This is a genomic window from Streptomyces sp. NPDC049541 (assembly GCF_044465725.1).
In the GTDB taxonomy this organism is placed as follows: Bacteria; Actinomycetota; Actinomycetes; order Streptomycetales; family Streptomycetaceae; genus Streptomyces.
In genome coordinates, this window is the sequence record NZ_JBITLY010000010.1 from 105682 (window position 1) to 161636 (window position 55955).

The following is a 55955-nucleotide window of genomic DNA, read 5'->3' on the forward strand; positions in this document are numbered from 1 at the left end:
TGGCGTGCGAGTGGAGCGGGGTGATGGTCTTCTCGCGGGTCCTGTCCGCGCTGCCCTGGGACTTCTCGCTCGTGTGCTTGCGGGCCCTGCCGGTGGGGGAGGCCTGAGGGGTCACCTCTCGGGGCGGCACTCGACGTCGGTCGCGGAGATCTCCCGGCAGGTGAGCCCGCTGCCGGGGCCGATGGCATGGGAGAGGAGCGGTGCGACGAGCTTCTCGCAGGTCCCGTTCGCGGCGTCCTCGGAGTCCTCGTTCGCGTGCTTGCAGGCCCTGTCGATGACGGTGGCGCTGTCGACCTTCTTGCCGGGCGGCGGCGTGTCCGCGAAGGCCGAGGGGGCGAGGAGGAACACGCCGACCACCGGTGCGCTGAGCAGCGCGGCGATCCGGGTGCGGGTGGGCTTGAGAGTACTCCGGAGCATTCTGCGATCCTTTCAACTGATTTGTGCCGAACAGCGCCATGATCGACGACAACGACGTCGTCCCGGCGTGGACACGCTCAGTGCGTCCGCGTGAACTCCCGCATGGTGGCGCTGCCCGCTGCCGCTTCGTGAATGCGGGCAGCACCACCCGTCCCTCGGGGGCCTATCCCTCACGCATTCCGGCCCGCGCGAACTCCCGCATGCCCTCCTCGAAGCCCACCTCGGCCTTCCAGCCCAGTTCGGCCCGCAGCCGCGCCGAGTCCGCCGTGATGTGCCGTACGTCGCCGAGCCGGTACTCCCCGGTGACGACCGGCTGCGGGCCGTCGTACGCCGCGGCCAGCGCACGGGCCATCTCACCGACCGTGTGCACCTCGCCGCTGCCGGCGTTGTACGCGGTCAGCGCCCCCTCGCCACAACCCGCCTCCAGCGCCGCCACGTTGGCCGCCGCCACGTCCCGCACATGCACGAAGTCCCGCCGCTGCCGGCCGTCCTCGAAGACCCGCGGGGACTCGCCGCGGGCCAGCGCCGAGCGGAAGAAGGAGGCGACACCCGCGTACGGGGTGTCGCGGGGCATCCCCGGCCCGTACACGTTGTGGTAGCGCAGCGACACCGCCGAGCCGCCCGTGGCGCGCGCCCACGCCGCCGCCAGGTGTTCCTGGGTGAGCTTGGTCGTCGCGTACACATTGCGCGGGTCGACCGGGGCGTCCTCGCCGACCAGCCCGGGGGACAGCGCCGCACCGCACACCGGGCACGGCGGCTCGAAGCGGCCGGCGTCCAGGTCGGCCACCGTGCGCGGCCCCGGCCGTACCACCCCGTGCCGCGCACAGGCGTAGCGGCCCTCGCCGTACACCACCATCGACCCGGCAAGGACCAGCCGCCGTACGCCCGCCTCGGCCATGGCGGTGAGCAGGACGGCGGTGCCGAGGTCGTTGTGGGAGACGTAGTCGGCCGCGTCCGCGAAGCCGGCGCCGAGGCCGACCATCGCCGCCTGGTGGCACACGGCGTCGACGCCGGTCAGGGAACGCCGGAGGGTTGTGGGGCTGCGTACGTCCGAGGCGGGATCGGCCCGGACGTCGTACACGACGGGCTCGTGCCCGTGTGCCTCCAGCGCCCGCACGACATGGGACCCGATGAACCCGGCGCCGCCGGTGACCAGTACTCGCATGCGGCCACGCTAGGGCCGCGACCGGGCGGGACACGTGGGCCGCGCCCGGGACGTCACGGGTCCGTAAGACCTCCCGGCTCCGGGAGTCAGGCGCGCACCGGCAGCGAGACCGTGAACACCGTCGAGCCGGGTTCGCTGCGCAGTTCGATCGTGCCGCCGTGGGCGCGGACCAGGGAACCGGCGACCGACAGGCCGAGCCCGCTGCCGCCCCGGTCGCGGCTGCGGGCCTTGTCGACGCGGTAGAAGCGGTCGAAGACGCGGTCCTGGTCGGCGGCCGGGATTCCGGGGCCGGTGTCCTCGACCCGTACGACGGCCTTGTCGCCCGTCACCTCGACCGCCATCGACACCGGCGTACCGGCCGGCGTGTGCACGGCCGCGTTGGTGAGCAGGTTGTCCAGGACCTGGCGGATGCGGTGCGGGTCCAGACGGAGCGTCAGCGAGGGCGGGCCGGACGTCACCTTCAGAGGGCGCTCCGGATGGGTCGCGCGGAAGGCGGCGGCCGCCTCGTCCACCAGCTCCACCAGGTCCGTGTCCTGCATCCGCAGCGGCGCCTCCACCTCCGCCGCGTCCAGGCGGGCGAGCAGCAGCAGGTCGTCCAGGAGCACGCCCATCCGGGCCGCTTCGGCGCGCAGCCGGGCCAGGTGCCTGTCGCGCTCCTCGGGGGCGTTGGCGGCGGCGTACTGGAAGAGGTCCGCGTAGCCCCGTACGGACATCAGCGGGGTGCGCAGCTCGTGCGAGGCGTCCGCTACGAAGCGGCGCAGCCGCTGTTCGGCCTCCGCGCGGACCGCGAGCGAGTCGTCGATGTGCTCCAGCATGGTGTTGAAGGCGGTGCGCAGCTCCTCGACCTCCGGGCCGCCGCCCCGCTTGTCGGCGCGCAGCGGCAGCCGGGCCGCCGACTCGGTCAGGTCGTGCGAGGCAATGCCTTGGGCGGTGTGCGCCATGTCGCTCAGCGGGTTCAGACCGCGTTTGAGCATCCTGCGTCCGAACACCACCAGCGCCAGCAGGGCGAGCCCGAAGGCGATGACCTGGACCGTGATCAGCCGCCGTACCGTGTCGTCGATGTCGGCCATCGGCGCGCCGCTGATCAGGACCACACCGGGCTTGACCTCGCAGGCGCGCAGCCGGTAGGTGCCGTCGCCCGTGAGGTTCGCGGTGCGCACCACTTCGCTGTCCGAGGCGGACTGAGCCCTGGCCAGGGAGGTGAGGGGGGCGATGTCGTGGGGGAGGTCGCCGGGTTCCTCCGGCTTGCGGAGCACCGCCTTGCCGCCCGACACGTCGTACACGGCGTAGTACCAGCCCCAGTACTTCTTGCCCTGGAGGGTGCCGGTCTCCGCGACGTTCTTGGACTGGGCGACCTGGGCGAGCCCCAGCTGGTCGTCGAGCTGGTGCGACAGATAGTCCCGCATATAGGTCGTCAGGGCCGTGCCGACGACGGCGAACACCACCAGTGCCAGCACTCCGAGCCCCAGCGCCAGCCGGGTGCCCAGCCGCAGTCCTCGGTACGAGGGCAGGCGGCGGATCACTCGGCCGCCTGCCGGATCACATACCCGAAGCCCCGCACCGTCTGGATCAGCGGCTCGCCCGTGTCGTCGAGCTTGCGGCGCAGCCTGCTGACGACCAGCTCGACGACGTTCGAGCGGCCTCCGAAGCCGTACTCCCACACATGGTCGAGGATCTGCGCCTTGGTCATCACGGTCGGCGACTTGCGCATCAGGAAACGCAGCACCTCGTACTCGGTCGGGGTGAGCGTCAGCAGCTTGTCCCCGCGGCGGACCTCGCGGGTGTCCTCGTCCATCGTCAGGTCCGCGACCCTGAGGACGGAGCGCTGGAAGCCGGGCCCGGCGCTGCGCCGCAGCACCGTGCGCAGCCGGGCCATCAGCTCCTCCACCGCGAACGGCTTGACCAGGTAGTCGTCACCGCCCCGGGTCAGGCCCGCCACCCGGTCGGCGACGCCGTCCCGCGCGGTCAGGAACACCACCGGGACCATCGTGCCCGAGCCGCGCAGCCGGTCCAGGACACCGAAGCCGTCCACGTCGGGCAGCATCAGATCCAGCACCACGATGTCCGGGCGGAACTCACCGGCCAGCCTGAGCGCCTCCTCACCGGAGTTCGCGGTGACCGCGTCCCAGCCCTCGTAACGGGCCACGGTCGCGACGAGATCGGCGATGGGCGGGTCGTCGTCCACGACCAGGAGTCGTACTTTTTCCACCCGCTCATAGTGCGGTACGCGAAAGGCCGGGCCCTGTGGTCGGGCACACAGCCGGCACATCGATAAGTACTTGTAAGTTGTACGACAGGCTATCGACAGCTTCCGCCCGCCAAGCTCGGTCACCCAGGACCCGATCAAGGAGCTGCCGTCCGTGACGACCGTCCAATCACCCCCTGCGCCCCCCACGGCGATACGCCCCAGGGTGGTGGCCCGCACGGGCCTGTACGCCGTGCTCGCCGCGAACGCGGCCGTGGTCGCCTACTTCTTCGCCCAGGCGGGCTTCGCCTCCAACGCCCTGATCGTCATCGGCCGCCTCCTCGGCCTCTACGGCGCCCTCGTCATGGCCTTCCAGCTGGTGCTGGTCGCCCGGCTGCCATGGCTCGACCGCCGCATCGGCATGGACCGGCTGACCTCCTGGCACCGCTGGACCGGCTTCGCCCTGCTGTGGACGCTGCTCGGACACGCCGTCTTCATCACCTTCGGCTACGCCCAGGGCGCGGGCGTCGGTCCCGTCAGCGAGCTCGTCGACCTCGCCGAGACGACGGAGGGCGTGCTCCGGGCGATCGTCGCGCTCGGCATCATCCTCGTGGTCGGCGCCGTCTCGGCCCGCTACGCCCGCCGCCGCCTCGCTTACGAGACCTGGCACTTCCTCCACCTCTACACCTATGTCGCCGTGGTGTTCGCGTTCACGCACCAGGTCGCGGTCGGTACGACGTTCACCGCGTCGTCCGCCGCCAAGACGTACTGGTACGGCGTGTGGGGCGTCGCCCTCGGCGCGGTGGTCCTCGGCCGTCTGGTCCTGCCGCTGTGGCGGAACCTGCGGCACCAGCTGCGGGTCTCCGCGGTCGTCCACGAGTCCGACCACGTCGTCTCGATCTACATGACCGGGCGCGACCTGGACCGGATGCCCGCACAGGCCGGCCAGTTCTTCCTGTGGCGCTTCCTGACCCGCGACCGCTGGTGGCAGGCGAACCCCTTCTCCCTCTCCGCCGCCCCCGACGGCCGCACCCTGCGCCTCACCGCCAAGGCGGCGGGCGAGGGCAGCGCCGCCCTGCGGCATGTGAAGGTCGGCACGCGCGTGTTCGCCGAAGGCCCCTACGGCGCCTTCACCACACTGCACCGCACGAAGTCCGAGTCGCTGCTGATCGCGGGCGGCGTCGGCGTCACCCCCATCCGGGCCATCCTGGAGGACATCGCGGGCCATGCGGTCGTCATCTACCGCGTGGCCTCGGACCGCGACGCCGTCCTCTACGACGAACTGCGCGAACTGGCGGCGGCCAAGGGCGCCGAGCTGCACCTGGTCACCGGACCGGCCGTCCCCGACAAGCTGGCGCCGCGCGAGCTGGCCCGGCTGGTGCCGGACATCGGTGACCGGGACGTCTTCCTGTGCGGGCCGCCGCCGATGATGAACGCGGTGCTGCGCAGTCTGGGCGACCTGGGCGTGCCCAAGCAGCAGATCCACTTCGAGCGCTTCAGCCTGGCCGGATGAGGAAGACGGGAAAGACATCGTGAAGCGAGCCATACCTGTCGTCGTCCTGAGCATCGCGGGGCTGGTCCCGGTCTGGCGCTACGAGCCGTCCGTCGGCGCTGCGACCTCCACCGCCGAGCCCGCCTCGACGCCCTCCGCCGCAGGCTCTTCGTCCGGCACGGTCGTCAGGGGCACGACGATCCGGACGGAGAAGGGCCCCGTGCAGGTCCAGGTGACCTTCTCCGGCGAGAAGATCACCGCGGTGAAGATGCTGCAGCAGCCGAACCATCCGCAGACGGCGGCGGCGGTGCCGAAGCTGGTCGCGGAGACGCTGAAGGCGCAGAGCGCGGACATCGACACGGTGTCGGGTGCGACGATCACCAGCGAGGCCTACAAGAAGTCCCTGCAGGCGGCGATCGATTCGAACGGCGCGAGCGCGAAGACGTCCGCGTCCCCCTCGGCCTCCGCCGCCTCCCGGACCGTCTCCGGTTCGACGGTGAACACGCAGAAGGGCCCCGTGCAGGTCCAGGTGGCCTTCTCCGGCGAGAAGATCACCGCGGTGAAGATGCTGCAGCAGCCGAACCATCCGCAGACGGCGGCGGCGGTGCCGAAGCTGATTGCGGAGACGCTGAAGGCGCAGAGCGCGAAAATCGACACCGTGTCCGGTGCGACCATCACGAGCGACGGCTACAAGGAGTCCCTCCAGGCCGCGATCGACGCGAAGGACTGATCCGCATGCACCGCGTCGAACACGTCATGGGCTTCCCCGTCTCGCTCCGGGTCGACGACGAGGACGTTCCGGAGTCGGCCGCCGACGCGGTCTTCGCCTGGCTGCGCGAGGTCGACGCCCGGTTCAGCCCCTTCAGGCCCGACAGCGAGGTGTCCCGCCACGGCCGCGGCGAGCTGGCCTCCCACCAGCTCAGCGACGACCTCGTCGAGGTCCTCGACCTGTGCGAGCACTACCGGACCGCGACGGGCGGAGCCTTCGACGTACGGCTGCCCGGCCGCGGCCTCGACCCCTGTGCGGTGGTCAAGGGCTGGTCGGTGCAGCGGGCGGCGGAGCTGCTGAAGGCGGCCGGCGCGCAGCGGTTCGTCCTGAACGCCGGCGGTGACGTGGTCGCCGCCGGCGGCCCCTGGCGGGTCGGCGTACGGCACCCCGAACAAGCCGACAAGCTGTGCACCGTCCTCGAGCTCACCGAAGGCGCGGTCGCCACCTCCGCCCGCTACGAGCGCGGCGACCACATCATCGACGGCCGTACGGGACTCCCGGCGACCGGCCTGCTGAGCATGACCGTCGTGGCGTCGTCGCTCACGGAGGCGGACTCGGTGGCGACGGCGGCCTTCGCGCTGGGCGTGCAGGGCATCGAGTGGGCCGCCTCGCGGGCGGGCTGCGAGGTGTTCGCCGTGGACGCGGGCGGGCAGGTGCTGCGGACGGAGGGGTTTCCGACCGCACCGGAGTCTCCCGCGGCTGCCTGACCCCCGGTCCCCCGCCCTGACTAACCTGGCGCGGTGACCATCGAGTTGACGCTGCTGTCGTCCGTCGCCCACCGGGGGCAGGAGATCACCGCACCCCGGCTGCGGGGGCTGCTCGCGCTGCTGGCCGGGGAGCTGCGGGCCGGGTGCGGTGCCGGGCGGCTGGTCGACGGGCTGTGGCCGGACGAGCAGCCCGAGAACCCGGTCAAGGCCTTGCAGATCCTGGTGTCGAGAGCCCGCCGTCGGTTCGGCGCGGAGGTCATCGCCAGTACCCCGACCGGATACCGGCTCGCCCTGCGCGAGGACCAGGTCGACGCCTCCGCCGTCCTGCTGTTCGCCGCCGCCTGCGCCGAGAAGGCGCGGGCCGGGGACCACGCGGGCGCCCTCGCCGAGGCGGAGGAGGGGCTCGGGCTGTGGGACGGCGCCCCGGCCGACGCAGCCGGCACCTTCGGCGATCCCGTCGGGGAACTGCGCGCCGAGCGGGCCGTGACCCACCGCGCGCTCGTCCGCTGCCGCGCACTCTCCCTCGCCCGCACCGGCCGCCGGGACGAGGCCCTCGGCCCGCTCGCCGAACTGGCCGCCGACCGGCCCCACGACGAGGAACTGCTCCTGGAGCTGATGCGCTGCCAGGCGGCCGCCGAGGGGCCTGCCGCCGCCCTGGCCACGTACGACGCCCACCGTCGCCGTCTGCGCGACGAACTCGGCACCGACCCCGGGCCCGCCCTCCAGGAACTCCACCAGGAACTGCTGCGCGGCGAGGCACCCGTCGTACGCCGCGGGGTTCCGCACGAGCCCAACCCCCTTCTCGGGCGGGACGCCGATGTCGCGGCCGTCACCCGGCTGCTGCACCGTGCCCGCGTCACCTCGGTCGTCGGGCCCGGCGGCCTCGGCAAGACCCGCCTCGCGAGCGCCGTCGCCCGGGACGCGGAGCAGCGTGTCGTGCACCTGGTGCCGCTCGCCGGTGTCCGCCGGGACGCGGATGTCGCCGCCGAGGTCGCCTCCGCGCTGGACGCCTCCGGCACCGACCCGGTCGCCGGCATCGTGGGCGTCCTCGGTTGCGGACCCGCGCTGCTCGTCCTGGACAACTGTGAGCACGTGGTGCGCGGTGTCGCCGACCTGGTCCAGGCCGTCGTGTCGAGGACCCGGGACCTGCGGATCCTCACCACCAGCCGGGCCCCGCTCGGACTGTCCTCCGAGACCGTCTATCCGCTGCCCGAGCTGGACCCCGCGACCACCGTCGAGCTGTTCGAACAGCGCGCCCGCGCCGCCCGCCCGGACCTCGACCTGCACGCCGAGACCGTGGCCGCGCTGTGCAGCCGTCTCGACGGGCTTCCCCTGGCCGTGGAACTCGCCGCGGCAAGGGTGCGGGTGATGTCCGTCGCGGAGATCGCCCGGCGTCTGGAGGACCGCTTCGCCCTGCTGCGGGGCGGCTCCCGGGACGCCCCGCAGCGGCACCGCACCCTGCACGCCGTCGTCGACTGGAGCTGGAACCTCCTCGCCGAGCCGGCGCGGAGGGCCCTGGCCGCGCTGTCCGTCTTCCCCGCCGGGTTCACGGCGCGGGCGGCCGAGCAACTCGTCGACGATGCCTGGGAGATCCTGGAAGACCTTGTCGACCACTCCCTGCTGAAGGTCGCCGACACCGCCTACGGCTCCCGCTTCCGCATGCTGGAGACGGTCCGTGAGTTCGCCGCCGTGCACCGGGAGGCCGCCGTCACCGAGCGGTTCCTCGGCTGGGCACGGGACTTCGGGACCGTCCACCACGACGCCCCGTTCGGCGCCGACCCCCTCGCGTCCTGGCAGCTGATCCGCGCCGAGCAGGACAACCTCGTCCACGCCCTGCGGCTCGCGCTTGCCCGCGAGGACCTCGACACCGTCGCCGCGGTCACCGCCGTACTCGCAGGCCTGTGGACCACGGAGGCCAACTACCCCCGGCTGATCGCCCTCACCGAGGACTGCGCCCGGCCGCTGTCCCACTACCGGCCCGGCCCTGCACACGTCGAGCCGGCCCGCACCGCCGCCGCCCTGCTCACCGCCAACCTGTTCCTGGGCGTCGGACCGGGTGCCGTACGCACCCTGGTCACCCTGCGCCGGCTGCCGCCCGCCGAGCCGGACACCCTGGTGCGGGCCGTGGCGGCGGTGCTGCGGGCCTTCCCGCGGGTGCTGACCGACCGGGACGCGCTGGCCGAAGTGTGCGAGGCGGAGCAGCCGTTGCTCGCGGGCGTCGCCAACTGCGTCGCGAGCTACGTGGGGGAGAGCGAGCAACGGCCGGACCTCGCCCTCGCCGCCGCCCGCCGCACGGTCGAGCTGCTCGGCGAGCGGGACATCCCGCTGCTGCGGATCTGGCCCGCCTCCCGGCTCGCCGAACTCTGCCTGCAGACCGAGCGCGGCGCCGAGGCCCTGGCCCACCTGCGGACGGCGCTGGACGCCCTGCAGAGCCTCGGCGAATGGAACGACGCCATCGGCATGCGGTGGGGCCTGATGCTCGCCCATCTGCAGACCGGCGACCTCGACACCGCGGAACACTGGCTGGAGGAGGCCCTGCGTCACCAGCCGGACGGCGCCGGCTCCGACGCCTTCACCCCCGACCTGGGTGCCCGCGCCGAGATGGCCCTCGCGCGAGGCGACATCGAGACCGGGCTCGGGCTGTGGCGGCGGGCCCTGGAACGCCTGGAGAACAGCCGCGCGGCCCCGGTCTTCGGCGACGAACTCCTCAGGGAGGGCTGGGTGCTGGAGCTGCAGTCTGTCGCCCTCGTCGCCCACGCCCGGCACGCTCGCACCGACCTGGTGGCCCCCCTGGCCGCGGCGCTGCCCGGCCGCCTGACCACCCTGCTGACCCGGCCCGGGCGGGCCCCGCACCACGTCACCGTCGAGTACCCGGTGTGCGGCGCCATGCTGCTCGCCCTGGCCACGGTCGCCCTCGCGGACGGCGACAGCGAGCGCGGGGCCCGGCTGACCGCCCTCGCCGAACGCTTCCGTGCCCTGCGCAACTTCCAGCCGACCATGTCCTCGGCGCTCGCCCGCGAGGCCGCCAGGAACGCCGACAAGGCGGCGTACGAGGACGCGGTGTCCACGTATGCCGCCCTGGACGCGGACGGGTTGCGCGAGGTCGCACTGGGCCTGGTGCGGGCCGGGCTCACAGCCTGACCGGCAGGCCCAGCAGATGGAAGCCGTCGCCGGGCCAGTGCCCGAACCGCACCTCGGCGCGGTCCACGGCGAGGTCCGGTGCCGCCGGCCGCCGTACCAGAAGCTCCTCGAACACGACCCCCGTCACCAGCCGGCCGAGCGCCGCGCCGATGCAGTAGTGCGGGCCGTGCCCGAACGCCAGGTGTCCGCCCCCGCGGCCGAACTCCCTTGTCACGTCGAGCCGTTCGGGGGCGTCGTAGGCGGCCGGGTCGTGGTCCGCGGCGAAAAGCGCGACCGTCACCGCCTCGCCCTTGCGCAGCCGGGTGCCGGCGAACACGAACTCCTCGGTGGCGTACAGCGTGGCCCCCATGCGCACCAGGGTGACATACCGCAGGAGCTCGGGGACCGCGCGGCCCAGCAGCCCGGGCTCGGCGCGCAGCCGCTCCAGCTGGTCCGGGTGGTCGAGGAGGGCGAGGACGGCGTGCGCGAGGAACAGGGCGGGCGGGGTGATACCCGTGTTGATCAGCAGGAAGAAGACGGTGACGATCTCGTCGTCGGTCATCCCGCCGTCCGCCAGCAGTGCCGACACCAGGTCGTCCGCGGGCTCCGTCCGCCGCCGCGCCACCAGCTCCTTGGTGTACCGCACGACACCGCCGAGCCCTTCGAGGACGCGGCTGCCGTCGCCGTACGCGAAGTCCCGGATCCATGCGCAGACCCGGTCCTGGTCGCCTGCGTCCACGCCGACGAGCGCGCAGATGACGGCGGTGCTCAGCGGATAGGCGAACTCGCCCAGCAGATCGGCCTGTTCACGCCCGGCGAGGGCCTCGATCAGCTCCTGTGCGGTCTTCTCCACGAAGGGGCGGAGCGCGGCGACCCGGCGGGCGGTGAAGGCGCGGGTGAGCGGGTTGCGGCGTCTGGTGTGTTCGTCGCCGTCGAAGAGCGCCAGGTGGCCCGAGAGGTACTGGGCGTACTCGGGCGGGAGGCCGCCCGCGCCCTGGGCCAGCAACTCGGCCTGCGGGTCCGGCATTTCGGAGTCCGGGATCGTCGAGCGGTCCCGCACCAGCCGCGGTTCGGTGAGCGCGGCCTTCACGTCCTCGTGACGGGTGACGAGCCGTACGGCGGTGTCCAGGCCGGGCAGGACGACATGGCCGAGGCCGGGGCGGGTGCGCAGGCCGGCGTAGGCGCCGAGGGGGTTCTCGACGAGTTCGGGGGTGAGGTGGACGGGGGTCTCGGTGGTCATCTCGGGTTCCTTTCCGGGCGGTCGGTGAGATCTGATCAGCTGGGGTCGCGGTCGAACAGGCGGAGCGACCAGACGAACCCGAGGATCGCGATCCCCACGCTCCACGCCACCGCCATCCAGCCGTTGTGCCCGATCGCCGTTCCGGTCAGCAGCCCGCGCACGGTCTCGATGACCGTGGTGAACGGCTGGTACTCGGCGAACCAGCGGATCCAGGACGGCATCGAGTCGACCGGCACGAAGGTGCTGCTGACGAAGGGCAGCAGGAACGAGATCGGCAGTGGTGCGTTGCTGGCACCCTCCGGGGTCTTGCTGATCAGCCCGAGGGCGACCGACAGCCAGGTCAGGCCGAGGACGAAGAGCACGAGCAGCCCGCCGGCCGCCAGCCACTCCAGGGGGCTCGCGTCGGGGCGGAAGCCGATGGCGAGGGCGACGACGGTCACCAGGACCAGGTTGATCACTGTCTGGATGACACTGCCGACCACATGACCGACCAGGATCGACGGCCGGGAGATCGCCATCGTGCGGAAGCGGGCCACGATGCCCTCGGTCATGTCCGTGCACACGGCGACCGCCGTCGGCACGCTTCCGGTGCCCGCGGTCATCAGCAGGATCCCGGGGACGAGATAGGCGAGATACGCGGTGCGGCCGCCGCCCTGCCCGATCCCGGCGCCGAGCGCCGAACCGAAGACGTACACGAACAGGAGCAGCAGGAAGACGGGGATGAGCGCGACCTGGAGCGTCATCGACGGGTAGCGGCGGGCGTGCAGCAGATTGCGGCGCAGCATGGTGAGCGAGTCGCGGACGTGCAGGACGGGCGGGGCGGTGGTGGTCATCGGGCCTGCACCTTCCCGTGGCCGGGGCGGTCGGTGACCGTGAAGAAGACGTCGTCGAGGTCGGGGGTGTGCACGGTCAGGGAGTCGACGTCGACGCGGGCGCCGTCGAGGGTGTCGAGCAGGGCGCGCAGGGTGTGCACGCTGCCGTCGCCCGGCACCTGCAGGGTGAGCGCCTCGTCGTCGCGCAGGCCGAGGCCCAACACCTGGGCCGCGCGGGCGAGTTGAGCGGGGTCGGGGAACCGGAGCCGGACATGGCCGCCGGGGACCAGCCGCTTGAGCTCGTCCGGCGTGCCCTCGGCGACGAGCCGGCCGCCGCTCAGCACCGCGATGCGGTCGGCGAGCTGATCGGCCTCCTCCAGGTACTGCGTGGTGAGGAAGACGGTGACTCCGCCGTCGACGAGCTCGCGGACGATCTGCCACATGGTGTGCCGGGAGCGCGGGTCGAGACCGGTGGTCGGCTCGTCGAGGAAGATCACCTCGGGGGAGCCGACCAGCGTCATCGCGATGTCCAGGCGCCGACGCATACCGCCGGAGTAGGTGGCGGCGGGCTTCCTCGCCGCCGCCGACAGGTCGAAGCGCTCCAGGAGTTCGGCGGCGACGCGCCTGCCCTCGGCGCGGGGGAGGTGGTGCAGGTCCGCCATGAGCGCCATGTTCTCCTCGCCGGTGATCAGGTTGTCGACGGCGGAGAACTGGCCGGTGACACCGATCGCGGCCCGTACGGACTGCGGTGCGGCGGCGACACCGTGCCCGGCGACCCGGGCCTCGCCGCCGTCGGCACGGATCAGGGTGGAGAGGATCTGGACGGTGGTGGTCTTGCCGGCTCCGTTCGGGCCGAGCAGCGCGAAGACCGTGCCGCACGGGACGTGCAGGTCGATGCCGTCGAGGACGACCTTGTCGCCGTATGCCTTGCTCAGGCCGGTGGCCTCGATGGCCGGTGGTGTCGTCGGGTTCATGCCGCAGAGCCTGCGGGAGACCGGCTTCAGGGCGGCTTCACGGCGGTTTCAGCGGGGTGGACGGCGTGAAACCGGGCCGTGCCCGTGCGATCAGCAGCCGGGTGAGGGCGGATACCGGGGCCGGGTCCGGATCCGGCCAAACTCCCGAAGGAAACGCGAAACACAAGAGGTCTAGACTCTGCCTGCAACTGCCCAGACCGAAGGGTGTTCGGCGTCTTGATACGCATAGATTCAGTCACCAAGCGCTACCCCGACGGTACGGTCGCGGTCGACAACCTCTCGCTCGAGATACCCGACCGCTCGATCACCGTCTTCGTCGGACCGTCGGGCTGCGGCAAGACGACGACCCTGCGCATGATCAACCGGATGATCGAGCCCAGCGAGGGCACGATCACCCTCGACGGCAAGGACATCACCCAGCAGCCGGTCAACACACTGCGGCGGTCCATGGGGTACGTCATCCAGAACGCCGGCCTCTTCCAGCACCGCACCATCGTCGACAACATCGCCACCGTGCCCCGGCTGCTCGGCTGGAGCAAGGACAAGGCGCGGGCGCGGGCCCGGGAGCTGATGGAGCGGGTCGGACTGGACGGCGCGCTCGCCAAGCGGTACCCGTACCAGCTGTCCGGGGGCCAGCAGCAGCGCGTCGGCGTGGCGCGGGCGCTGGCCGCGGATCCGCCGGTGCTGCTGATGGACGAGCCGTTCTCGGCCGTCGACCCCGTGGTGCGCAAGGGACTGCAGGACGAACTGCTCCGCATCCAGGAGGAGCTGGGCAAGACCATCGTCTTCGTCACCCATGACATCGACGAGGCCGTCAAGATCGGCACCATGGTCGCCGTGATGCGCACCGGTGGTCACCTCGCCCAGTTCGCGCCGCCCGCCGAGCTGCTGTCCAACCCCGCGGACGCGTTCGTCGAGGACTTCCTCGGCGCGGACCGCGGCATCCGGCGGCTGTCGTTCTTCTCCTCCGCGGGACTCGACCTGCTGACCACCCCGATCGTGGCCGTCGATGCCACCGCCGAGCAGATCGCCGAACGCAGCGCGAACGGCGCGCCGTATCTGCTGGTCACCGATGTGGACGGCAGGCCGCTCGGCTGGAGCGAGCCGGGCGCCCTCACCGCGGGGCACGTGGACCCGGCCCGGCTCCTCTCCCACGGGCGCCCCTTCGAGCAGGGCAAGGACTCGCTGCGCGCCGCGCTCGACTGCGCCGTGCTCTCGCCCACCGGATGGGCCGTCGCGGTGGGTGCCGACGGCCGGGTCGCGGGCGTGGTCTCGCAGCAGACCATCGCCGAGGCCATCCGCACCGCCCACGCGGAAGGCCGTACGGAGAAGGTCGTCGGATGAGCGGCGGCTTCTTCGACATCCCGAGCGACCTGCAGAACACCTACTGGGGTCTGGTCGGTCTGCATCTGCGCGAGGCGCTGATCCCCGTCGCGGCCGGACTGGTGGTGGCGCTGCCCATCGCCCAACTCTGCGTCCGGCTGCGCTGGCTGTACCCGCCCGTGCTGTGGGTGACGACGATCCTGTACGCGATCCCCTCGCTCGCCTTCTTCGTCGTCCTCATCGACTACACCGGCCAGACCGAGACGACGGTGATGATCCCGCTGGGCATCTACAGCCTGGTGGTGTTCGTCCCGGCGATCGTGGACGGCGTCCGGTCCGTGCCGCAGGAGACGCTCGACGCGGCCATGGCGATGGGTCTCGGGCCGGTACGCCGCTACTTCCAGGTCCAGTTGCCGATCGCGGCGCCCGCGATCATCGCCGGGCTGCGGGTCGCGACCGTCTCGAGCATCTCCCTGGTCAGCGTCGGCATGCTGATCGGCAACCAGGGCGGCCTGGGCAATCTGCTCAACGACGGCATGATCTACCACCAGCCGCGCCTGGTCTGGCTGTCCGTCCTCGGCACGGCCGTACTCGCCATCCTCGCGGACGCCCTGCTGGTCCTCGTCCGCGTCCTCGTGACGCCCTGGATGCCGCGCGGCACCCGCAAACCCCGTCCCGTCGACGAACCCGAACCGATGCAGGCAGCACTGGAGGACGCCGTCCGATGAACGTCCTCCACTTCATCAACGCCTTCTTCAGCGACAGCGCCCACTGGCACGGCTACGACGGCATCCCCACCCGGCTGCGCGAGCACATCCAGTACTCGCTCACCGCGCTCGCCATCGCCGCCGCGATCGGTCTGCCGGTCGGCCTGCTCACCGGGCACACCGGGCGCGGCGGCAACACCGTGGCGTTCGTCGCCACCGCCGGCCGGGCCCTGCCCAGCTTCGGCCTCCTCGTGCTGATGTTCGTGCTGCTCGGGCTGGGCCTGACGCCGGTGATGATCCCGCTGGTCGTCCTCGCCGTCCCGCCGATCCTCGTCACCACCTACGAGGCGGTGCGCTCCGTCGACCCGTCCCCGGTGGACGCGGCGCGCGGCATGGGCATGGCCGAGCCGCGCATCCTCTTCCAGGTCGAACTCCCGGTCGCCCTCCCCCTGATCCTCAGCGGCCTGCGCTCGGCGGCCATCCAGATCGTGTCGACGGCCACCATCGCGGCGTACGTCTCACTGGGCGGTCTTGGGCGCTACATCGTGGACGGCCTCTACCAGCGCAACTACGAGAAGGTGGTGGGCGGGGCGACGCTGGTGGCGGTCCTGGCGCTGCTGACGCTCGGTTTGTTCGGGCTGGTGGCGCGCTTCACAGTGTCACCAGGGGTACGCAGAAGCGGCCCTTGAGGGGCGCGGGGCTGTATCGATCAGCGGCTCCGCCGCGGGGCGCGATCAGCCAACCACTGACCCGCAGCCGAACGCGGGCCGGTGGGGGTCAGCCCTCCGTGCGCGCCAGCGCAAGCTCCAGCACAACCAACAGGGCATCCCGCACAGAACCCCGCTCCCGGGCGTCGAACACCACCACCGGCACACCGTCGGAGACATCCAGCGCCCAGCGGACCTCGTCCAGGCTGTGCTCCACCTTCCCGTCGAAGGCGTTGACGGCGACCGCGAACGGGATCTGGCGGTGCTCGAAGTAGTCGACGGCGGCGTAGCAGTCGTCCAGACGGCGGGTGTCCACGATGACCAGGCCGCCGACCGCGCCCTCCACGATGTCGTCCCACATGAACCCGAACCGCTCCTGGCCGGGCGTGCCGAACAGATACAGCTTCAGCGTCGGGTCGATGGTGATGCACCCGAAGTCCATCGCCACCGTGGTCGTGGTCTTCGCCGGGGTGTGGCTGAGGTCGTCCACGCCCGCCGCGACCTCCGTGATGGCGGCCTCGGTGGTCAGCGGCTCGATCTCGGAGATCGCACCCACGGCGGTGGTCTTGCCCACGCCGAAACCGCCCGCGATCACCATCTTGACCGGCAGCGGCGGTCGTACGACGGCCCCCTGGTCGGCCGGGGCGAGGGTGGCCGGTTCAGTCGGTGTCACGCAGTACCCCTCGGGAGTTCGGGATGGCGCGCAGGCCATCGATCACCCTGCGCAGGACGGATGCGTCGTGGGTGACGTCGACGTCGGGCACGTACACCGTCAGGTGCCCGGCGGCGCGCAGGTCCTCGGCGAGGACCCGCACGACGTTGAGGTGCAGCCGCAGCCGGGCCGCCAGTTCCGCGACGGACTGCGGCAGCCGGCAGGCGGCGACGATGTCGTGCTGCTCGAAGGAGAGCCCGTCGAGGAAGGCGAGTCCCTCGGCGGTGGCCACCACCTGGGTCTCGACCGGCATCGGCCTGCCGGACGCCGTCGGCGCCACCCGGCCGGCGGTGACCAGGAACGGCCGTACGGCGGGGGCCGGACCGACCGGGTCCGGGCCCGGAGGTGGGGAGCCGTCCGCCATGGGTGAAGTCTTTCTCCTCGACCGGGCCCGTGGAGCCCGGGTCCGGGTGGCGGTCAGCGTGCCGACGCGGCGCCGACGCTGTTCTTGAGCTGGAGCACGAGCTGCGGGTTGAGGGCGCTGCCGGCCCGGTTGGCGAACAGCGTCATCTCGTAGGCGATGTTGCCCAGCTTGGCCTCCTTGTCGGTGACGACGCCGAGCACGGCGCCGCTGCCGATCGCGGAGACCAGGACATGGCCGCCCTCCAGGTCGATGATGACCTTGTTGAGGGCGCCCAGGCCGTAGTTGCCGGACGCGCCGGCGGCCAGGCTGGTGATGCCGGAGACGATCGCGGCGAGCCGCTCCGAGTCCGCGGGTTCCCGCAGCTCGGACACGGCGATGAGCAGTCCGTCCGACGAGACCGCGATGGCGTCGACGACGCCCGCGGTCTCCGTCGCGAAACGGTTGAGCAGCCAGGTGAAGTCGGCTGCGGCGGCCTGCAGTTCGGCGGGCGTGGCGCCAGTCGGCGTACTCACTGCTCGGCTCCTTCCGGGAGGTGCTTCTGGTCGTGCGGGTGGTCGGTGGTCGCGGGCCGGCTGCCGGCGGTGCTGTCGCGGTGCGCGCGCTCCACGGCCGCCTCGAACTCGTCGAGCGCGTCCCGCACGGCGTCGGCGTCGGCCGGCCGAGGGGCCTGCCGTGCCGCCTGCTGGGCAGCGGCGTCGACGGTCGTACGGAGAGTGGCACCGCGGACACGGCGACGCAGGGGCCGCGAGGAGCCGTCGCCCGGGGGCGCCTGGCCGGTCCCGCCGGGCGCGGACGGCGCTGTTGCGCCCGGGGTGACCTCGAAAGACGATACCTGTGGGCCAACGCCCGAAGAACCGCCGGGTGTTGTGTCCTCGGACCGGGAGTGACTCACGTCGCTGAACGCCTCGGTACGGGCCTGGGGGACGGACGGGGTCTTCGACGCGCCGTCCACTGCCGCCCTCGTGACGGGGGCGATCGGTGGCACGTCCGCCGTGTCCGGGGCAGGCGTGGCTGGGGTCGGGGCCGGGCCCGGCTCAGGTGCGGCAGCCGCCTCGCCCGGGGCCGCTGCGGCCGTGGACGGAGACTCGGCAGGGCCCTCTTCCCGGCGGGGTACCCGGCGCGGGAGCGGCCCCGGATGGTCGGTGCGCGTGGCGTCGGTCGGCGTTGCGGTGGCTTCGGCGACCGGGGCGGACCGGCGTGGGCCGGAGACGGTGCCGGACACCGGCGGTTCGGCGGCTGCCTGTCCCACCGAGACCTCGCCCCGGTCCACCGTCGGCCCGACCGGGCTCATCGTCAGCAGCAGTGACGCCGGCACCGTCACCTCCGCCGTCAGGCCGCCGCCCGGTGTGCGGGAGAGCAGGACGCTGACGTCCCAGCGGCGCGCCAGGGTGCCGACCACGAACAGGCCGAGCACCTTCGTCGGCACCACGTCGAGGCGTTCGCGGCGGATCAGCCGGGCGTTCTCCTCGGCGAGTCGCTCGGCGCTCATGCCGAGGCCGTGGTCGGAGATGACGATGGAGGCACCGCCCGAGAGGGCTGCTTCCTGGTCGGAGGTGTCCCGTACGTACACCTCGACCGGGCTGCCCGCGGGCGAGAACGACACGGCGTTCTCGAGGAGTTCGGCCACCATCAGCGTCAGGTCGCCGATGATGTCGGGCTCCACCATGACCTCGGTGCGTGCATGCAGCCGTACCCGCTGGAAGCCCTCGATCTGCCCGAGCGCGGCGCGTACGACGTTGGTGAGGGCGGTGGGCCCGGAGTCGAGGACCGTCTCGCGGATGCCGGCCAGCAGCATCAGGCTGTCCGCGTTGCGGCGCAGCCGGACGGCGATGTGGTCGATGGAGTAGAGGCGTTCGAGGAGGGCCGGGTCCGTCTCGCCCCGCTCCACCGCGTCGATCAGGGCGAGTTGGCGGGTCGTCAGGTTGCTGACCCGGCGGCCCACGTTGCCGAACATCTCGGCGACGTTGCGCCGGCTGAGCACCTGCCGCTCCAGCAGCGCGATCGCGGTGGTCTGCACCCGGTTGATCACCTCGGCCAGCTCACCGATCTCGTCGTCCGCGGTGACCGGCATCTCGCGCAGCTTCGGCGGACTGTCGTCCTCGGCGTCGTCGTCGGCCACCCGGGCCAGTTCCCGGCCCGCCACCTCGGCGACCTCCCGCGCGGCGCCGGTGAGGGCCTGCACCGGCCCGACCACCGAGCGGCGCACCAGCACCGAGAACGCGAGCCACAGGACGAAGCCGAGCAGCGCCGCGGACAGCAGCAGACCCGCGCGCCACCAGGCCTTGGTGGAGGCGTGGTCGGCACTGTCGGCGATCTGGCCGATGAGGGACGAGGTGATCTTCAGCCGGGCCGCGGCCTGCTCCGGATAGGCGGGATAGTCGCTCAGCGCGTCCTCGAACGCTGCCTTGATCTGCGCCGGCGTGGTGGCCTGCAGGGTGCTGGGGGCGACCTGCAGCTCGGCGTACGCCTGGGCGATGTCCCGCTGGGCGGCGGTGTGCTCGACGGCGGTGAGCTCGTCGGCCTGCTGCTCGGTGGCGAACCGGGAGAAGCGCTCGGCCTGGTTGGTGTAGAGCTGGTACGCGCCGACCGCGGTCGTGAACTCGATCTGCGCGTTCGTGTCACCGGTCGTCGCGGAGAACACGCCGGTCTCGAAGGAGCCGTGCGCGGCGTCGGCGCGCAGCAGCGAGTCCAGCAGGTTGCCGGTGAAGGTGGCCGCCAGCTCCGCGTTCCGGTCGAGGCCCAGACCGTCGATCACGGTCCTGGCGGCGTTGTCGTAGGCGGGGTCGATGTTGCTCGCGGGCAGATAGCTCTGCTCCACCGTCCCGCGCAGGCTGGTGAGGCCCTCGACCTCCTTCAGCGCCTGCGCCTCGCCGTCCGGCAGTGAGTCGCCGAAGGCCCGGCGCACCTGCGCGATCTGCGTGTCGACCGCGTCCTGCGCCTTGCGGTAGGCGCTGAGCGTGGACTGCACGCCCCGGCTCCCCGCCTCGTAGCGCACGGACAGCAGGATCGCCAGCTGGTGCTCGCTCTCCAGGTCGTTGACCAGCGACGCCACCTGCTCGCTGTTGCGCACGAGGTCCGCCGCGGACGCCGCGTCCCGCGCCTGGCCCACCTGGCCGGCGATGAGATAGGAGAGCAGGGCGGCCACGACCGCCAGGGGGACACCGACCAGGAGGTTGAGCTTGCGCCGGAACGACCACCGGTCGGCGAAGCCCCGTATGCCGGCCACCGGGCCTCCTCTATTTGACCGATTCTGAGCGCCAACTGCGTGGAGACTATCGCCTCATTGAACGATCAAGCACGTTGCCCTGAGTCAAGAATCCATTACGAAGAGCCTCCGGTTCGCCCTCCGTCCGTTTACACAGAATTCACAACTGATCACGCATCGACGCCAATTGGTGACCCGGCGGCTCTTGACTGACCAAGAAGAGGCTGGATTGGATCAGTCCCAGAGCTTGCATCTCATCAATCCCCAAGGTCCGGAACGGGAATCGTGACTTCCAACAGCCCACGCAGCAGGTCCCTCAGGAGCTACCCCGCGGCGGCCGTCGCGCTTGCCGCGACCACGGCCCTGCTGGCGGGATGTGGCTCCTCCGACGGCAGCAAGTCCTCCGACCCGCTCCAGGACGGGGGGTCCGACGGCAAGACCGTCGTCGTCGGCTCGAACAACTTCCCCGAGAGCATCCTGCTCGCCGACATCTACGGCGAGGCGCTGAAGGCCAAGGGCGTCAAGGTCACCTACAAGCCGAACATCGGCAGCCGCGAGACGACGTACGGGCTGCTGAAGAACGGCTCCGTCACCGTGCTGCCGGAGTACAACGGCGCGCTGCTGGCCTATCTCGACCCGAAGGCCGCACCGAAGACCGTCGAGGCGACGACCGCCGCGATCGAGGCCAAGCTGGACTCCAAGCTGACGCTCCTCGACCCCGCCTCCGCGCAGGACAAGGACTCGGTCACGGTCAACAAGGCCACCGCCGACAAGTACAAGCTGACCTCCGAGTCCAGCATCGCGGACCTCAAGGGCATCGCGAAGAGCCTGACCATCGGAGCCTCGCCCGAGTTCCAGACCCGGCAGCAGGGCCTGGTCGGTCTGAAGTCCGTGTACGGCCTGGAGTTCGAGGGCTTCAAGGCGCTCGACGCGGGCGGCCCGCTCACCCTGGCGGCGCTGAAGAAGAACACCGTGCAGGTCGCGGACATCTTCACCACGGACCCGAACATCACCAAGGAGAAGTTCGTGGTCCTCCAGGACCCGAAGAACCTCTTCGGCTTCGAGAACGTGCAGCCACTCGTCTACAAGAGCGGTCTGTCCTCGCAGGGCGTCGCCGCGCTCAACGCGGTCTCGGCCAAGCTGGACACCAAGTCCCTGCTCGAACTGGACACCCAGGTCCAGCTCGAGAACAAGGACCCGCTGGACGTCGCCAAGGCCTGGCTGAAGACGGCCGGCCTGAGCTGACCCCGGACTGATCCGACGCGGGCGTCCCCACCCCGGGGGCGCCCGCCTCGTCTGCGCGGGCCCGCTCAGTAGCCGACGTGGAAGGTCGCGTCCTGCTTCTCGGTGGTGGTCGAGACCGGGTCGATGCGCAGGACGTAGTCGTGGTGGCGGATGTACCGGGTCGGGTTGTTGTACGAGCGGAAGGACGACCAGGAGGAGTCGGCAAGGCCGGCGGTCCGGTAGAACGTGGCGTCCGCGGCGAACGTCGACGTGCCGTCGTTCAGGTCGAGCTGGAGCGCGTAGTTGTAGTGCCGCAGATAGCGGGTGGGGTAGTTGACCGACTGGAAGGACACTCCCGCGCTGTCGGCGAGGCCGGGCACCAGCTTCCACTGGGAGTCGGGGTACGGGTCGAAGGCGTACTCGTCGATCCGGCCGACGTAGTCGGCGTGGCGGACGTAGCGGGCCGGGTAGTTGTAGGACTTCAGGCGGTTCCAGGCCGGGGTGCCCCACTTGGCCAGCAGGTTGTCGTACTCGGTCGAGGTGATGGGCTGGATACCGCAGTGCTTGGAGTTGAGCGGCTGGGTGTAGGTCTTCTGGTCGAGGGCCGTCCAGGTGCCGGCGGCCAGGCTGCTGGTCTGCCAGGCGTAGAAGACGCCGTTGGGCGACCAGGTGTCGCCCCAGAGGTACCAAGTCGAGCTGGACGCAAGGGACTTGACCAGGGTCGGGGCCTCGGTGCCGCCGTGCGAGACGGGGGTGCTGAACTCGGTGAAGCTGCCCGGGTTCAGTGAGCTGGAGCGGGCGCCGACCAGCGTCGAGTTCTTCTTGAAGTAGAGGTAGTTGACGCCGTTCACACCGATCGCGAGGTCGCCGTCGATGACGTCGTAGCCGGGGTCGAAGAAGACCTGGGGGCTGCCCGCGGTCACGAAGTCGCTGGTGTAGTTCACCATGATCACGTTGTGGCCGCTGGAGTTCACGGCCGAGTAGATCACGCCGTACCTGCCGCGGCTCGCGTCCCAGTACGCCTCGGGCGCCCAGCTGTGGGTGTTCATGTCGTGCAGCTTCATCCGCCGGTAGCCGGTGAAGGTGCGCAGGTCGGGGGAGTCCCAGACGTGGATGTACTGGCTGACGTACGTCCAGTCGGTGCCCTTGAGGTCGGTGGCGAGGACGACGAACGTGCCGTCCTGCTTGCGCAGGATGAACGGGTCGCGCAGGCCCAGGGAGCCCTCGGTGGGGGTGGCGACCGGGTTGTTCTGGTTCAGCGGGGTCCACTGCAGCCCGTCGGCGCTGACGGCCAGGTGCAGGCCGTAGTTGGCGGCCAGCATGTTCGGCGACTCCGTGAAGTAGCACATGACATAGGCCGAGTCGGTGGCGGCCCGCGCGGTTCCCGCGCCGAGGGCCAGCGCACCCGTGGCGGCCAGCGGCAGGGTCGCCGCCATGCCGAGGAACGAGCGGCGGGAGGGGTGGGGGTGCGCGGGGTGCGGCGTCGCGTTCATTCCTGCTCCTGCGATCGATATGTCGAACGAAGTTCGGTAAATCGATCAGAAGGTAGGGATGTGGCGCATGCGCGTCAATGAGACGGTCACGCTTGGCTGATTTTCGCCGTTCACTTCTCCGTCGGCCGTGAACCGCCTGTGTGGACCGCCGCCGCGATCAACTGGTCGATCAGCGCGATCAGTACGTCCCTGGACGACTCCCGCTCGCGTGCGTCGCACAGCAGCACCTGCACGTGGTCCGGGAGGGCGAGCGCCTCGCGGATCTCCTCGGGCGGGTAGGGGTGGTCGCCGTAGAAGCCGTTGACGCCCACCACGAAGGGGATGCCCCGGCGTTCGAAGAAGTCGATGGCGGCGAAGCTGGTCTCCGGGCGGCGGACGTCGATGAGGACGACCGCGCCCAGGGCGCCCAGGGCGAGGTCGTTCCACATGAACCAGAAGCGCTGCTGGCCGGGCGTGCCGAAGAGATACAGGACGAGGTCGTTGCCGATGCTGATGCGTCCGAAGTCCAGGGCCACGGTGGTGGCCCGCTTCTCCTCGATGCCGTCCAGGTCGTCCACGCCGAGACCGGCGGCGGTCAGCGGTTCCTCGGTGCGCAGCGGGGCGATCTCGCTGACCGAGCCGACCATGGTGGTCTTGCCGACGCCGAAGCCACCGGCGATCAGGATCTTCACCGTGTCGGGCGCCGCCCGGGTGGAGAGGTCAGAGCCGGTCAAGGCCGTCCCTCACTTTCTGCAGCAGGTCCAGGTCTTCCGGTGTGCAGGAGACGGGGTGCGGGGCGCGGACGGTGATACGGCCGCTCTCCAGCAGATCGCAGAGCATGATCACCACCACGCTCACCGGCAGATCGAGCAGGGCGGCGAGTTCGGCGACGGCGATCGGCTCGGCGCAGCGGCGCAGGATGCGCCGGTGCTCGGGCTGCGGTCGGGTGGCCCAGGTCGGCGGCGGGTCCACCGCGGTCACCGTCGTGATGAGCGTGAAGTCGGCACGGCTGGGCCGGGTCCGTCCTCCGGTGAGCGCGAACAGCCGTACCAGACGGCCGTCCGTGTCGCCTCCGCTCACCTCACGCGCCGGACTCGGCGGTCGGGCCGAGACCCGCTCTCGGGGCCGCGCTGAGGTGCTCGCCGATCTTCTTCACCAGCATGTTCATCTGGTACGCCACCACGCCGACGTCCGCGCCCTGACTGGTGAGGACGACGAGATGGGCGCCCGGGCCGGCCGAGGTCAGGATCAGATAGCTGTGCGCCATCTCGATCAGCGCCTGCCGCACCGGGCCGCCACGGAAGTCCATGCTGACGCCCTTGCTCAGGCTCATCAGACCGGACGCGGTCGCCGCAAGCCGCTCGGCGTCGTCGCGCAGGAACCCGGTGGACTTGCTGACGACCAGCCCGTCCTCGGAGAGCACCACGGCGTGGTTCACCTCGGCGACCCGCTCCACGAGTCCGGTCAGCAACTGGTCGAGCTGGGTATGGGTGGCTGGGATGGGGCGTGTCATGGCGGTGTTCCTTCGTCAGCGGTCGGCGGGCGGAGTCGAGGGGACGGTCGTGCCATCGGCGGTCAGGTGCGCACCCGGTTCCCGAGTGACGGGCGCTTCCTCCTGACCCCGGTCGTACTGCGTGTCTGTGTCGTCGTCACGTGCCTGGAGCGTGCCGCGCTGGAAGCCGGCGAGCGAGGAGGCGGCCCGCTCGGCGGTGAACTCCTCGGCGTGGTCGTGCTGTTCGTCGCCCGGGGCCTCCTCGCGCAGCTCGGCGGCCAGGCTGGTCTGGGGGACGCGGCGGGGGAGCGGGGCGAGGCCGTCGCGCCGGACCGTGGACGCGGCGGCGGCGGGGGCGGTCCGTGCCGGGGCGGGGCGGGCCTCCCGTACGGGCTGGGGCTCCTCCGCAGGGGACGGACCCTCCACGGCGGGAGGCTCCTCGGCGGGGGCCGGGACCGGCTCCCGTACGACGATCTCGTGCGGGAGCAGCACGATCGCCGTCGTTCCGCCGTACGGCGAGGGGCGCAGCGTGACCGCGATGCCGTGCCGGGTGGCGAGCCGGGCGATCACGAACATGCCGAGCCGGAGGTCGTCGGCCAGCGCCACCACGTCGAACTGCGGCGCGACCGCCAACTGCGCGTTGAAGGAGGCGTAGTCCTCCTCCGACAGGCCGAGGCCGCGGTCCTCCACCTCGATCGCCAGGCCCTTGGCGACCAGCGCGGCCCGCACGTCGACCGGGGCGGGCGCCGGCGAGTACGCGGTCGCGTTGTCGATGAGCTCGGCCAGCAGATGGATCACGTCGGCCACCGCGGGCGGCGCGATGTACACGTCCTCGTCGGTGTGCACCTCGACCCGCTGGTACTCGGCGACCTCGCCGACGGCGCTGCGCAGGATGTCGATGAGCGCGACCGGCTCGCGCCAGCTGCGCCGCGGCTGCTCACCGCTGATGATGACCAGGTTCTCCTCGTAGCGGCGCAACTGGCTGGCAGTGGAGTCCAGTTCGTACAGGCCCTTGAGGACGTCCGGGTCGGAATGGCTGCGCTCCAGCGCGTCCAGCTTGGTGAGCTGCAGATTGACCAGGTTCTGGCTCTGCCGGGCGATGCCGAGGATGACCTTCTGGAAGCCGCGCCGGGTGTCGGCGAGCTCGACCGCGGTGTGCACCGCCGTGCGCTGCGCCTTGTTGAACGCCCGTGCCACCTGGCCGAGTTCGTCCCGGCCGTAGTCCAGTGGCGGGGTCGCCAGGTCCGCGTCGACCTTCTCGCCCCGGTCGAGGCGGGCCACCACGTCCGGCAGCCGTTCCTCGGCCAGGCTGAGCGTGGCCTCCCTGAGGCCGCGCAGCCGCCGGGACAGGGAGCGGGTGATCCGCCAGGACATGCCCACGCACACCAGCAGCGCGAGCAGACCGCCCGCGCTCAGCGAGGCGGCGGTGAGCAGCAGGCTGTCGGATTTGTCGGCGCTGCGGTCGAGCAGCCCGGCTGTCTGGGCCCGGATCATCCGCCCGTACTCGTCGCCGACCTTGGCGAAGGCGAGTGCCCACTGCTTGCGCGCGTCGGGCAGGGTCACCTTCCCGTCCGGACCCGGCCGGGCCGCGAGCACCTTGTCCTCGATGTCCTGGACGGTCCGCCACTCGGGGCTCTGCAGGATCCGCTCGGTCTGCGTCTTCCCGCCGCCCTGCAGCGAGGGGACGATCTGGTCCTCGACCAGCCAGCGCCGGGTGTCGACCAGCTGCGTCAGCGTGGCCCACGACGTGTCGCTCAGCCGCCCCGCCGGCCAGGCCAGCGTGAGCTGCGTGTCCTCCTGCGCGACCAGCTCCGCCGCATGCTCCAGGGCGACCAGCGGTCCGGCCTGCGAGGTGAGGTCGCCGTCGTCGACCTGGGAGAGCTCCTGGAAGGCGTGGATCTGGTCGTCGATGATCGAGCTGTACTGGTCCAGCGCCTGCGCCGCGGTGATGTCGGTGGGATCGTCCACCTGGCCCCGGTAGTACTCCAGACTGCCCACCGAGCCGAGCACCGAGTACAGCCGCTCCGAGATGCGCGCGGGTGCCTTCCTGATCGCGTCGGAGTGGCCGACCAGCTTCGCGACCGCCTTGTCCGTCTCCTTGCGCTGGGCGAGCAGCGCGGTGCGGGAGCCGCGCGGGTCGCCGGCCAGCCAGGCCGCCGACAGGCTGCGCTCCCGCTGCAGCGCGAGCGTCGCCTCCGTGCCCATGGCCCCCGTCGACCGGCTCAGTTCGGTCTGCCCGCGCAGCCGCAGCCCCTCGTCGAACATCTGCGTGGTCGTCAGGGCCCACATCGCGGCGAGGGTGACGCTGGGCACCAGGGCCAGCAGGATCAGGGAGAGACGTATGGAGCCGAGACGGCGCCGGGCACCTGTCCGTGGAGACATCGTCGTCCTAGGCGGTCAGCGGAGCGGAGGGAGCGGAGGGGGGAACACGGGGGTGGCCGTGAGCGGGGAGAGAAGGGGTGCACAGGATGCTATCCGTACAAGTGACCGCACGTGCCACAGGTCTCCGAATCTTTCGCGACATTGATGTACGAAGTGTCGCCGCCGTCCGGCTCAGCGCGTGCCGCGCGCCGCGTACCTGGCGACCGAGGCCACGTTCGCCTTGGTCACGAAGGCCGGGCCGGTGAGCACGGGGGACACACCGCCGCCGCTGGTGTTGCCGTTGGTCCTGTACAGCCACAGCGCGTCCACCGCGAGATAGCCCTGCAGATACGGCTGCTGGTCCACCGCGAACTGCACGTCACCGCTCTCGACGGCCTTCACCAGGTCCTGGTTGAGGTCGAAGGTCGCGACATGGGCCCTGCTGCCGGACTGCTGCACCGACTTCACCGCGGTGAGCGCGAACTGGGCGCCCAGGGTGACCACTTCGTCGATCGTCGGGTCCTGCCGCAGCTTCGCGGTGATCGCGGCGGCGGTCGCGTTCGCGTCGGTGCCCTCGACGTAGAGCATCTCGGTCCTGCCGTCGAAGGTCTTCTTCACTCCGGCACAGCGGGCCTCCAGGGCGACGTTGCCGCGCTCGTGGATCACGCACAGGGCGTGCTTGGCGTCGAGGGCGTCCAGCTTGTCGCCGACGGCCCGCCCGGCGAGGCTCTCGTCCTGCCCGAAGAACTCCAGGACCCCCTCGGACTGCCAGGAGTCGATGCCTGAGTTGAGGCCGACCACGGGTATGTCCGCGGCCCTGGCGGCCGCTGTCGGGCCCTTCATGGCCTGCGGCTTGGCGAGTGTCACCGCGATGCCGTCGACCTTCTGGCGGACGGCGTCCCGCACCAATTCGGCCTGCCCCGCCGCGTCGGAGTCATTGGCGTAGGTCAGGTCGATGTCGTCCTTGGCCGCGGCGTCCTCGGCGCCCTTCTTCACCAGGTCCCAGAAGGTGTCGCCCGGCGGAGCGTGCGTGACCATGGCGACCTTGAGACGGGCGGTGCCCGCCCTGCCGGCGCCGTCCTTGGAGTCGGACGTGGCGCCGGCCGCGGAGCAGCCGGCCGCGAGCAGGCACACGGCCGCGGCCAGGGCGGCGATGCGCGCGGGTCTGTGGGAAGCGGGCGGTGGGGGAGGAGTGTTCATGAGGGTTCGGCACCTCGCTGTGCGGCCGAGCAAGCGGAACGGCGAGAGGAGTCCCGAACGGCGTCCGACGCGTCGTACACCGTCCGGATGACTCTCGCTGGCCGGAGCCAATCGTGTGTGACCGCCGGTAGTCAAGTGATCAGCAACATTGAGTGAGTTGTCGCTGCCGCATCGTGATGATGCGTTCCGGCTGGCAGGGGGCATCAGCACGATCGCGACGACCGGAACGGCGACCGTCCGCCTCGACGTACGCGGTCCACAGCCGTCACCGGTTCCCCCTGGCCGGCCCGGCGGGCGTGATCGTGCCCACCGCCTTGAGCGTGCGCAGCACGGGTGCGGTCTCCAGGGTGCGGATCGCCTTGACCGCGCCCAGGCCGTGGGTGAGGTACTGGTACAGGGCGGCCGTGTCCCGGCACAGGGCGTGCGCCACCAGGTCGGTGGGGCCGGTGGTGTGGGCGACGAAGGCCAGCTCGTCGTGGTGGGCCAGGGTGGTGGCGACCTCGCCGAGATGGGCCGGGGCCACTGCCATCCACAGGAGGGTCTTGGCGCTGCCGTCCAGCAGGCCGGGGTCGAGCTCGATGTCGAGGAAGATCGCCCCGCAGGCACGCAGATGGTCGAGCCGGCGCGAGACCGCCGCCGCCGACCAGCCGGTGCGAGCAGGCGGACTTCTCTCCGGGTGGCGGGTAGGACGGTCATCCACGCTCCTGAACAAGGTGAACGAAGGAAGGAGGCCTCCGGCACACGGGGGTGGCCGGGAAACCACAGCGTGGAGTGATCACGCCCGCCCGCTCCAGTCGCGGCGGCGGACTGGAACATTTCTTCCATCGAGGACGGCCCTGTGAAGGAACCTCGCACCGCCCAGGGGGATCGGTCTTCCCCCGGCGGCCCGGGCGCGGGCGGACGAGCCCGGGCCCGTGGTGTGGGATATCGACAGGACACAGGGCGTGGATGGAAGGAATCCTCCATCTCCCCGCTCTGGCTGGAGTCTCCTGTTCACCCCGCCCCACGCTGAGTCGTGGTCGGCCCGAGGCCCCGACGAACGGGGCCGGGCCGGCGTGTCGACAGCGGTGGAGAGGAACCCCCGATGACTGCTGAGCGTGTGCTGACGCCGACTCCCACGGCGTACCGATGGCGGTGGCTGGCGCTCACCGCACTGCTGCTCGGTGAGGCGATGAACCTGCTGGACGCGACCATCGTCCAGGTCGCCGCACCGGCGATCCATGCGGACCTGGGCGGGTCGGTGTCCGACATCCAGTGGTTCACGACCGCCTACACCCTGCCGTTCGCCGTGCTGCTGATCACCGGCGGGCGGCTGGGCGACATCGCCGGCCGCAAGCGGCTGTTCGTGATCGGTGTCACCGGATTCATGATCGCGTCCGCCGCCTGCGCCCTCGCGCCCTCCGTCGGTCTGCTCATCGCCTTCCGGGTGGTGCAGGGGGCCGCGGCGGCCGTGATCATTCCCCAGACCATCGGTCTGATCAAGACGATGTTCGCCGGGCCCGAGATGTCCAAGGCCCTCGGCAGCATCGGCCCGGTGATGGGCCTGGCAGCCGTCTGCGGGCCGGTGCTCGGCGGGGTGCTCACCCATGCGAACCTGTTCGGCTCCTCATGGCGCGCCGCCTTCCTCGTGAACGTTCCCGTGTCGCTGGTCGTGCTGGCGATCTCGCCCAGGCTGATGGAGAACCGCGCCCCCAGGCGGCCCACCCTCGATCTGACCGGCACCCTGCTGTCCATGGCCGGCATCGGGCTCGTGGTCCACCCGCTGATCGGCGCCGAACTGTCGGCCATGTCCGGGTGGAGCTGGGCGGTCATCGCGGCCGGGCTGTGCCTGATGGTGGTGTTCGCGCTGCACCAGCGGTCGGTGGCGGCCGCCGGGCGCAGCCCGCTGGTGGAGCCGAGCCTGTTCGCCCACCGCGGCTTCCCCGCCGCCCTGGTGACCTCGACCGCGTTCTTCGCCGTCACCAACGGCCTGATGATGGTCATCGTGCTCCAGCTGCAACTGGGCCTGGGGGCCGATGTGTTGAAGGCGGGCCTGACCCTCGCGCCGTGGTCGGTGGGCCTGGCGGTCGCCTCCTGGGTGGCCGGTGCGCACCTGGTCAAGCGCTACGGACACCGCATGATGTCCCTGGGGCTCGCCGTGCTGCTGGTCGGCGCGCTCGCCTCCGTCGCCGTGTACCACGCGGCGGACCCGGACAAGTACCCCACGCCGCTGCTCCTCGCGCTCGGGGTCGTCGGGCTCGGCGTGGGTCTGTTCAGCCCCGCCTTCTTCACCATCGCCCTCAAGCCGCTGCAGCCCCAGGAGATCGGCTCGGCCGCCGGTCTGCTCAATGCCGTACAGCAGCTGGGCGCCACGCTCGGGGTGGCGGTCCTCGGCAGCGTCTACCTGGGCAGCGCCCACACCGGCGACGCGTCCTCGGCGCTGCACGCCGTCCAGCTGGCCTTCTGGGTCGCCGTCGCCCTGGTGGTGGTGAGCTTCGCGACGAGCCGCATGATGATCGACAAGAACGCCTCGCCGGAGGCCGGGACGGGACATTAGCCGAGCCCTTTCACACGGGGAGCGGACCAGCGGATCAGCGCAGGGACGAGCGGCGGCCTTCGGGCCGCCGCTTCTTCCGTATGGGCGGGGGTCTCAGACCCGGGTACGGGGCGTGGCCGCGGAGCGCCTGGTCCGGGCCAGGTCCGTGATGATCGGGCTGGCCGCCTTGAGGTTCTGCAGGACCGGGCTGGTCTCCAGGGTGTGGATCGCGTGCAGTGCGCCGAGCCGCCGGGCCAGGTAGTGGTGCAGGTCCGCGGGGTCGCGGCACAGGGCCTGGGCCACCAGGTTGGTGGGGCCGGTGGTCGCGGCCACGAAAGCCAGCTCGTCGTGGCCGGCGAGGGTCGTCGCCACGTGCTCGAGGTGCGCGGGGCTCACCGACATCCACAGCAGCGCCCGGGTGTTGGCGCCGAAGTGCCCGGTGTCGACCTCCACGTCGAAGAAGATCGCGCCGCCCGCCTGCAGATCCGCGAGGCGGCGCGCCACGGTGACCGGGGACCAGCCGGTGGCCTGTGCCAGCTCGGCGTGGGTGGCCCGGCCGTCGCGCTGCAGGGCGACCAGCAAGTCCGTGTCGGAATCGGTGAGTTGGCGCGGCACGGGGACGTAGGAGGTGTCCGCCGCCTCGTGCTCGCGCAGCACCCGCTGCTGCTTGTCGTCGAGGCTGTCGGCGCTGCGCCGCCAGTTCGTCGACCCGCCCAGGTAGGTGTGCAGGATGCAGTGCGCGGACACCGCGGTGATGTGGTTGGTGCGCGGAATGTCGCGCAGGAGCAGGGAGTTGCCCGCGCCCGCCTCGGTCGGGGTGTGGATGATCGCGACGATCTCGGTGCCGCCGGAGGTGAGCTTCACCCACGAGGTGTCCTGCCGCCGCACCAGGGCATGCGCCAGGTCCTGCGCGCTGCTCGCCGCCGCGGTGAGCCGCACGAGCCACTGCGTCTGACCTGCCTGATGAGGATCCGGCAGTCCCACCACCCGCAGGGACGCCTCGGTGCGCAGCCGGCGGTAGCGACGGGCCACGGTCTGCGGCGAGACGTCGAGCGCTGCGGCGATCTGGCTGAACGGTGCACGGCCGTCCATGTGCAGCGCGTGGATCAGGGCACGGTCCAGGTCGTCGAGCATGCACACATCCTTCAGTGGGGGCCTGCTCCGTGGAATAAAGTCAAAGATAACGCAGTGCACGCTACCATCGCTGCCGCAAGGCCCCGCTGAATTCCATCAGATCGCCGCTCGGGCCATGTTCCCCCGGGCATTCGAGCCTCATCTGCCGGGAAATAGTCAGCAATTGCGCGAAAGTTTCACGCTTAACTATCCGCCCGTGCGGACCTGCGCATTTCCATGGAGTTGAACTCGTCTTGAGGAGGATTTTGTGGTGGAGCTGAAGACGCCTTCGGCCGGAGTCGGGCAGACGCACTCTTCAGCGCATGGATGCGTCAACTGGAAAGCGTGAGTCCGGATCCGCTGTTCCGGGACCCGCTCGCCGGTGCGATGCTCTCCGCCCTGGCCGAGGACCCGGTGCCGGCCGACGTGGCCGAGGTGATCAAGCAGACGCACACCAGCGCCGCGGGCTTCCCGACGTACTTCGCGGTGCGCACCCGGTTCTTCGACGACGAGATCCTGGCCGGGCTGGGCACCGGAGTCCGGCAGGTCGTCACGCTGGCCGCCGGTGTGGAGGGCCGGACGGTACGGCTCGATCTGCCGGCCGGCACCCGCTGGTTCGAGGTGGAGCTGCCGGAGATGACGGAGTTCAAGGACGCCCTGATCGCGCGCTGCGGGCTGCCCCTGGCCTGCGAGCGCCGCGGGGTCGCCGCCGATCTGCGCGGGGACTGGCAACAGGCCCTGCGAGCTGCCGGTTTCGATCCGGCGCAGCCCGCGGTCTGGCTGGTCGAGGGCCTGCTGATGTACCTGACCGATGCGGCGAACGAGTCGCTGCTGGCCGGCCTGAGCGAGCTTTCCGCCCCGGGCAGCCGGCTGATGCCGGAGCACCTCCAGGCGGCCATGCTGCAGGAGGAGGGCAGGCCGGTGCGCGAGCGGGTCGCGGAGCAGGGTGCCCGGTGGCTCTCCGCCCGCGACGACCTGGCCGAGTGGCTCGGCGGCCACGGCCGGCGGGCCGAGGTCTACGCGGGCGACGACCCGCGCATCGGCCACGGGCGCACGGTGGCCCCGCTTCCCGCCTGCTGGCTCACGACCGCGGCGCTCACCGATCCGCGGTAGTGGGGGACGCGGGGGAGAAGCCCCGCGCCCGGTAATTCGGAATTCCCCATTCCGTTGCTTGTCGCCGTTTTCAGTCGCCGTCGCGGTATTCGGCCCGACCGGTTGAGCATCCGGGTTTTCCGGCGGAGGGCCGATCGGGCCGACCGGACGGCGTAATTGAGCCAGATCTCATGACCCTGCCGTATCAGCCAGCCGAAAGCCGCCGTTCCACGCCTCGGAACGCGAGATTACCCGGGAATTCTCCTGCCTTGCTTTTGCGGTTGCATCCGGGAATCCCGCTCGGTCATCCGCCTCACGGACAGCAGAGGAATCGCATGTCTGACGACACCGCACGCCCCCACGATCCCGAGGAACCGCGTGCCCGCGGCGGCGGCCACTGCGTGGGGCTCGGGGCCGGCATCGCCGGCCTCTTCGCCGCCCGGGTGCTGTCCGACTCCTTCGACCGGGTCACCGTCGTCGACCGGGACACGCTCCCCGGGACCGACGAGAACCGGCGCGGGGTGCCGCAGGGCCGGCACGCCCATGCGATCCTGCCCGCCGGCACCCGAGGGCTGCAGCAGATGTTCCCCGGTCTGCTGGAGGAGTTCCAGGCCGAGGGGGTGCCCGTGGTCCGCGAACCCGTCGAGATGCACTTCGCGCCGGGCGGCCATCTCCTGTGCCAGGAGGGCCGGTACGCCGACCCCACCCCCACCTACCAGCCGACCCGGCCCCAACGGGAGGGCCGAGTCCGGGCCCGGGTACGGGAACTGCCGGGCGTTCAGATCTTCGACCGGTGCGAGGCGTCCGGCCTGACCGGCACCGCGGACCGGACCCGGGTGACCGGCGTACGCCTGGTGCAGCGTGACTCCGGGGCCGAGCGGGAACCGGCCGCCGACCTCGTCGCCGACGCCACCGGACGCCGGCCTGGTACGGGCTCAGCACCCCGGACGTCGACGGCGCCAAGGCGTTCTACGCCCAGGTCTTCGGCTGGACCTCCGCCGTGCCCGGCGAGGCGGGGGGCGCCGCCGCGCACCTGAGGTTCGTCGGCGGCGTCGCGGACTTCGGCGGCCGCGCCGTACTGGGCATCTGAACCACCGCGCGACGGCGACCGCCCACCGGCCGGCCCCGAGACGGGCCGGCCGGTGCGGGCTGCGGTGCCTGCGGCGGTGCGGCCCCCGGGCCGCTCACGGCTGTGCGGCTTACGGCTGTACGGCCTCCAGGGCGCGCGCCTCTTTCCTGCGCTTCCGGCGGCTGACCCGCGGCTCCTGGTCCGGCAGCCAGCCGAAGGCGAGGCAACTGCCGACGGCTCCCAGGATCAGGCCGAAGAAGAAGCCGCCCAGGTTCGAGGTGAGCCAGGTGGCCAGAGAGGCCAGCACGCCGATGATCGAGTAGAACAGGCGCTGTGTGGGGTTGAAAAGGATCAGCAGTCCGCACAGCAGCATCACGGTGGGCAGCAGGTAGCCCGCCAGGGTCTGCGCGCCGGAGTGCAGGATGACCTTCAGCGAGGCCTTCTCGGTGAGCAGGATCTCCGCCCCGCCCAGGGCGAGCAGCAGCCCGCCCCAGAACGGACGGCGGGCCCGCCACTCACGAAAAGCGGGCCGCGCGCCTTGCTTCGGGCTGTCCGACATCAGCAACCCGAGTCGCTGAAGCTGAGTTTCAGGCCCGGCAGCTTGAACACCCCGGCCGTCGTCGCGTAGTTGGTCTGCCGAAGGTTGTCGATGTGCACCGTGTCGGCCTGCTGGCTGAAGACGCCCGCCGGTCCCTTGACGCCGGCCTTGTTGAGGGTGCTCGCGTCGTTGCCGATCTCGATGTTCCTGAAGGCGGCGTCGCCGGTCAGCTGGGTCGAGTCCGTCGTCAGGTCGGTCGCCTGCACCTTCGAGGAGCCGCTGCCCGCCTTGATCAGCAGGTTGGTGCCACCCAGGTCGACACTCTGGCACAGACTGTCCAGTGTCGCGTTCTTGATGGCGGAGGTGACGATCAGCACCTGACCACCGGTGTCGCCCGCGTTGGGGCTGTTGTCGATCATGCTGTCGAGCCCGCCGAACTGCTCGAAGCCGGTGCCGTCGAGCGACTTGGCGGTCACCGTGAAGGGCATTCCGGAGATCGAGAACGAGACCCCCAGCGCCCCCTCGGCGGTCATGATCGCGAGGCCGGCCGCGATCGCGACGGCCGGGACCGCCATCACGGCGGCGCGGCGCAGCCGGACCCGCCCACGTCTTGCGGGGTCGGGCGAGGAACCGCTTTCCGGGTTCCCTGTGGTGAGTTCGGCGGACGAGGCCATTTCTGCTCCCATGTGCATAGTCAAGTGCGGGTTGGGCATCATCGGCGCGTTGTCCTGGCGCGGACAGCGGCTGCGGACGCACGCCTCCTCCCAAACTCCCGGCGGGTGGAAGGGCTTTCTCGTACTCCGCAGTAGCCAGCGAGGAAGTTACCCGTGGTTACTTTTAAGGGTCAAGGGAGTTGTGAAAAAAGAGTGTTGGTTGTGCCTCACCTGTGGCTCGGCAGGTCCCGCGGGTGCCACTCCACTCTTGAACGATCGTCAACTCGCCTGTTCTGCCTTGACGTTGACTGACACTCAGGTCTAGAACTGCCCCTGGCTTCCCCCAGATCCGTGGCGCCGGATCCAGCCACGCGGCACCGTCCGCGTCTCCCGGACCCCTTATGTCCGCACGGGCCCTTCACAGCCCGAGATCCCCCCAGACGGCCCGGTAAGGGCACTTCCCCCCTGGCCTGCTCCAGGCCGTCGCTTCCGCCCGGCCCGGCCACAGGCCCACCCCCAGGGTCTGCGGCCGGCCACCGGCCGGACGTCGTTGCCGGTCCGTGGCGTACGGAGAAGGCGCCACGGTCCGGCACCGGCGGACGCCGACCGGCGTCCCCCCACCCCTCCTCGCGCCACATCGGAAGCCCCCCAACCCTCAAACCCCGCACAAGAAAGAGGTACGTCCGCATGCGCACTCGCACCCTCCTCACCCTGGTCGGCACCGTCGCCGCACTCTCGATCCCCGCCGCCGTCCCGGCCTCGGCGGCCGACACCCCCGTCCTCACCACCGGTTCGGCCGGCGGCACCGCCGTCGCGGTCGGCGACGTCCTCTCCGCACCGCTGGCCAGCGGTACCAAGGCCACGCTCTACTCCAGCGCGACCGGCACCAGCGGCGTGAGCTGCGCGTCCTCGACGTTCACCGCGACGGTCACGGACAACCCGGCCGCGCCGGGCACGGCCACCGAGTCCGTCGGCGCGCAGAGCTTCGACAGCAGCAGCTGCACCAGCAACGTCCTCGGTGTCACGGGCGTCACCAGCATCACGGTCGACAACCTGCCGTACACCACCGCCGTGGCCTCCGACGGCACGCTGACCGTGACCCCCGCGAGCGGCTCCACCATCCAGACCACGGTCAAGCTGAAGACCCTGCTGGGCTCCATCACCTGTGTCTACCAGGCCCCCAGCCTGACCGGCACGACGAGCAACAGCGACGCCAGCATCAACTTCACCAACCAGCAGTTCACCAAGGTGTCCGGTTCGTCGCTCTGCTTCAGCAGCGGCTACTTCACCGCCAAGTACGCCCCGGTGACCGACAACGGCGCCACCGTCTACGTCAACTGACCCTCGAGCGGGCGTAGTTCAGCGTCGACGCAGACGCAGCGCCAGGGCGGCGCCGCCGGTGAGCACCAGCACCGCAGCGGCGCCGCCCGCCAGCATGGGCGCGGACGGGCCGGAGCCCCCGGTGGAGGTCGAGGCCACCGGTGTGCTGCCGGGCTCGGTGGACCCCTGCCGTTCGGTCGCCGCCGCCCCGGCCGTACGGGACGGAGTCGTACGGGGTTCAGGTGTGGCCGTGGGGCTGCTGCTCGCGCTCTTCCCGCCACCGCCACGGCCACCGCTCGCGGACGTCGACGCCGTTGCTGCCGTACCGCCGCTCCTGCCGCTCCCGGCCGCCCCGAACACCACGTCGGAGCATGAGTAGTACGTGTCCGTGGTGCTGCTGTTCTGCCAGATGGTGTAGAGCACATGGGGCCCTCGCCGGTCGGACGGCAGCTTCGCGGTGATGCGGTACGCGCCGTTCGTCAGGGCCGGGTCCTTGACCGAGGCGAACGGCCGGTCCGGCAGCTCGGCCCAGGTCAGCGGCTTCTTCGGGTCGTAGCCGGGCTTGGTGAGGTAGAGCTTGAACGTGCCGGTGTGCGGGATCGTCGAGGCGTATGTCATCGTCAGGGTCGCGCCCGGCTTCAGGGTTGTCGACGGCCAGTCGGAGCGGGCGAGGTCGAGGCCCTTGTAGGCGGGCAGTCCGCCACTGCACAGCTTTCCGTCGGGGATGACCTGCCGGTCCCTGCCGCCCACGTCCGCGACCCGCAGGTTGTCCCAGAACGTGAAGGGGGCGCCGTTCGCGGCGACGGCCGCCTTGCACGCCGCCGACTGCGCGTTGCCGCCGCCGTCGGGCGAGCAGGCGTAGGCCCTGCTGACCGGATCCGTGGGGGCGCCGTGCGCCTGGGCGGGGCCCGCCGCCCAAAGGGGCAGCAGGAACGGGGTTGCGAGGGCGGCCGCCAGGGCGGTGCGGTGTGCGGTCATCCGGGGCATCCGGAACGTCTCCTCGGCCGACGTGAAACGATGTGCTCCCGTGAAGTACGGGCGACCCGCCCGCCGCGTTCAGCACATGACGCCCGTGAGCGGTCCGGCGCGAACAACTCCTTGAACCTTGACCGTTCACCTGCGCCGCACACCCCTCGGGGCCACCCACCGTCACATTGAAGACCGACCGGTCGCCTCGTACTCTGGCAGTCGCCGGGGCGGGCACCTCGCCGTCCGGTGTGTGATCCGTCTCCAGGGGGCCGAGGGAGGTTCGCGCTGTTCGCACAGGCCCTGGGCCCCTTGGTTATACGTGTCCCCGACCCGTCGCGCATGAGCCGCTGCTCGTCGCGGAGGCCGTCCGGCCGTCGGCAGCCGCGGATAGATACCGCCCATCCTGTTTTCTTTGATCCCCTCGATCATGTCCCTGGTGTGCTGCTCCTGGAGGCGGCCCGGCGGCCCGCCCGCGTCCGGGCCGTCGGTCCGACCGGGGCGGCTCCTTCCGTGCGACCTCCCATCATCATGTTGAGCTGGACGGACCCACCTGGATCGAGGAGACCGACGAGGCCGGCGCGGGTGTGGAGGTCCGCGGATCCCAGGGCGAGTCGACGGTTTCCGGGTGCGAAGTCTGTGCCGCCGCACGGTGAGATATCGTTCACGGGGAGTGAGAGAAACAGACAGTCCGGCCCGTTTACAGCTTCAGGAGTGTTCAGTCGATGGCGAGGCAGTTACGCGCCGAGCAGACCCGCGCGACGATCATCACGGCCGCAGCAGACCTGTTCGACCGCCGTGGCTACGAATCGACCAGCTTGAGCGACATCGTGGAACACGCCCAAGTCACCAAGGGCGCCCTCTACTTCCACTTCGCGGCCAAGGAGGACCTCGCCCACGCCATCATGGAGCTGCAGTCCAAGGCCTCGCACGAGGTGACGAAGGAACTGGACGGCCGGGGCTACTCCTCGCTCGAGACCCTGATGCGCATCACCTTCGGCATCGCCCGGCTCTCCGTCGAAGGCCCGATACCCCGGGCAGCGCTCCGGCTCGCCACCGGCGAGGTCGCCGTGCGACCGCCCCTGCGGCACCCCTTCACCGAATGGCGGGACCTCGCCACTCGCAAACTCCTCGGCGCCGTCAAGGAGTCCGACGTCCACCCGGACATCGATGTCGATGCCGTAGCCCACTCCCTCGTCAGCTTCTTCGTCGGCACCCGCGTGGTGGGCCGCTCCCTCGAACCCGTCGCCCACCAGCCCCGCAGACTGGCCGAGATGTGGCACCTCGCGATCCGCGGCCTGGTCCCGGTGACCCGCCGCGCCCGCTATGTGAGCCTCGCCGCCCGGCTGGAGCGGGAGCGCTCCGCCTGAATGGCCGCAGTGCTGCTCCACCGCGGGGTCCCGTGGCGTCGGGCGGGCCGGGCGTCGGGTGTGTCAGGCGTCTGCGGCTGCGTCGTGGCTTGTCGCGCAGTTCCCCGCTGCTTGTCTGCGGGGCGTCGGGTTTGACGCGCCCGGGTGTTGAGCCGCAGACCGACACGGCCCCGCGCCCCTTTCGGCGCCGGCAACCGGAGCGGACTCGCCAGGCCCGCTTAGGGTGGGCGCATGCCCCACAGCCCGTCCGCGCCCGTGATCCTCGGCAACGAACCGGGGTCCTTCCCCCACAGCGTGCTCGCCGAGCGGCACCCCGCGATCATCCGGCAGGTCCGCGACGCCTTCCCCTACGGCCCCGCACAGCACCGCGCTCTCGACGCACTCCTCGCGAGCTGCACCAAGGGCGTCGTCGAACCGCTCCCGGCCGAGGCGCACGACCGGGACCGCTGGGAGGCGTGGGGCCTGGCCCAGTACGCCGGCCGTTCCTGGTACGACACCCCCTGGCTCTGGTCGGAGAGCTACTTCTACCGCCAACTCCTCGACGCCGTGGGCTACTTCGGACCTGGGCCCTGGCAGGGCGTCGACCCGTTCCGCCCCTTCAAGCTGGCCGAGCTCGACTCCCCGCAGACGGACGAGGAACTGGCCGCCCTCGACGGCCTGTCCGCCGACGACCAGGACCGCGCCCTGCTGCACGGCTCCCTCTGGGGCAACCGCGCCGACCTCGGCTTCCGACTCTCCACCGCCGGGACCGGCACCGCGGACCCCGCCCCGGGCCTGGTCGCCGACGACAGCGAGAGCCTCTGGTCGCTGCTCCCACCGTCCGGCGCGGGCACCCTGTGCCTCATCGCGGACAACGCGGGACGCGAACTCATCCCCGACCTGCTCCTCCTCGCCCACCTCCTGGAACGCGGGCGCATCGGGCGTGCCGTCCTGCACATCAAGCCGTACCCCTACTACGTCTCCGACGCGACAACGGCCGATGTGCTCGACGCGCTCAGGAGACTGACCGGGGCGCGCGGCACAGCCGTCGAGTACGGCCGCATCCTGTGGTCGGCGATGACCGACGGCCGCCTCAGCCTCCGCGCCCATCCCTTCTCCGCGGCACCGCTGCCGTACGCCGACATGCCGGGCGATCTGCGCGCGGAACTCGCCACGGCCGCGCTGACCGTCGTGAAGGGCGACCTCAACTACCGCCGTCTGGTGGGAGATCGGCTGTGGACCCCGACCACGCCCTTCGCGGACGTCACGGCCCACTTCCCCGGCCCGGTCGCCGCCCTGCGCACCCTGAAGTCCGACGTGATCACCGGCCTGGACCCCGACACCGAGGCCGCGCTCGTGGCGGCCGAGGGGCAGCGGTGGCGAACCGGCGGCACCCACGCACTGATCCAGGTACGGACGTAGGGCCGGTGTCCGGACTCAGTCCACCTGCACCGTCAGCGACTTGATCCCGTTGATGAAGTTGGACGTCAGCCGCCTGGCGGGTCCCGCCGTGCGCAGGACCGGCAGGGCCCGCAGCGCCTCCCCGTACAGCACCCGCAGCTGCAACCGGGCGAAGTGCGCGCCCAGGCAGACGTGCGGACCGTCCCCGAAGGAGACGTGCGGGTTCGGCGTACGGGACAGGTCGAGGCGCTCCGGTGCGGCGAAGACCCTTTCGTCGTGGTTCGCGGAGGCATGGAAGACGACCACCTTGTCGCCCGCACGGATGCGCCGCCCCGCCAGCTCGGTGTCGCGGGCGGCGGTGCGGCGGAAGGTGAGGACGGGCGGGTGAAGCCGTAGCAGCTCATCGACGGCAAGGGGCAGTTCGGCCTTTCCGGCGCGCAGCAGCTCGTACGACTCCGGGTGCCCGGCCAGGATCAGCAGGCCGCCGGGCGCGGCGCTGCGGACGGTGTCGTTGCCCGCGACGGTGAGCAGGAAGAAGAACATCTCCAGTTCGGCGTCGGCGAGTTCGCGGTCCTGGGCGAGCGTCGTCAGCACGTCGTCGGCGGGGTGGCGGCGCTTGTGCGCGGCGAGCTGCTGGGCGTAGGCGAACATGTCCCGGAGCATCGCGGGGGAGCGGGGGTTGACCGGTTTGCCGTCCGCGTCGAGCACGGGGGTGCCGGCCTCGTCCGGGTCCTGGTAGCCGATGACCCGCTGCGTCCAGTGCAGCAGCAGGCCGCGGTCGCTGTCGGGGACGCCGAGCAGGTCGGCCAGGTTGAGCAGGGCGTAGTCGTCGGTCACGGCGGTGACGAGGTCGACGGTGCCGTCGGTCGTACGGGCCGTCGCCAGCGCCTGCGCGAACAGGGCCCGGGCCCGCTCCCGCGCGACGGACGTGAAGCGGTCGATGCGGCCAGGGGTGAAGGCCCGGCTGACCAGCCGCCTCAACCGCCCGTGTCGCGGGGGATCCTGATTGAGCATCATGCGCCGGATGAAGGGCAGGTCGGCGGGGTCGGGGTCGCGGATCTGGGTCGCGCCGAGGTGTGAGGAGTACGTCGCCGAGTCCTTGAGCACGCGTACGACGTCCGCGTGCCGGGTCACCGCCCAGAACCCGGGCCCGGCCGGCCAGCCCAGCACCTCGGGCTCGTCCTGCCAGGCCACGGGGTGGTGGTCGCGCAGCACCCGGTAGGCGGCGTGGGGGACCCCGGTGGCGTACTGCCGCGGGTCGAAGACATCCGGGACTGGCGGGGCCTCGTGGGCATGCATGCGACCACGGTGAGGTTCCCTGCGGGGCTTCGGCAAGGGAACGCGGCCGCCCCTTCGGGGGCGCGTCCTCCCGTGCCGGCCAGAGCCACGGCGACCAGCGCGGCCTGCACGACATCACCCCCACCGTGCCCGACGGCCAACTCCTGTGCGTCGTGGGCCCCTCCGGACGCGAGGGCACCGTCACCGTCGACGGAACCCCGGTCACCTGCGTACCCGACCGACTGGCCGTCGTCTTCCAGGACTACGGCCGTTCCCTCTCCCCCCGGCTCACCGTCCGCGACAACATCGCCATCGCCCGCGCCCTGGTCTGACGCCCTTCCCTGCTGCTCATGGGCGACGACAGCGTCTACGTCGGCGCCCGCGCCGTCGTCCTCTCCCCGGCCCCCGCCTCCCACATCGTCCTCGACCTGCCCGTCGAACTCCCCGGAAAGCGCGACCAGATCGCCACCCGGGGCGTGCCCGAGTTCGTGGCGCTGCGGGCGGAGGTGGGACGGGCGGTGCGGGGCTCCTAGGGCCGCCCTGTTCCCGTTTCGCCCGCGATTCACGCGATGGTGTGATCATGTCCCGGCCCGCGGATGGCGCCGGGGGGTCACGGGTAGGGCCCCGGCCATGACGCAGCAGCCCTTCGAACTCCCGCACTTCTACATGCCGTATCCCGCACGGCTGAACCCGCATGTCGACGAGGCGCGTGCCCATTCGACCGAGTGGGCACGGGGAATGGGCATGCTGGAGGGGTCCGGGATCTGGGAGCAGTCCGACCTCGACGCCCATGACTACGGACTTCTCTGCGCCTACACCCACCCCGAGTGCGACGGCCCCGCCCTCTCCCTGATCACCGACTGGTACGTGTGGGTCTTCTTCTTCGACGACCACTTCCTGGAGACCTTCAAGCGCAGCCAGGACCGCGTCGGCGGCAAGGCCTACCTGGACCGGCTGCCCTTGTTCATGCCCCTCGACCTCGCCACCGCCGTACCGGAGCCGCAGAACCCGGTCGAGGCCGGGCTCGCCGACCTGTGGGCGCGCACCGTGCCGTCGATGTCGGTGGACTGGCGCCGCCGCTTCGCCGTGGCGACCGAGCACCTGCTCAACGAGTCCCTGTGGGAGCTGTCCAACATCAACGAGGGGCGGATCGCCAACCCCGTCGAGTACATCGAGATGCGCCGCAAGGTGGGCGGCGCCCCCTGGTCGGCCGGGCTCGTGGAGTACGCGACCGCCGAGGTCCCGGCATCCGTCGCGGAGTCGAGGCCGCTCAGGGTGCTGATGGAGACGTTCTCCGACGCCGTCCACCTGCGCAACGACCTGTTCTCCTACCAGCGCGAGGTCGAGGACGAGGGCGAGAACAGCAACGGCGTGCTCGTCCTGGAGACCTTCTTCGACTGCACCACCCAGGAGGCCGCCGACACCGTCAACGACGTCCTCACCTCCCGCCTCCACCAGTTCGAGCACACCGCCCTCACCGAAGTGCCCGCACTGGCCCTGGACAAGGGCCTCACCCCGGACGAGGTCGCCGCCGTCGCCAAGTACACCCAGGGCCTGCAGGACTGGCAGTCCGGCGGCCACGAATGGCACATGCGCTCCAGTCGCTACATGAACGCCCGCGCACAGACCACGCAGCCCTGGCACCGCCTGACCGGCCCCGGCACCTCCGCCGCCGACGTCGGTGCCCTGCTCGCGGCGGCCGGCGCCGAGCGCCTGCGTGCCTACACGCATGTGCCGTACCAGAAGGTCGGCCCGTCCCTGCTGCCCGACTTCCACATGCCCTTCGAGGTGGACCTCAGCCCCCACCTGGACGGCGCCCGGCACCGCCTCACCGACTGGATGCACGCCATGGGCATGCTCCAGGAGGGCGTCTGGGACGAGGACCGGCTCGCCGCCGCCGACCTGCCGCTGTGCTCCGCGGGGCTCGACCCCGACGCGACACCCGAGGAACTCGACCTGAGTTCGCAGTGGCTGGCCTGGGGGACGTACGGCGACGACTACTACCCGCTCGTGTACGGCCACCGCCGCGACCTGGCCGCCGCCCGGCTGACCACCCGGCGCCTGTCGGACTGCATGCCCGTCGACGGCGAGGAGGCCCCCGCCCCGCTCAACGGCATGGAGCGCGGCCTCACCGACCTGTGGGCGCGCACCACGGCGCAGATGACCCCCGAGCAGCGGCGCACCCTCAAGGACTCGGTGAACGTCATGACCGAGAGCTGGGTGTGGGAGCTGTCCAACCAGCTGCAGAACCGCATCCCCGACCCGGTCGACTACCTGGAGATGCGCCGCGCCACCTTCGGCTCCGACCTCACCCTGAGCATGTGCCGGATGGGCCACGGCCCCGCGGTCCCGCCCGAGGTCTACCGCAGCGGCCCCGTCCGCGCCCTGGAGAACGCCGCCATCGACTACGGGTGCCTCATCAACGACGTCTTCTCGTACCAGAAGGAGATCGAGTACGAGGGCGAGATCCACAACGCGATCCTCGTCGTGCAGAACTTCTTCGGCATCGACTACCCGACCGCGCTGTCCGTCGTCCACGACCTGATGACCCAGCGCATGCAGCAGTTCGAACACATTGCCGCACACGAACTGCCGGTGGTCTACGACGACTTCAAGCTCTCCGACGCGGCGCGCAAGGCGATGGACGGCTATGTGAAGGACCTGCAGAACTGGATGGCGGCCATCCTCAACTGGCACCGGAACGTGGACCGTTACAAGCCGGAGCATCTGGCCCGCCGCACTCACGGCTTCCTCCCGGACCGGCCCGCCGCCCTGACCGCGCATTAAACCTTTTCGTGCGGAACGGGACATTCAGGGAACTTGGGTGAGGCGTCGGGAGTCTTCTGAGGCAAGGGGAACAGACCACAGAACACGGGGGTGTTCGAGCCTTGACCGAAATCATCGAGAGGATCACCGAGGACGGCGGCACGGGGGAGACGGCGCCGGCTCCGGACGGACTGGCGCCGTACGTCACGCCGTTACCCGTCCCGCCCGTCGTCGTCCCGGAGCGGACGGCATGACGAAGACGTACCGGCGCACGTCCCGGACGTTCAACGACGGCTTCGGGTTCACCATCGCCCGAGGGCTCCTACGAGCAGTGGAGCTTCGTCAACTACCCGGGCGCTAAAGCGCCGGGCTTGCACAACGGGCATCACTGGGTGTGATGCTGCGTCTACGTCCAGCCCCGCCCCGGTGCGTGTGCTCCGGTGGTGGGGCAGGGGCCGTTGACGGGGCCCCGCATCGCCACAACTCCCGCGCTCTGGCGCGGATGTTGCGGGAGCCGTTCCGGTCTGCGTGATCAACGAATTTGCAGTTCCGGCACGCGAACCAGGCCTGAAAGACCCGGTTCGCCTTGTCTACGTGTCCGCATTCGGCGCAGGTGCGGGAGGTGTACGCCGGATCGACATGCACCACCGGCACTCCCGTTCTGCGGGCCTTGTACGCGATGAACTGCCCCAGCTGGGCGAAGGACCAGCTGGAGTGGGTGGCCCGTCGGGGCTTTGCAAGCCGTACCCGTTCGCGGATGCCAGTGAGGTCTTCCAGGGCGATTCCGCGACCGGTGCGTTCTGCCTCGGCCACTACATGTTTCGCGATCTTGTGGTTGATGTCCTTCGCCCGCCGCGCCTCCTTACGTCGCCGCTTCTTCAGCCGGCGCTTGGCGGACGGGGTGTTCTTCTTCTGGAGCTTGCGACGCAGGCCGCGTTCCCGGGCCCGGATGCGGTTGATTTCACGTCCGGCCATGATCTCGCCGTCGCTGGTCGTGGCGATGTTGACGATGCCCAGGTCGATGCCGAGGAAGTCCACCGGGTGGGTGTTCGGCGCCACCTCGGGGACCTCGCAGGTGGCCAGCAGGAACCACATGCCGTCCCGGCACAGCAGGTCGGACTCGCCCTTGCGGTACAGCGCCAGCTGGGCCAACTGCTCCGGGGGGGGGCGGTGAAGGCCACGTCCTTGACCCGGCCCGCCACCGTCCAGATCGACACCCGCCGCTCGCCGATCTGCCAGGACAGCATCCGGTCGTCGTAGGGCTGCGCGCCCTCCGGCCGGAAGGCGATCGGCTTCTCCGTGGCCCGGCGGTAACGCCTGGAGCCAGGCCTGCCCAGGTTCCCGGCCTTCAGGTTTGCCCTCAGCGTCGCGTACCCGCTGAGCCCGGGCATCACGGCGCGCACGGCGGCCAGCGGGGTCACACGGGCTGACCCTCGGCCTGCGCCGCGTGTGCCGCCGCGGCTCGCGCCAGCGCCCGGATCATCGGGTGCGGGCGCGAGCCGTCACCGGCCAGCTCCGGCTGGAAGAGCGAGGCCAGGAAGAAGGAGTGGCCGGGGAGTTCGGCCATACGGACGTGGCCGTCCTCGTCGGCGCCGGAGAAACGCATGCCGTGTGCGCGCAGCGTGTCGAGGTGACGGCTGGGCCCGTACTTGCAGAAGTAGCGCTCGACCGTCCGCTCGGAACCGAGCACGGACTGGGCGAGGGAGCCTGCCTCGAGCACGACCGTGCCCTCATGGCCCACGAGTGAGCAGGCCAGCGGCTCGATCAGAAGGTCCTCGGCCTCCGGGTCGCTCTCCGCGTGGGCCACCCGGGTCAGTCCGCACACGTTGTGGGCGAACTCCAGCAGGGCGTGCTGGAATCCGCCGCACGTTCCGAGGAAGGGGATGCCCTCCTCGCGCGCGGTGCGGATGGCCGTGAGGACGCCCGCCTGGCTGCGGTAGGGGCTGCCCGGTACCACCCACACCGCGTCGAAGCCGTGCACGGCGTCCGCGGCCTCGGCGTCCTCGGAAGGGATCCAGTAGGCGTCGAGGACGAGCCGCTCGCGCTCGGCGAGGGCGTCGAGCAGACGAGGGATGCGCGTGTGCGCCACGACATTGGGGGAGCGGTCGCCGACGAGGGCGACCCGGGCGGTCCGAGCTGCGGTGTTCGTCATGTCCTCATCCTGAGTGCGGACGCCGGATCGCGTCCAACGATGATTTCTGCACCCGCGATAAGGAGATCTGATGCAACCCTGGGCGCATGGACCCGCACCTCCTGCGCACCTACGTCACCGTCGTCCGTCTCGCCTCCTTCTCCGAGGCCGCGCGCGAACTGGGCTACACCCAGTCGGCGGTGTCCCAGCACATCGCCGCACTGGAACAGGACCTCGGTACGCCGCTCCTCACCCGCCGCCCCGTCGCACCGACCGCGGCCGGCGAGAGGCTCCTGGAACACGCGGATCCGCTGCTGCTGCGCCTGGACGCGGCCCGCGCGGACGTCCTGCGGATGGCGGCCGCACCCGCACACGGCCTGACGCTCGCCGCGGCTCCCACCGCGCTCGTCCCGCGGGCCGTCGCCGCGCTCCCGGCCGCGGGCGTGACCGTGCGCGTGCTGCCCCGCGACGAGATCCCGGCCGCCGTCGCCACCGGCACGACAGACCTCGGCCTGGTCGACGGTCTGGCCGCCCCCAGCGACCCTCTGCGGCTGCCCGACGTGGCTCCTTTGATCACGCACGGCGTGGCGGAGGAACCGGTGTGCGTCCTCCTGTCGGCCACGCACCCGCTGGCCCGCCGTCGCGGCCTGCGCCTCGGCGACCTCGCCGACGCCCGCTGGCTGGACGCCCCGGACGCGGGCCTGCCGCTGGCCCACCTCCGCGCCGCGAACGGCGGCCACGGCTTCCGCCCCGCCCTGCGCTACGAGGGCACCGACGTCCGCACCCTCACCGCCCTCGCGGCCGCAGGCCACGGCCTGACCCTGTTGCCGGGATCGGCGGCCACGGACGTGCCGGGCACGGTCTCCGTCCCCCTCGCACACCCGCGCGTGGTGCACCGCACCGAACTGCTGCACACGGGCTCACTCGCCGGTGCGGCAGCGACGCTGGCGGGGGTGCTGGAGGACCGGGTGTGAGCCGCTCAGTCTCACTCGTTCGTGGCTCGTCGGGCGCCGGGGCTCCGGGTAGAGGTCCAGCCGGAGGCGATCCATGGAACAGACTGCGTTGCGTCCCAAGCCGATGCCCGGTGGGGAGCCCGGCGGCGGCCCCGAGCCCGGCCCCGTCCGGCGCCCGCACGCCGTGCGCCGGCGTGGCCGACGGATCAGGGCCGCCCTGTTCGGCCTGCTCGTCGGAACGGTCCTGGTGCTGTCCGGGGTAGGACTCGGCACCGTCGGCGCCACGGTGATCGGCATGAGCAGACTCGCCGACCTGCAACGCCAGGCGCAGGCCCCGGGCAGCCCGTCGGCCACGGCGCACCCCGGTCCGTCCTCCCCGACGGCACCCGGGTCCCCGGCGCCCGCCGTCGCGACCCTGGGCCTGGAGGCCGTGGACGCGTACAAGGCGGGCGCCCTGGTCGTCGGCGTGCACGTGCCCGGCCCGGGCTATGCGGCGGGCCTGGTCCGGGGAGACGTCATCCTCGCGTTCGGCAGGACCCGTATCGACTCGGCCGCCGACCTCGCACGCGCCGTCGCCCAGGCCCACCCGGGTGACGGCATCACCCTGACGGTCCGTCATCGAAGCGGTGGCTACCAGCAGTTGACGGCGATCCCGGGTGTCGTCACCTGACCACCCGGAGGTGAGCCGACCGGGGCCTCCCCGGTCGGCGCTCTGCTCGCCCTCCCGCTCGCGGCGGGCGTGTGTTATGAACAGCTTGCTGCGTGCCGTCTTCGACGTCTTCGTCATTGAAGTGGACAGCGTCGGGTGCCCGTCGTGGACACCCGGGGCGCTGCCACTTCGCCGACCTGGACGGCGTCGACGCCGGGCCGACGGCACTCAACCGGGCCCGCATCGAGACCTGGCTCGCTGCCCTGCAGACCGAAGGTCGCAGCGAGCACAGCCGCTCGCGCACCATCAGCTGCGTCGGGGTCTTTCTGCGCGACCTCCACCGCTACGAGTGGCAACCGGACCTGGCCCGCAGCGCGTTTATCTACGACGACGCTCCCAAGTCGCGCGCTCTGAAACCGCGGTTCATCCCTGAGCAGCTCATGCGGCAGCTGGAGGCCCCCGAGGCCGTCGCGCTGTTCCCGTCCGACGACGGACGGGTGCTGCTGAAGATCCTCATGGCCTGCGGTCTGCGCACCAAGGACGCCCGTTGGCTGCCCTTCGACTGCATCGTCCGGGACGCCGAGGACAACCCCTACCTGGCCTGACTCAACCGCAAGATCCGTGACTGCCCGGCGTTCTTCCCGCTGAGCGAGGACCTCGCGGCCGAGATCGGCCGCCAGCAGCAGGCCGTCCTCGAACGCTTCCCGCAGGGATGCAAGTGGCTCTTCCGCGCCTCGCTGAAGAACGTCGACGGCAGCAAGCCGGTCAGCGACCGCCGCATGCGCGACCACCTGGCGATCTGGCTGGAGCGGCTCAGCCTCACCGACGAACAGGGCCGCCCGGTGAAGGTGACCCTTTCACCAGTTCCGGCACACTCTGGCCACGCGGATGATCAACGCCGACGTTCCCCAGCCGGTGATCCAGGCCTGCTCGATCACATGTCGCCGGCCATGACCGCCGTCTACGCCAAGCTCCACGACAAGACGCTGAGGCGGCACTGGGAGAACGCCCTCAAGATCAACCACGAGGGGCAGAAGGCCGAGATCGCCGCCGACCACCCGCTCGCCGGGGCGACTTGGGCGAAGATGAGCCTGGTCCGCGCGAAGGTGTCGCTACCCAACGGCTACTGCGGCACCCCGGTGCAGACCGACTGCGCGTACGCCAACCCGTGCTTGGACTGCCGGTTCTTCATCACTACCAGCGACTTCCTCCAGCAGCGGCAGGAGACCAGCGACCTGATCACTCAGGCCGAGCAGGCCGGGCTCGCCCGGGTGGCGGAGAAGAACCGCCGCACCCTCGGCAAGCTCGACAAGATCATCAACGTCCTCGAAGGGACTCTGAGAACCAGATCGTCGTCGGCGGCCAGGTGGAGAACGTCGATGCCGCCGGCTGACAACACAGCCGCACTGGCCGAGGCCACCCGCCGCCGCAGCCAGCGCGCACGCAGCGACGCCGAGAAGGCCATCTCGGCAGCGCAACGCTCCGGCAGCCGCACCAGCTTCGCAGCGATCGCGAAGGCGGCCGGTGTCTCGCGTTCGTGGCTCTACACCCAGCACGACCTCGTCGCAGCCATTCGGCGGCTGCAGGATCGGCAGCCTACGAAGGAGCGCACTGGACCTCAGCCGGCATCAGTCGCGTCCCTCCGAAGGCGTTTGGAGGCTGCGCTCTCGCGCATCAAGCAACTGCGCGCGGAGAACAGTGACCTCACCAGACGCCTTGAGATCGCATACGGCGAGATTCGCAGACGTGCGCAGCACGTGCCGCAGCCCTGACGAGCAGGATCTGGCGGCTATGGAGCGGCGGCAAGGAAGGTGAAACCCAGCAACTGGCCGCCGCCTCGGCGTGATGGCTGCTCCGTGTTTGAGGTGTCAACAAGCAGGGCTTGATCGACATTTCGAGTACCGCATACCGTCAGGAAGGTGGAAACAACACACCGGCCCGCCGCCCGGGTCATCTGCCTGGACGCTGCCGACCACCTGCTTCTTCTGCACTGGCGGGATCCATTCGACGGGACATGGCTCTGGGAGCCGCCTGGTGGCGGGATCGAGTCTGGCGAAACGCCACTGGTGGCGGCACGACGTGAACTGGTCGAGGAAACCGGACTTGACCCGGCTGCCGTCCTTGACCAGTCGGTGCTCGTCGACCGTGATGTTCAGTGGAACGGCAAGCGGTACATCGGGACGGAGCACTTCTTCGTCGCTCGGTTTGTCGACGAGCAACCATCCCTGGTGCGGACTGGCCTACTCCCCGATGAGCAGGCCAATCTGGGCGGGCATGCCTGGATCGCGTGGACGGATCTGGACGCACTGCCGGACTCGGTTGAGCCGCCGCAGTTGCTGACCGTGCTAGGCGCCCTGGTGCCGGATGGCCCGTGGTGCGATCGTGATCGTGTATGAGGTGCGGTCACAGCAATTGCCGTCTGAAGGTGAGCTGGACGACCGGCGCGTATCGGACGGCGAGCTCGACATACCGAGTCGCGACACTGGGGGCCTGCTTCAGTAAGCCGATACGGCGTTCGATGTCGGTGGCCGGCCTCGTCACGCTTCTTCGGTACAGCGCGACTCGCCGCAGGACGGAGTGCTGGGCGAGCCCTGGGCACCCCTTGTGCCACACCAGGAGGAACCAGTGTCATACCCGCAACTGCTCACCCCCGAGGAGAAGCTCGCCGACGCGAAGCAGCTGTTGAGCCTCCCGCGTATCGTCGTGATCTGCGGCTCCACCCGCTTCATGACCGAGATGAACGAGGCCGATCTGTGGGAAACCAAAGCCGGAAAGATCGTCGTCAAACCGGGCTGTGACATGAAGTCGCCGCACGAACTTTGGTCCGATCCTGTCGAGGCCGAGGCGCTGAAGGTTCGACTCGACGATCTGCACCGGGCGAAGATCCGGCTCGCTGATGAGGTGCTCGTAGTCGGCGACTACATCGGAGACAGCACCCGAGCCGAAATCGCCTACGCCCGGTCGCTGGGCAAGCCCGTGCGGTTCACGCACCCCGAAGTCGACCCCTGACGCCTGACCGCCCGCTGCCACCTCGACAACCAGGGCCGGGAGCCCTCCGCCTGACCGTCTCACGGTGGCTTCGGCCGCCGCCCATCCCACACCCTCCGCAGACATCCCTTGGAATTGCTCATCCAGTGGGTTCAGCCGAGCACCGTCAACACCGTCAGGACCCCTACCGACTCCACAAGCAACACGAGTGACCCGTATCCGAGGATCTGACCGACAGACCAAACTCTGTGACCCGCGTCCGCGCGCACAACCGCTCTGTGCGCGGCCAGCACTGCCGGTATGGAGATGCAGTAGGAGGCCAACGCGTACAGCAACCAGTCGAGGATCGCCTGCCACGAACTGAACACAGGTCCTCGCTCGTAGCAGGCCACGACCAACAGCAACAGGCCCCCGACGAGCACCAGTACCAGCACGGCGGCGGTCACCACCCACCACCAACGCTTTCCACTGCCCCGCCGCTCTCCCAGCCAATGGCCCACGGCAACGGAAGGCAGCACAAATGCGGCAGACATCAACGAGCCGATGAAGAGCAGTGCCAGCACAACTAAGGGCAGCACAAATAGTGACCTCGCCTCTGGCACCGCTCCGAAAAGCGGCATCGCCAGAAGCAGGCAGAAGCCCTCCACCCACAGCACGGCCATCGAAACCGACGACGGTGCGGTGCCCTGTTTCTCCCGACGGTCCCCACGCGACAGTTGCGTCATCTCGTCCCCCTATCCGGCACTCATCATCGCGGACCGCGGAGACGCAGAAGCACCCGACTCATCAGGAGCCCGTGCAGCGTGGAGGACATGTCTTCTACGCAAGGAGCCTGGTCAACGCGAGCGTGACATCGTGAGCTGGCCATAAGCCAGTCGCAGGGCCGGTTCTCCAGCCCCGCGGTCTCAGGCCGTCGCTCCAGCGGCGCAGCCGGCCGGCCCGGCTCGCGGGAGGAAACCACTGGTCCCCGCCCATCGGAGTGGGCCACGATGAGCCGCATGCTGAGCACCCTTCTCGCCTTCCTCGGCGCCTGCACCCTGATCGCCGCCTCACCCGGCCCCAGCACCGTGCTGATCATCAAGCAGTCGCTGCGCAGCCGCCGCTCCGGCTTCCTGACCGTGCTCGGCAACGAGACCGGCGTCTTCGTCTGGGGCGTGGTCGCCGCGTTCGGGCTGACCGCGCTGCTCGCGGCCTCCGAGGTGGCGTACGGGGTGATGCGGTTCGTCGGCGCGGTCGTCCTGGTCGGCTTCGGCATCCAGGCGCTGCGGCAGGCGCGGCGCATCAAGGAAGCCCCGGAGGGCTGGGAGGGCGCCGAGAAGAGCGGCTGGGCCGCCTACCGCGGCGGGCTGCTGCTCAACCTCGCCAACCCCAAGGCGGCGATCTTCGCCATGTCCTTCCTCCCGCAGTTCGTGCCGCAGGGCGCACCGCACCTGCCCGCGATGGTGGGTCTCGCCGCACTCTGGGCCGTCTACGAGGTCGGCTACTACGGCCTGTACGTGTGGTTCGTCGGCCGGATGCGGGCCGTCCTGTCCCGCGCCGGGGTGCGCCGGCGCCTGGAGCAGGTCTCCGGGGGTGTGCTGCTGCTCCTCGGTGCCCGCCTCGCCCTGGAGAGCTGACACCATGGCCGACGCGGCGTCCGAAAGATCCGCAGACCGGTCGCGCCGCCCCCGCGGTACGGGCAGGATGCTGCCCGTAGTCCCTTGTGGTCCCTTCACCCGCCCAGGGAGGTCCGGATGACCGGCAGTACGCGCGCGCCCTTCACCGCCGACGACTACCGGGACCGGATGGACCGCGCCGCGCGGGCCGCCGCCGACGCCGGTCTCGCCGGGCTGCTGGTGGCGCCGGGCCCGGACCTGGTGTGGCTGACCGGCTATGCGCCTCCCGCGGTCACCGAACGGCTCACTCTGCTGGTCCTCGTCCAGGGGCGCACTCCCGTCCTGGTCGTCCCCACCCTGGAGGCCCCGGACGCCGCACAGGCCGCCGGCGCCCCCGCCCTGGCGCTGCGTGACTGGACCGACGGCAAGGACCCCTACGCCGCGACCGCCGCCCTGCTGGCCGGCACGGGCCGCTTCGGCATCAGCGACAACGCCTGGGCGATGCACCTCCTCGGACTGCAGCGGGCGCTGCCCGGCACCGACTACGCGTCCCTCACCGACGCGCTGCCGATGCTCCGGGCCGTCAAGGACCCGGCGGAACTGGAACTGATGGCGGCCGCGGGCGCGGCCGCGGATGCGACGTTCGAGGAGATCCGCAAGGTTTCCTTCGCCGGCCGTAAGGAGTCCGAGGTCGGCGCGGACCTCGCCGACCTGCTGCGGCAGTTCGGCCACTCGCAGGTCGACTTCACCATCGTCGCCTCCGGCCCGAACGGCGCCAACCCGCACCACGAGGTCGGCGAGCGCGTCATCGAACGCGGCGACATGGTCGTCCTCGACTTCGGCGGCCTCAAGGACGGCTACGGCTCCGACACCTCCCGCACCGTCCACGTCGGCGAACCCACCGAGGAGGAGCGCCGGGTGCACGACCTGGTGCGGGAGGCCCAGGAGGCGGGCTTCAGGGCGGTGAAACCCGGCGTGGCCTGCCAGGAGGTCGACCGCGCCGCCCGGGCGGTCATCGCGGAGGCCGGGTACGGCGAGTACTTCATCCACCGCACCGGGCACGGCATCGGCGTCACCACGCACGAGCCGCCGTACATGATCGAGGGCGAACGGCAGCCCCTCGTGCCCGGCATGTGCTTCTCCGTCGAGCCCGGGATCTATCTGCCCGGCCGCTTCGGTGTGCGGATCGAGGACATCGTCACGGTCACCGAGGACGGCGGCTGCCGCCTCAACAACACCGACCGCGAGATGGTCATAGTGGACTGAGCGACCCCAGGAGCCCCAGCAGACCTTCGAGTGACAACGGCGCGATCATGACCCAGGCACCGACACCCACCGCGGACACCGTCCGCCGGCTGGTCAGTTCTCTGATCAAGGAGGGCACCACAAGGGGGGCCGGCGGACCCGAGGTGCGGCCCGTCGCCGAGGGCGGCGAGCACTCCACCTGGTGGGTCGGCACCCGCCATGTGCTGCGGCTCGCCCCGGACCGCGAGGCCGCCCTGCGCCAGCGCCGCGAACTGCGCCTGCGCGACCTCGTACGGCCGCATCTGCCCGTCGCCGTGCCGACCAGCGTGGCGCACGGCGAGTGGGCGCCCGGGCTGACGTACACGCTCGACACCAAGGTGCCCGGCGGGACGGCGGAGCAGTACGAGGTGTCCGCCGTCGGCGAGGCCGACCTCGCGGGGGTGCTCACCGGACTGCGCGAGGTGCCCGCACGGCAGGCCGACACGCTCGGCGTGCCGCGCACCGCCCCGCGCTCCCTGGAGGCGCTGCGCCGGGCCGCCGGGCAGGCTGCCGAACGCCTCGCGGCGGCCGACGAGTTCGACCCCGCCCGTCTGAACCAGCTCACCCCGCAGGCCGCCGTCCAGCTCGCCGCACAGCCCGGCACCGCGGTCCTCGTCCACCACGGTCTCACGGGCGAGCACCTCGTGGTCAGCGCCGACGGCAGGGTGCGCGGCATCCTCGACTGGACCGAAGCGGCCGTCGGCGACCCCGCCGAGGACATCGCCGGCCTCGCGATCGCGGTTGGCTCACCCGCGGCCGTCCGCGCCGCCACCCTCGCCGGCTACGCCGCCCGCCCCTGCCTCCGCGGCCTCTGGCTGGCCCGCTGCGACACCGTCGTACGCCTGGCCGAACACCTCAAGGGCCAGGACATCGCCCCCCTGCCCCTCCTCAGGCTCCAACTCCGCCGCGCCTGGGAGGCGATCCTCCTGGAGAGGGTGACGGAGTTCCGGGACGAGGACGCGGACGACGAGCTCTAGCCGGCCTCGGCAAGTCCGGGCAGCCGCGTACGGCGGTGTCCATGTACGGCCCCGCGGACCGGGCGCGGCCTGCCGTGGCGGGCTTGCAGTCGGCGAGCGTGGCGGGGTCCGTGGAGTGCTCGGCGGTGGTTCAGGTGCCTGCAGCAGGATCGCGGCCGACTTGCCGGGCCGGTGCGGCGCCCTGCGTGCGCCGGGGTGCGGGGGTATCCGTGTGCGGCTCCGCAGGCCGGGCGTGGCCTGCCGTGGCGGGCTTGCAGTCGGCGAGCGTGGCAGGGTCCGTGGAGTGCTCGGCGGTGGTTCAGGTGTCTGAAGCAGGATCGCGGCCGACTTGCCGGGCCGGTGCGGCACCCTGTGCGCGCGCCGGGGTGTGGGGGGTATCCATGTGCGGCTGTGCCGGGCGGGCATGGGCCGCCGCGACGGACTTGCAGCTGGCCGAGCGTGGCCCGGTCCGCGGAGCGCTCGGCGGCCGTTCAGGCCTGTAGCAGCACCGCGGCGGACTTGCCGGGCAGGTGCCGGCACCCTGTGCGCCCCAGGGGTGCGGGGCAGTATTCATGTGCGCGCCGGGGGCGGGCCCAGTGACGCCGGACTCGCAGTCGGCCGAGCGGGGCCTGGTCCGCGAAGCGCCCGGCGGCTGTTCAGGCCTGTAGCAGCACCGTGGCGGACTCGCCGGCAGGTGCGGCACGGCCGTGCGCGCCCAGGGGCGCCGGGGTGTCCGTGTGCGGCTCCGCAGGCCGGGCGCGGCCAGCCGCGACGACTTGCAGTTGGCCGAGCGTGGCCCGGTCCGCGGAGCGCTCGGCGGCCCGTTCAGGCCTGTAGCAGCACCGTGGCGGACTCGCCGGCAGGTGCAGGCACCCCGTGCGCGCCCAGGGGTGCCGGGGTATCCGTGTGTGGTTCTGTGACCCGCCGCGGCGGACTCGCAGTCGGCCGAGTGTGGCCCGGTCCGCGGAGCGCTCGGCGGCCGTTCAGGCCTGCAGCAGGACCACGGCCGACTCGCCGGGTACATGCAGCACCCCGTCCGTGCCGGGTGGCTCGACGGGCTCCCAGGCGGCGAGTACGTCCGCGTGGCGGGGGCCCAGGGGGATCGCTGCCGGCGATGTGGCGAGGTTCACGGCGACGCGGACGTCCCCGCGGCGGAAGGCCAGCCAGCGCTCCCGCTCGTCGAAGGCCACCTTGGTGTCGGCCAGGTCGGGATCGGTCAGGTCGGCCTGCTCGTGCCGCAGGGCGATCAGTCTGCGGTACCAGTCCAGCACGCGCGCGTGGGGCTCGTCCGAGAGCTCGGTCCAGTCCAGGCAGGAGCGGTCGCGCGTCGCCGGGTCCTGCGGATCGGGGACGTCCTCCTCGGCCCAGCCGTGTGCCGCGAACTCCCGGCGCCTGCCCCGCCGTACGGCCTCGGCGAGCTCCGGGTCGGTGTGGTCGGTGAAGAACTGCCAGGGCGTACCGGCCGCCCATTCCTCGCCCATGAACAGCATCGGGGTGAAGGGCGCGGTGAGCGTGAGGGCGGCCGCGCAGGCGAGCAGGCCGGGGGAGAGGAGCGCCGAAAGGCGGTCGCCCTGGGCGCGGTTGCCCACCTGGTCGTGGGTCTGGCTGTAGCCGAGCAGCCGGTGCCCGGCCACCCTCGTGTTGTCCAGGGGGCGCCCGTGGTGCCGGCCGCGGAAGCTGGAGTACGTGCC

General features: G+C 71.2%; 52 protein-coding genes and 2 pseudogenes (1 of these 54 running past the window's edge). 27 read left to right on the forward strand and 27 right to left on the reverse strand.

Annotated elements, in window-relative coordinates; all coding sequences use genetic code 11:
- Positions 1-111: 111 nt before the first annotated feature.
- The 4 genes from ACIBW9_RS32210 to ACIBW9_RS32225 form a co-directional block, all read right to left on the reverse strand.
- The gene (locus ACIBW9_RS32210; protein WP_398960542.1) at positions 112-417 is read right to left on the reverse strand and encodes a hypothetical protein; all 306 of its coding nucleotides are present in this window, start codon (positions 415-417) and stop codon (positions 112-114) included.
- 163 nt (positions 418-580) lie between these two features.
- Complete coding sequence (locus tag ACIBW9_RS32215; RefSeq protein WP_398960543.1) at positions 581-1582, reverse strand: NAD-dependent epimerase/dehydratase family protein; 1002 nt, start codon at positions 1580-1582, stop codon at positions 581-583.
- An 86-nt stretch (positions 1583-1668) separates the two neighbouring features.
- Entirely contained in the window at positions 1669-3105 is a 1437-nt protein-coding gene (locus tag ACIBW9_RS32220) for a sensor histidine kinase (RefSeq protein ID WP_398960544.1), read from the reverse strand.
- On the reverse strand, positions 3102-3791 hold the full coding sequence (locus ACIBW9_RS32225) for a response regulator transcription factor (RefSeq protein WP_398960545.1): 690 nt from the start codon (positions 3789-3791) through the stop codon (positions 3102-3104). The genes ACIBW9_RS32220 and ACIBW9_RS32225 overlap by 4 nt, the downstream gene beginning before the upstream one ends.
- 151 nt (positions 3792-3942) lie before the next feature.
- On the opposite strand from ACIBW9_RS32225, the gene ACIBW9_RS32230 reads away from it, so the two are divergent.
- From ACIBW9_RS32230 to ACIBW9_RS32245, 4 genes are read left to right on the forward strand one after another with little or no spacing between them, the layout of a single operon-like run.
- Positions 3943-5280 carry a ferric reductase-like transmembrane domain-containing protein gene (locus ACIBW9_RS32230; RefSeq protein WP_398960546.1) on the forward strand — a complete coding sequence of 446 codons (1338 nt, stop codon included), beginning with the start codon at positions 3943-3945 and terminating at the stop codon, positions 5278-5280.
- A gap of 19 nt (positions 5281-5299) precedes the next feature.
- On the forward strand, positions 5300-5989 hold the full coding sequence (locus ACIBW9_RS32235; protein WP_398960547.1) for an FMN-binding protein: 690 nt from the start codon (positions 5300-5302) through the stop codon (positions 5987-5989).
- Between the two features lie 5 nt (positions 5990-5994).
- Positions 5995-6735, forward strand: a complete 741-nt coding sequence (locus tag ACIBW9_RS32240; protein WP_398960548.1) for an FAD:protein FMN transferase — start codon at positions 5995-5997, stop codon at positions 6733-6735.
- Between the two features lie 33 nt (positions 6736-6768).
- Positions 6769-9876: an ATP-binding protein gene (locus ACIBW9_RS32245; RefSeq protein ID WP_398960549.1), complete on the forward strand. Its 3108-nt coding sequence runs from the start codon at positions 6769-6771 to the stop codon at positions 9874-9876.
- Here the strand turns inward: ACIBW9_RS32245 and ACIBW9_RS32250 are convergent.
- From ACIBW9_RS32250 to ACIBW9_RS32260, 3 genes are read right to left on the reverse strand one after another with little or no spacing between them, the layout of a single operon-like run.
- A complete protein-coding gene (locus tag ACIBW9_RS32250) occupies positions 9866-11095 on the reverse strand; it encodes a cytochrome P450 (RefSeq protein WP_398960550.1) in 1230 nt (409 codons plus the stop codon). The genes ACIBW9_RS32245 and ACIBW9_RS32250 overlap by 11 nt on opposite strands.
- 35 nt (positions 11096-11130) lie before the next feature.
- Positions 11131-11928: an ABC transporter permease gene (locus ACIBW9_RS32255; protein WP_398960551.1), complete on the reverse strand. Its 798-nt coding sequence runs from the start codon at positions 11926-11928 to the stop codon at positions 11131-11133.
- Positions 11925-12881, reverse strand: a complete 957-nt coding sequence (locus ACIBW9_RS32260) for an ATP-binding cassette domain-containing protein (RefSeq protein ID WP_398960552.1) — start codon at positions 12879-12881, stop codon at positions 11925-11927. Before ACIBW9_RS32260 ends, ACIBW9_RS32255 begins: the two co-directional genes overlap by 4 nt.
- A gap of 216 nt (positions 12882-13097) precedes the next feature.
- Between ACIBW9_RS32260 and ACIBW9_RS32265 the strand changes: the two genes are divergently transcribed.
- From ACIBW9_RS32265 to ACIBW9_RS32275, 3 genes are read left to right on the forward strand one after another with little or no spacing between them, the layout of a single operon-like run.
- Positions 13098-14225, forward strand: a complete 1128-nt coding sequence (locus ACIBW9_RS32265; RefSeq protein ID WP_398960553.1) for an ABC transporter ATP-binding protein — start codon at positions 13098-13100, stop codon at positions 14223-14225.
- Complete coding sequence (locus ACIBW9_RS32270) at positions 14222-14932, forward strand: ABC transporter permease (RefSeq protein WP_398960554.1); 711 nt, start codon at positions 14222-14224, stop codon at positions 14930-14932. Before ACIBW9_RS32265 ends, ACIBW9_RS32270 begins: the two co-directional genes overlap by 4 nt.
- Positions 14929-15600: an ABC transporter permease gene (locus ACIBW9_RS32275; RefSeq protein WP_398960555.1), complete on the forward strand. Its 672-nt coding sequence runs from the start codon at positions 14929-14931 to the stop codon at positions 15598-15600. Before ACIBW9_RS32270 ends, ACIBW9_RS32275 begins: the two co-directional genes overlap by 4 nt.
- Before the next feature lie 88 nt (positions 15601-15688).
- Here ACIBW9_RS32275 and ACIBW9_RS32280 read toward each other — a convergent pair whose 3' ends face one another.
- Genes ACIBW9_RS32280 through ACIBW9_RS32295 form a run of 4 tightly spaced genes read right to left on the reverse strand, consistent with a single transcriptional unit; the run spans position 15689 to position 19920 of the window.
- A complete protein-coding gene (locus tag ACIBW9_RS32280; RefSeq protein WP_398960556.1) occupies positions 15689-16291 on the reverse strand; it encodes a GTP-binding protein in 603 nt (200 codons plus the stop codon).
- Positions 16278-16694, reverse strand: coding sequence for a DUF742 domain-containing protein (locus tag ACIBW9_RS32285; RefSeq protein ID WP_398960557.1), 417 nt, complete (start codon positions 16692-16694; stop codon positions 16278-16280). The genes ACIBW9_RS32280 and ACIBW9_RS32285 overlap by 14 nt, the downstream gene beginning before the upstream one ends.
- A 53-nt stretch (positions 16695-16747) precedes the next feature.
- Positions 16748-17206: a roadblock/LC7 domain-containing protein gene (locus ACIBW9_RS32290; protein WP_344401922.1), complete on the reverse strand. Its 459-nt coding sequence runs from the start codon at positions 17204-17206 to the stop codon at positions 16748-16750.
- Entirely contained in the window at positions 17203-19920 is a 2718-nt protein-coding gene (locus ACIBW9_RS32295) for an ATP-binding protein (RefSeq protein ID WP_398960558.1), read from the reverse strand. The genes ACIBW9_RS32290 and ACIBW9_RS32295 overlap by 4 nt, the downstream gene beginning before the upstream one ends.
- 264 nt (positions 19921-20184) lie before the next feature.
- Here ACIBW9_RS32295 and ACIBW9_RS32300 point away from each other — a divergent pair, with 264 nt between their 5' ends.
- On the forward strand, positions 20185-21144 hold the full coding sequence (locus tag ACIBW9_RS32300) for an ABC transporter substrate-binding protein (RefSeq protein ID WP_398960559.1): 960 nt from the start codon (positions 20185-20187) through the stop codon (positions 21142-21144).
- A gap of 65 nt (positions 21145-21209) precedes the next feature.
- On the opposite strand, the gene ACIBW9_RS32305 is transcribed toward ACIBW9_RS32300, so the two are convergent.
- The 7 genes from ACIBW9_RS32305 to ACIBW9_RS32335 all read right to left on the reverse strand — a co-directional run bounded on the left by ACIBW9_RS32305 (position 21210) and on the right by ACIBW9_RS32335 (position 28348).
- Positions 21210-22616, reverse strand: a complete 1407-nt coding sequence (locus ACIBW9_RS32305) for a glycoside hydrolase family 43 protein (RefSeq protein ID WP_398960560.1) — start codon at positions 22614-22616, stop codon at positions 21210-21212.
- Between the two features lie 110 nt (positions 22617-22726).
- Positions 22727-23329 (reverse strand): GTP-binding protein, encoded by a 603-nt coding sequence (locus ACIBW9_RS32310; RefSeq protein ID WP_398960561.1) that lies wholly within the window; start codon positions 23327-23329, stop codon positions 22727-22729.
- Positions 23316-23675 carry a DUF742 domain-containing protein gene (locus tag ACIBW9_RS32315; RefSeq protein WP_398960562.1) on the reverse strand — a complete coding sequence of 120 codons (360 nt, stop codon included), beginning with the start codon at positions 23673-23675 and terminating at the stop codon, positions 23316-23318. The genes ACIBW9_RS32310 and ACIBW9_RS32315 overlap by 14 nt, the downstream gene beginning before the upstream one ends.
- 1 nt (position 23676) lies before the next feature.
- Positions 23677-24108, reverse strand: a complete 432-nt coding sequence (locus ACIBW9_RS32320) for a roadblock/LC7 domain-containing protein (protein WP_030940055.1) — start codon at positions 24106-24108, stop codon at positions 23677-23679.
- 15 nt (positions 24109-24123) lie between these two features.
- On the reverse strand, positions 24124-26469 hold the full coding sequence (locus ACIBW9_RS32325) for a nitrate- and nitrite sensing domain-containing protein (RefSeq protein WP_398960563.1): 2346 nt from the start codon (positions 26467-26469) through the stop codon (positions 24124-24126).
- A gap of 171 nt (positions 26470-26640) precedes the next feature.
- A complete protein-coding gene (locus ACIBW9_RS32330) occupies positions 26641-27648 on the reverse strand; it encodes a substrate-binding domain-containing protein (RefSeq protein ID WP_398960564.1) in 1008 nt (335 codons plus the stop codon).
- Positions 27649-27913: 265 nt separating this feature from the next.
- A complete protein-coding gene (locus ACIBW9_RS32335) occupies positions 27914-28348 on the reverse strand; it encodes an Lrp/AsnC family transcriptional regulator (protein ID WP_398960565.1) in 435 nt (144 codons plus the stop codon).
- 384 nt (positions 28349-28732) lie between these two features.
- On the opposite strand from ACIBW9_RS32335, the gene ACIBW9_RS32340 reads away from it, so the two are divergent.
- Positions 28733-30184, forward strand: a complete 1452-nt coding sequence (locus tag ACIBW9_RS32340) for an MFS transporter (RefSeq protein WP_398960566.1) — start codon at positions 28733-28735, stop codon at positions 30182-30184.
- A 93-nt stretch (positions 30185-30277) separates the two neighbouring features.
- Here ACIBW9_RS32340 and ACIBW9_RS32345 read toward each other — a convergent pair whose 3' ends face one another.
- Entirely contained in the window at positions 30278-31297 is a 1020-nt protein-coding gene (locus tag ACIBW9_RS32345) for an Lrp/AsnC family transcriptional regulator (protein ID WP_398960567.1), read from the reverse strand.
- A 300-nt stretch (positions 31298-31597) separates the two neighbouring features.
- Here ACIBW9_RS32345 and ACIBW9_RS32350 point away from each other — a divergent pair.
- Together ACIBW9_RS32350 and ACIBW9_RS32355 are read left to right on the forward strand one after the other, a co-directional pair.
- Positions 31598-32389: pseudogene (locus ACIBW9_RS32350) on the forward strand (SAM-dependent methyltransferase); the annotation flags it as partial.
- A 314-nt stretch (positions 32390-32703) separates the two neighbouring features.
- On the forward strand, positions 32704-33405 hold the full coding sequence (locus ACIBW9_RS32355) for an FAD-dependent oxidoreductase (protein WP_398960568.1): 702 nt from the start codon (positions 32704-32706) through the stop codon (positions 33403-33405).
- Positions 33406-33567: 162 nt separating this feature from the next.
- Here ACIBW9_RS32355 and ACIBW9_RS32360 read toward each other — a convergent pair whose 3' ends face one another.
- Positions 33568-33996, reverse strand: coding sequence for a DUF6114 domain-containing protein (locus ACIBW9_RS32360; protein WP_398960569.1), 429 nt, complete (start codon positions 33994-33996; stop codon positions 33568-33570).
- Positions 33996-34649, reverse strand: coding sequence for a DUF6230 family protein (locus ACIBW9_RS32365; RefSeq protein ID WP_398960762.1), 654 nt, complete (start codon positions 34647-34649; stop codon positions 33996-33998). Before ACIBW9_RS32365 ends, ACIBW9_RS32360 begins: the two co-directional genes overlap by 1 nt.
- A 666-nt stretch (positions 34650-35315) precedes the next feature.
- Here ACIBW9_RS32365 and ACIBW9_RS32370 point away from each other — a divergent pair.
- The gene (locus tag ACIBW9_RS32370) at positions 35316-35969 is read left to right on the forward strand and encodes a Tat pathway signal sequence domain protein (RefSeq protein ID WP_398960570.1); all 654 of its coding nucleotides are present in this window, start codon (positions 35316-35318) and stop codon (positions 35967-35969) included.
- Between the two features lie 18 nt (positions 35970-35987).
- Here ACIBW9_RS32370 and ACIBW9_RS32375 read toward each other — a convergent pair whose 3' ends face one another.
- Entirely contained in the window at positions 35988-36935 is a 948-nt protein-coding gene (locus tag ACIBW9_RS32375) for a lytic polysaccharide monooxygenase (protein WP_398960571.1), read from the reverse strand.
- Between the two features lie 704 nt (positions 36936-37639).
- Here ACIBW9_RS32375 and ACIBW9_RS32380 point away from each other — a divergent pair.
- Together ACIBW9_RS32380 and ACIBW9_RS32385 are read left to right on the forward strand one after the other, a co-directional pair.
- On the forward strand, positions 37640-38284 hold the full coding sequence (locus tag ACIBW9_RS32380) for a ScbR family autoregulator-binding transcription factor (protein ID WP_398960572.1): 645 nt from the start codon (positions 37640-37642) through the stop codon (positions 38282-38284).
- A 231-nt stretch (positions 38285-38515) separates the two neighbouring features.
- Complete coding sequence (locus ACIBW9_RS32385; protein ID WP_398960573.1) at positions 38516-39685, forward strand: damage-control phosphatase ARMT1 family protein; 1170 nt, start codon at positions 38516-38518, stop codon at positions 39683-39685.
- Positions 39686-39700: 15 nt separating this feature from the next.
- Here the strand turns inward: ACIBW9_RS32385 and ACIBW9_RS32390 are convergent, their stop codons facing one another.
- Positions 39701-40963, reverse strand: coding sequence for a cytochrome P450 (locus ACIBW9_RS32390; protein ID WP_398960574.1), 1263 nt, complete (start codon positions 40961-40963; stop codon positions 39701-39703).
- 125 nt (positions 40964-41088) lie between these two features.
- Between ACIBW9_RS32390 and ACIBW9_RS32395 the strand changes: the two genes are divergently transcribed.
- The 4 genes from ACIBW9_RS32395 (at position 41089) to ACIBW9_RS32410 (ending at position 43962) form a co-directional block, all read left to right on the forward strand.
- Positions 41089-41274: a hypothetical protein gene (locus ACIBW9_RS32395; RefSeq protein WP_398960575.1), complete on the forward strand. Its 186-nt coding sequence runs from the start codon at positions 41089-41091 to the stop codon at positions 41272-41274.
- Positions 41275-41292: 18 nt separating this feature from the next.
- Entirely contained in the window at positions 41293-41475 is a 183-nt protein-coding gene (locus ACIBW9_RS32400) for a hypothetical protein (protein WP_398960576.1), read from the forward strand.
- A 97-nt stretch (positions 41476-41572) separates the two neighbouring features.
- A complete protein-coding gene (cyc2, locus tag ACIBW9_RS32405; protein ID WP_398960577.1) occupies positions 41573-43729 on the forward strand; it encodes a germacradienol/geosmin synthase Cyc2 in 2157 nt (718 codons plus the stop codon).
- Between the two features lie 101 nt (positions 43730-43830).
- Entirely contained in the window at positions 43831-43962 is a 132-nt protein-coding gene (locus ACIBW9_RS32410) for a hypothetical protein (protein WP_398960772.1), read from the forward strand.
- A 103-nt stretch (positions 43963-44065) separates the two neighbouring features.
- Here the strand turns inward: ACIBW9_RS32410 and ACIBW9_RS32415 are convergent.
- Both ACIBW9_RS32415 and ACIBW9_RS32420 read right to left on the reverse strand, forming a co-directional pair.
- Positions 44066-45081, reverse strand: a pseudogene (locus ACIBW9_RS32415) (RNA-guided endonuclease InsQ/TnpB family protein); the annotation flags it as partial.
- A 44-nt stretch (positions 45082-45125) separates the two neighbouring features.
- Positions 45126-45860, reverse strand: coding sequence for a hypothetical protein (locus tag ACIBW9_RS32420; protein WP_398960578.1), 735 nt, complete (start codon positions 45858-45860; stop codon positions 45126-45128).
- Between the two features lie 86 nt (positions 45861-45946).
- On the opposite strand from ACIBW9_RS32420, the gene ACIBW9_RS32425 reads away from it, so the two are divergent.
- The 6 genes from ACIBW9_RS32425 (at position 45947) to ACIBW9_RS32450 (ending at position 50450) form a co-directional block, all read left to right on the forward strand.
- On the forward strand, positions 45947-46813 hold the full coding sequence (locus ACIBW9_RS32425; RefSeq protein ID WP_398960579.1) for a LysR family transcriptional regulator: 867 nt from the start codon (positions 45947-45949) through the stop codon (positions 46811-46813).
- 73 nt (positions 46814-46886) lie between these two features.
- Positions 46887-47462, forward strand: a complete 576-nt coding sequence (locus tag ACIBW9_RS32430; RefSeq protein WP_398960580.1) for a PDZ domain-containing protein — start codon at positions 46887-46889, stop codon at positions 47460-47462.
- A gap of 116 nt (positions 47463-47578) precedes the next feature.
- Complete coding sequence (locus tag ACIBW9_RS32435; protein ID WP_398960581.1) at positions 47579-48046, forward strand: hypothetical protein; 468 nt, start codon at positions 47579-47581, stop codon at positions 48044-48046.
- Between the two features lie 174 nt (positions 48047-48220).
- Entirely contained in the window at positions 48221-49213 is a 993-nt protein-coding gene (locus tag ACIBW9_RS32440) for a DUF6262 family protein (RefSeq protein WP_398960582.1), read from the forward strand.
- Between the two features lie 147 nt (positions 49214-49360).
- The gene (locus ACIBW9_RS32445; RefSeq protein WP_398960583.1) at positions 49361-49837 is read left to right on the forward strand and encodes an NUDIX domain-containing protein; all 477 of its coding nucleotides are present in this window, start codon (positions 49361-49363) and stop codon (positions 49835-49837) included.
- Positions 49838-50066: 229 nt separating this feature from the next.
- Entirely contained in the window at positions 50067-50450 is a 384-nt protein-coding gene (locus tag ACIBW9_RS32450; protein ID WP_398960584.1) for a hypothetical protein, read from the forward strand.
- Between the two features lie 131 nt (positions 50451-50581).
- Here ACIBW9_RS32450 and ACIBW9_RS32455 read toward each other — a convergent pair whose 3' ends face one another.
- Complete coding sequence (locus tag ACIBW9_RS32455; protein ID WP_398960585.1) at positions 50582-51154, reverse strand: hypothetical protein; 573 nt, start codon at positions 51152-51154, stop codon at positions 50582-50584.
- A 273-nt stretch (positions 51155-51427) separates the two neighbouring features.
- Here ACIBW9_RS32455 and ACIBW9_RS32460 point away from each other — a divergent pair, with 273 nt between their 5' ends.
- From ACIBW9_RS32460 to ACIBW9_RS32470, 3 genes are all read left to right on the forward strand, one after another.
- Positions 51428-52045 (forward strand): LysE family translocator, encoded by a 618-nt coding sequence (locus ACIBW9_RS32460; RefSeq protein ID WP_398960586.1) that lies wholly within the window; start codon positions 51428-51430, stop codon positions 52043-52045.
- A gap of 117 nt (positions 52046-52162) precedes the next feature.
- Positions 52163-53290, forward strand: coding sequence for a M24 family metallopeptidase (locus tag ACIBW9_RS32465; RefSeq protein ID WP_398960587.1), 1128 nt, complete (start codon positions 52163-52165; stop codon positions 53288-53290).
- A gap of 47 nt (positions 53291-53337) precedes the next feature.
- Positions 53338-54285 (forward strand): aminoglycoside phosphotransferase family protein, encoded by a 948-nt coding sequence (locus tag ACIBW9_RS32470; protein WP_398960588.1) that lies wholly within the window; start codon positions 53338-53340, stop codon positions 54283-54285.
- A gap of 962 nt (positions 54286-55247) precedes the next feature.
- Here the strand turns inward: ACIBW9_RS32470 and treZ are convergent.
- Positions 55248-55955, reverse strand: partial view of a malto-oligosyltrehalose trehalohydrolase gene (gene treZ / locus ACIBW9_RS32475; RefSeq protein ID WP_398960589.1) — the end only. Its footprint extends 1038 nt past the window's final position; only the last 708 of its 1746 coding nucleotides appear in the window; the start codon falls outside the window, past its right edge; the stop codon is at positions 55248-55250.

Excerpts from the sequence above, each read along its gene's own strand:
- ACIBW9_RS32240 (WP_398960548.1), top strand. The coding sequence starts at position 5,995 with ATGCACCGCGTCGAACACGTCATGGGCTTCCCCGTCTCGCTCCGGGTC.
- ACIBW9_RS32365 (WP_398960762.1), bottom strand. The coding sequence starts at position 34,649 with ATGGCCTCGTCCGCCGAACTCACCACAGGGAACCCGGAAAGCGGTTCC.
- cyc2 (WP_398960577.1), top strand. The coding sequence starts at position 41,573 with ATGACGCAGCAGCCCTTCGAACTCCCGCACTTCTACATGCCGTATCCC.
- ACIBW9_RS32215 (WP_398960543.1), bottom strand. The coding sequence starts at position 1,582 with ATGCGAGTACTGGTCACCGGCGGCGCCGGGTTCATCGGGTCCCATGTC.
- ACIBW9_RS32385 (WP_398960573.1), top strand. The coding sequence starts at position 38,516 with ATGCCCCACAGCCCGTCCGCGCCCGTGATCCTCGGCAACGAACCGGGG.
- ACIBW9_RS32430 (WP_398960580.1), top strand. The coding sequence starts at position 46,887 with ATGGAACAGACTGCGTTGCGTCCCAAGCCGATGCCCGGTGGGGAGCCC.
- ACIBW9_RS32330 (WP_398960564.1), bottom strand. The coding sequence starts at position 27,648 with ATGAACACTCCTCCCCCACCGCCCGCTTCCCACAGACCCGCGCGCATC.
- ACIBW9_RS32260 (WP_398960552.1), bottom strand. The coding sequence starts at position 12,881 with ATGAACCCGACGACACCACCGGCCATCGAGGCCACCGGCCTGAGCAAG.
- ACIBW9_RS32440 (WP_398960582.1), top strand. The coding sequence starts at position 48,221 with ATGCGCGACCACCTGGCGATCTGGCTGGAGCGGCTCAGCCTCACCGAC.
- ACIBW9_RS32465 (WP_398960587.1), top strand. The coding sequence starts at position 52,163 with ATGACCGGCAGTACGCGCGCGCCCTTCACCGCCGACGACTACCGGGAC.
- ACIBW9_RS32455 (WP_398960585.1), bottom strand. The coding sequence starts at position 51,154 with ATGACGCAACTGTCGCGTGGGGACCGTCGGGAGAAACAGGGCACCGCA.
- ACIBW9_RS32320 (WP_030940055.1), bottom strand. The coding sequence starts at position 24,108 with ATGACACGCCCCATCCCAGCCACCCATACCCAGCTCGACCAGTTGCTG.
- ACIBW9_RS32375 (WP_398960571.1), bottom strand. The coding sequence starts at position 36,935 with ATGCCCCGGATGACCGCACACCGCACCGCCCTGGCGGCCGCCCTCGCA.
- ACIBW9_RS32420 (WP_398960578.1), bottom strand. The coding sequence starts at position 45,860 with ATGACGAACACCGCAGCTCGGACCGCCCGGGTCGCCCTCGTCGGCGAC.
- ACIBW9_RS32210 (WP_398960542.1), bottom strand. The coding sequence starts at position 417 with ATGCTCCGGAGTACTCTCAAGCCCACCCGCACCCGGATCGCCGCGCTG.
- ACIBW9_RS32255 (WP_398960551.1), bottom strand. The coding sequence starts at position 11,928 with ATGACCACCACCGCCCCGCCCGTCCTGCACGTCCGCGACTCGCTCACC.
- ACIBW9_RS32275 (WP_398960555.1), top strand. The coding sequence starts at position 14,929 with ATGAACGTCCTCCACTTCATCAACGCCTTCTTCAGCGACAGCGCCCAC.
- ACIBW9_RS32380 (WP_398960572.1), top strand. The coding sequence starts at position 37,640 with ATGGCGAGGCAGTTACGCGCCGAGCAGACCCGCGCGACGATCATCACG.
- ACIBW9_RS32425 (WP_398960579.1), top strand. The coding sequence starts at position 45,947 with ATGGACCCGCACCTCCTGCGCACCTACGTCACCGTCGTCCGTCTCGCC.
- ACIBW9_RS32325 (WP_398960563.1), bottom strand. The coding sequence starts at position 26,469 with ATGTCTCCACGGACAGGTGCCCGGCGCCGTCTCGGCTCCATACGTCTC.
- ACIBW9_RS32340 (WP_398960566.1), top strand. The coding sequence starts at position 28,733 with ATGACTGCTGAGCGTGTGCTGACGCCGACTCCCACGGCGTACCGATGG.
- ACIBW9_RS32305 (WP_398960560.1), bottom strand. The coding sequence starts at position 22,616 with ATGAACGCGACGCCGCACCCCGCGCACCCCCACCCCTCCCGCCGCTCG.
- ACIBW9_RS32250 (WP_398960550.1), bottom strand. The coding sequence starts at position 11,095 with ATGACCACCGAGACCCCCGTCCACCTCACCCCCGAACTCGTCGAGAAC.
- ACIBW9_RS32360 (WP_398960569.1), bottom strand. The coding sequence starts at position 33,996 with ATGTCGGACAGCCCGAAGCAAGGCGCGCGGCCCGCTTTTCGTGAGTGG.
- ACIBW9_RS32285 (WP_398960557.1), bottom strand. The coding sequence starts at position 16,694 with ATGGCGGACGGCTCCCCACCTCCGGGCCCGGACCCGGTCGGTCCGGCC.
- ACIBW9_RS32355 (WP_398960568.1), top strand. The coding sequence starts at position 32,704 with ATGTCTGACGACACCGCACGCCCCCACGATCCCGAGGAACCGCGTGCC.
- ACIBW9_RS32370 (WP_398960570.1), top strand. The coding sequence starts at position 35,316 with ATGCGCACTCGCACCCTCCTCACCCTGGTCGGCACCGTCGCCGCACTC.
- ACIBW9_RS32270 (WP_398960554.1), top strand. The coding sequence starts at position 14,222 with ATGAGCGGCGGCTTCTTCGACATCCCGAGCGACCTGCAGAACACCTAC.
- ACIBW9_RS32470 (WP_398960588.1), top strand. The coding sequence starts at position 53,338 with ATGACCCAGGCACCGACACCCACCGCGGACACCGTCCGCCGGCTGGTC.
- ACIBW9_RS32460 (WP_398960586.1), top strand. The coding sequence starts at position 51,428 with ATGCTGAGCACCCTTCTCGCCTTCCTCGGCGCCTGCACCCTGATCGCC.
- ACIBW9_RS32390 (WP_398960574.1), bottom strand. The coding sequence starts at position 40,963 with ATGCATGCCCACGAGGCCCCGCCAGTCCCGGATGTCTTCGACCCGCGG.
- ACIBW9_RS32345 (WP_398960567.1), bottom strand. The coding sequence starts at position 31,297 with ATGCTCGACGACCTGGACCGTGCCCTGATCCACGCGCTGCACATGGAC.
- ACIBW9_RS32400 (WP_398960576.1), top strand. The coding sequence starts at position 41,293 with ATGGGCGACGACAGCGTCTACGTCGGCGCCCGCGCCGTCGTCCTCTCC.